This window comes from Bradyrhizobium sp. 132, assembly GCF_023074185.1.
Lineage (GTDB): Bacteria > Pseudomonadota > Alphaproteobacteria > Rhizobiales > Xanthobacteraceae > Bradyrhizobium.
Window position 1 is genome coordinate 1 of the sequence record NZ_JADPKY010000055.1, and the last position, 57,671, is coordinate 57,671.

Annotated in this window: 34 protein-coding genes and 12 pseudogenes; 19 read left to right on the forward strand and 27 right to left on the reverse strand. The window is 59.5% G+C overall.

Annotated elements, in window-relative coordinates:
• Nucleotides 1–184 (forward strand): annotated as a pseudogene (locus tag IVA74_RS09740) (hypothetical protein); the annotation flags it as partial.
• A gap of 415 nt (nucleotides 185–599) precedes the next feature.
• Here the strand turns inward: IVA74_RS09740 and IVA74_RS09745 are convergent.
• The 3 genes from IVA74_RS09745 to IVA74_RS09755 form a co-directional block, all read right to left on the reverse strand.
• The gene (locus IVA74_RS09745; RefSeq protein ID WP_247342204.1) at nucleotides 600–791 is read right to left on the reverse strand and encodes a hypothetical protein; all 192 of its coding nucleotides are present in this window, start codon (nucleotides 789–791) and stop codon (nucleotides 600–602) included.
• Between the two features lie 20 nt (nucleotides 792–811).
• Nucleotides 812–1,180, reverse strand: coding sequence for a hypothetical protein (locus tag IVA74_RS09750; RefSeq protein WP_247342206.1), 369 nt, complete (start codon nucleotides 1,178–1,180; stop codon nucleotides 812–814).
• A 168-nt stretch (nucleotides 1,181–1,348) separates the two neighbouring features.
• On the reverse strand, nucleotides 1,349–1,678 hold the full coding sequence (locus tag IVA74_RS09755; protein WP_247342209.1) for a Fic family protein: 330 nt from the start codon (nucleotides 1,676–1,678) through the stop codon (nucleotides 1,349–1,351).
• A 498-nt stretch (nucleotides 1,679–2,176) separates the two neighbouring features.
• On the opposite strand from IVA74_RS09755, the gene IVA74_RS09760 reads away from it, so the two are divergent.
• Nucleotides 2,177–3,757: a Fic family protein gene (locus IVA74_RS09760; RefSeq protein WP_247342213.1), complete on the forward strand. Its 1,581-nt coding sequence runs from the start codon at nucleotides 2,177–2,179 to the stop codon at nucleotides 3,755–3,757.
• A 321-nt stretch (nucleotides 3,758–4,078) separates the two neighbouring features.
• On the opposite strand, the pseudogene IVA74_RS09765 reads toward IVA74_RS09760, so the two are convergent.
• Nucleotides 4,079–4,260: pseudogene (locus IVA74_RS09765) on the reverse strand (PIN domain-containing protein); the annotation flags it as partial.
• A pseudogene (locus tag IVA74_RS09770) lies at nucleotides 4,257–4,451 on the reverse strand (hypothetical protein). The pseudogenes IVA74_RS09765 and IVA74_RS09770, both read right to left, overlap by 4 nt.
• Before the next feature lie 1,896 nt (nucleotides 4,452–6,347).
• Between IVA74_RS09770 and IVA74_RS09780 the strand changes: the two are divergent.
• Nucleotides 6,348–6,911, forward strand: a pseudogene (locus IVA74_RS09780) (helix-turn-helix domain-containing protein); the annotation flags it as partial.
• Nucleotides 6,912–7,091: 180 nt separating this feature from the next.
• Here IVA74_RS09780 and ccoS read toward each other — a convergent pair.
• From ccoS to IVA74_RS09830, 10 genes and pseudogenes are all read right to left on the reverse strand, one after another.
• Nucleotides 7,092–7,259: a cbb3-type cytochrome oxidase assembly protein CcoS gene (ccoS, locus tag IVA74_RS09785; RefSeq protein ID WP_247342297.1), complete on the reverse strand. Its 168-nt coding sequence runs from the start codon at nucleotides 7,257–7,259 to the stop codon at nucleotides 7,092–7,094.
• Complete coding sequence (locus IVA74_RS09790) at nucleotides 7,259–9,448, reverse strand: cation-translocating P-type ATPase (protein WP_247342216.1); 2,190 nt, start codon at nucleotides 9,446–9,448, stop codon at nucleotides 7,259–7,261. The genes ccoS and IVA74_RS09790 overlap by 1 nt, the downstream gene beginning before the upstream one ends.
• An 11-nt stretch (nucleotides 9,449–9,459) precedes the next feature.
• Nucleotides 9,460–9,945, reverse strand: coding sequence for a FixH family protein (locus tag IVA74_RS09795; protein WP_247342219.1), 486 nt, complete (start codon nucleotides 9,943–9,945; stop codon nucleotides 9,460–9,462).
• A gap of 15 nt (nucleotides 9,946–9,960) precedes the next feature.
• Nucleotides 9,961–11,427: a cytochrome c oxidase accessory protein CcoG gene (ccoG, locus tag IVA74_RS09800; RefSeq protein ID WP_247342221.1), complete on the reverse strand. Its 1,467-nt coding sequence runs from the start codon at nucleotides 11,425–11,427 to the stop codon at nucleotides 9,961–9,963.
• Between the two features lie 108 nt (nucleotides 11,428–11,535).
• Complete coding sequence (ccoP, locus tag IVA74_RS09805; protein WP_247342224.1) at nucleotides 11,536–12,411, reverse strand: cytochrome-c oxidase, cbb3-type subunit III; 876 nt, start codon at nucleotides 12,409–12,411, stop codon at nucleotides 11,536–11,538.
• Between the two features lie 6 nt (nucleotides 12,412–12,417).
• Complete coding sequence (locus IVA74_RS09810) at nucleotides 12,418–12,582, reverse strand: cbb3-type cytochrome c oxidase subunit 3 (RefSeq protein ID WP_247342227.1); 165 nt, start codon at nucleotides 12,580–12,582, stop codon at nucleotides 12,418–12,420.
• Between the two features lie 13 nt (nucleotides 12,583–12,595).
• Nucleotides 12,596–13,330, reverse strand: a complete 735-nt coding sequence (ccoO, locus tag IVA74_RS09815) for a cytochrome-c oxidase, cbb3-type subunit II (RefSeq protein WP_247342231.1) — start codon at nucleotides 13,328–13,330, stop codon at nucleotides 12,596–12,598.
• 10 nt (nucleotides 13,331–13,340) lie between these two features.
• The gene (ccoN, locus tag IVA74_RS09820) at nucleotides 13,341–14,990 is read right to left on the reverse strand and encodes a cytochrome-c oxidase, cbb3-type subunit I (protein ID WP_247342233.1); all 1,650 of its coding nucleotides are present in this window, start codon (nucleotides 14,988–14,990) and stop codon (nucleotides 13,341–13,343) included.
• A gap of 196 nt (nucleotides 14,991–15,186) precedes the next feature.
• Nucleotides 15,187–15,612 (reverse strand): CBS domain-containing protein, encoded by a 426-nt coding sequence (locus tag IVA74_RS09825; RefSeq protein WP_247342236.1) that lies wholly within the window; start codon nucleotides 15,610–15,612, stop codon nucleotides 15,187–15,189.
• 36 nt (nucleotides 15,613–15,648) lie between these two features.
• Nucleotides 15,649–16,475 (reverse strand): annotated as a pseudogene (locus IVA74_RS09830) (universal stress protein).
• A gap of 188 nt (nucleotides 16,476–16,663) precedes the next feature.
• Here IVA74_RS09830 and fixL point away from each other — a divergent pair.
• The 4 genes from fixL to IVA74_RS09850 all read left to right on the forward strand — a co-directional run bounded on the left by fixL (nucleotide 16,664) and on the right by IVA74_RS09850 (nucleotide 20,068).
• Nucleotides 16,664–18,181: a sensor protein FixL gene (gene fixL / locus IVA74_RS09835; RefSeq protein WP_247342240.1), complete on the forward strand. Its 1,518-nt coding sequence runs from the start codon at nucleotides 16,664–16,666 to the stop codon at nucleotides 18,179–18,181.
• 3 nt (nucleotides 18,182–18,184) lie between these two features.
• Nucleotides 18,185–18,802 carry a response regulator FixJ gene (fixJ, locus tag IVA74_RS09840; RefSeq protein WP_247342243.1) on the forward strand — a complete coding sequence of 206 codons (618 nt, stop codon included), beginning with the start codon at nucleotides 18,185–18,187 and terminating at the stop codon, nucleotides 18,800–18,802.
• A 44-nt stretch (nucleotides 18,803–18,846) separates the two neighbouring features.
• Nucleotides 18,847–19,266, forward strand: coding sequence for a response regulator (locus IVA74_RS09845; RefSeq protein ID WP_247342246.1), 420 nt, complete (start codon nucleotides 18,847–18,849; stop codon nucleotides 19,264–19,266).
• 103 nt (nucleotides 19,267–19,369) lie between these two features.
• Nucleotides 19,370–20,068: a helix-turn-helix domain-containing protein gene (locus IVA74_RS09850; RefSeq protein WP_247342248.1), complete on the forward strand. Its 699-nt coding sequence runs from the start codon at nucleotides 19,370–19,372 to the stop codon at nucleotides 20,066–20,068.
• A 330-nt stretch (nucleotides 20,069–20,398) separates the two neighbouring features.
• On the opposite strand, the gene IVA74_RS09855 is transcribed toward IVA74_RS09850, so the two are convergent.
• Both IVA74_RS09855 and IVA74_RS09860 read right to left on the reverse strand, forming a co-directional pair.
• A complete protein-coding gene (locus IVA74_RS09855) occupies nucleotides 20,399–20,995 on the reverse strand; it encodes an EAL domain-containing protein (protein WP_247342251.1) in 597 nt (198 codons plus the stop codon).
• A 280-nt stretch (nucleotides 20,996–21,275) separates the two neighbouring features.
• A pseudogene (locus IVA74_RS09860) lies at nucleotides 21,276–22,517 on the reverse strand (cytochrome P450).
• A 545-nt stretch (nucleotides 22,518–23,062) separates the two neighbouring features.
• On the opposite strand from IVA74_RS09860, the gene IVA74_RS09865 reads away from it, so the two are divergent.
• From IVA74_RS09865 to IVA74_RS09880, 4 genes are all read left to right on the forward strand, one after another.
• Nucleotides 23,063–23,389: a GcrA family cell cycle regulator gene (locus tag IVA74_RS09865; RefSeq protein ID WP_247342255.1), complete on the forward strand. Its 327-nt coding sequence runs from the start codon at nucleotides 23,063–23,065 to the stop codon at nucleotides 23,387–23,389.
• A 1,139-nt stretch (nucleotides 23,390–24,528) separates the two neighbouring features.
• Complete coding sequence (gene hemN, locus IVA74_RS09870; RefSeq protein WP_247342258.1) at nucleotides 24,529–25,860, forward strand: oxygen-independent coproporphyrinogen III oxidase; 1,332 nt, start codon at nucleotides 24,529–24,531, stop codon at nucleotides 25,858–25,860.
• 195 nt (nucleotides 25,861–26,055) lie between these two features.
• Entirely contained in the window at nucleotides 26,056–26,244 is a 189-nt protein-coding gene (locus tag IVA74_RS09875) for a hypothetical protein (RefSeq protein ID WP_247342263.1), read from the forward strand.
• Between the two features lie 1,482 nt (nucleotides 26,245–27,726).
• A complete protein-coding gene (locus IVA74_RS09880; protein ID WP_247342268.1) occupies nucleotides 27,727–28,986 on the forward strand; it encodes a carbohydrate porin in 1,260 nt (419 codons plus the stop codon).
• 782 nt (nucleotides 28,987–29,768) lie between these two features.
• On the opposite strand, the gene IVA74_RS09885 is transcribed toward IVA74_RS09880, so the two are convergent.
• The 3 genes from IVA74_RS09885 to IVA74_RS09895 form a co-directional block, all read right to left on the reverse strand.
• A complete protein-coding gene (locus IVA74_RS09885; RefSeq protein ID WP_247342271.1) occupies nucleotides 29,769–30,698 on the reverse strand; it encodes a TauD/TfdA family dioxygenase in 930 nt (309 codons plus the stop codon).
• 406 nt (nucleotides 30,699–31,104) lie between these two features.
• Nucleotides 31,105–31,443 (reverse strand): hypothetical protein, encoded by a 339-nt coding sequence (locus IVA74_RS09890; protein ID WP_247342274.1) that lies wholly within the window; start codon nucleotides 31,441–31,443, stop codon nucleotides 31,105–31,107.
• On the reverse strand, nucleotides 31,388–32,353 hold the full coding sequence (locus tag IVA74_RS09895) for a right-handed parallel beta-helix repeat-containing protein (RefSeq protein WP_247342277.1): 966 nt from the start codon (nucleotides 32,351–32,353) through the stop codon (nucleotides 31,388–31,390). The genes IVA74_RS09890 and IVA74_RS09895 overlap by 56 nt, the downstream gene beginning before the upstream one ends.
• Nucleotides 32,354–32,713: 360 nt before the next feature.
• Between IVA74_RS09895 and IVA74_RS09900 the strand changes: the two are divergent.
• The 3 pseudogenes from IVA74_RS09900 to IVA74_RS09910 all read left to right on the forward strand — a co-directional run.
• A pseudogene (locus IVA74_RS09900) lies at nucleotides 32,714–33,319 on the forward strand (DDE-type integrase/transposase/recombinase); the annotation flags it as partial.
• 123 nt (nucleotides 33,320–33,442) lie between these two features.
• Nucleotides 33,443–34,573, forward strand: a pseudogene (locus IVA74_RS09905) (IS3 family transposase).
• A gap of 171 nt (nucleotides 34,574–34,744) precedes the next feature.
• Nucleotides 34,745–34,930, forward strand: a pseudogene (locus IVA74_RS09910) (transposase); the annotation flags it as partial.
• A gap of 278 nt (nucleotides 34,931–35,208) precedes the next feature.
• Here the strand turns inward: IVA74_RS09910 and IVA74_RS09915 are convergent.
• The 4 genes and pseudogenes from IVA74_RS09915 to IVA74_RS09930 all read right to left on the reverse strand — a co-directional run.
• Nucleotides 35,209–37,314, reverse strand: coding sequence for a Ulp1 family isopeptidase (locus IVA74_RS09915; RefSeq protein ID WP_247342281.1), 2,106 nt, complete (start codon nucleotides 37,312–37,314; stop codon nucleotides 35,209–35,211).
• Nucleotides 37,315–37,407: 93 nt separating this feature from the next.
• The gene (locus IVA74_RS09920; protein ID WP_247342284.1) at nucleotides 37,408–38,718 is read right to left on the reverse strand and encodes a hypothetical protein; all 1,311 of its coding nucleotides are present in this window, start codon (nucleotides 38,716–38,718) and stop codon (nucleotides 37,408–37,410) included.
• Between the two features lie 632 nt (nucleotides 38,719–39,350).
• Nucleotides 39,351–39,719, reverse strand: a complete 369-nt coding sequence (locus IVA74_RS09925) for a hypothetical protein (protein ID WP_247342304.1) — start codon at nucleotides 39,717–39,719, stop codon at nucleotides 39,351–39,353.
• An 89-nt stretch (nucleotides 39,720–39,808) separates the two neighbouring features.
• Nucleotides 39,809–40,206 (reverse strand): annotated as a pseudogene (locus IVA74_RS09930) (IS5 family transposase); the annotation flags it as partial.
• 774 nt (nucleotides 40,207–40,980) lie between these two features.
• Between IVA74_RS09930 and IVA74_RS09935 the strand changes: the two are divergent.
• A complete protein-coding gene (locus IVA74_RS09935) occupies nucleotides 40,981–41,625 on the forward strand; it encodes an FMN-binding negative transcriptional regulator (RefSeq protein WP_247342287.1) in 645 nt (214 codons plus the stop codon).
• 742 nt (nucleotides 41,626–42,367) lie between these two features.
• Here the strand turns inward: IVA74_RS09935 and IVA74_RS09940 are convergent.
• On the reverse strand, nucleotides 42,368–47,935 hold the full coding sequence (locus IVA74_RS09940) for a trifunctional serine/threonine-protein kinase/ATP-binding protein/sensor histidine kinase (RefSeq protein ID WP_247342290.1): 5,568 nt from the start codon (nucleotides 47,933–47,935) through the stop codon (nucleotides 42,368–42,370).
• A 2,189-nt stretch (nucleotides 47,936–50,124) separates the two neighbouring features.
• Between IVA74_RS09940 and IVA74_RS09945 the strand changes: the two genes are divergently transcribed.
• The 4 genes from IVA74_RS09945 (at nucleotide 50,125) to nolL (ending at nucleotide 55,894) form a co-directional block, all read left to right on the forward strand.
• Entirely contained in the window at nucleotides 50,125–50,754 is a 630-nt protein-coding gene (locus tag IVA74_RS09945) for a response regulator transcription factor (RefSeq protein WP_051112989.1), read from the forward strand.
• Between the two features lie 49 nt (nucleotides 50,755–50,803).
• Entirely contained in the window at nucleotides 50,804–51,232 is a 429-nt protein-coding gene (locus IVA74_RS09950; RefSeq protein WP_247342300.1) for a response regulator, read from the forward strand.
• 1,203 nt (nucleotides 51,233–52,435) lie between these two features.
• Nucleotides 52,436–53,698, forward strand: coding sequence for a diaminobutyrate--2-oxoglutarate transaminase (gene ectB / locus IVA74_RS09955; RefSeq protein ID WP_247342293.1), 1,263 nt, complete (start codon nucleotides 52,436–52,438; stop codon nucleotides 53,696–53,698).
• A 1,074-nt stretch (nucleotides 53,699–54,772) separates the two neighbouring features.
• Nucleotides 54,773–55,894 carry a nodulation factor fucose acetyltransferase NolL gene (gene nolL, locus IVA74_RS09960; protein WP_247342295.1) on the forward strand — a complete coding sequence of 374 codons (1,122 nt, stop codon included), beginning with the start codon at nucleotides 54,773–54,775 and terminating at the stop codon, nucleotides 55,892–55,894.
• A gap of 448 nt (nucleotides 55,895–56,342) precedes the next feature.
• Here nolL and IVA74_RS09965 read toward each other — a convergent pair.
• Nucleotides 56,343–56,949 (reverse strand): annotated as a pseudogene (locus IVA74_RS09965) (3-methyl-2-oxobutanoate hydroxymethyltransferase); the annotation flags it as partial.
• 428 nt (nucleotides 56,950–57,377) lie between these two features.
• Nucleotides 57,378–57,608, reverse strand: a pseudogene (locus IVA74_RS09970) (adenosylmethionine--8-amino-7-oxononanoate aminotransferase BioA); the annotation flags it as partial.
• Nucleotides 57,609–57,671: the final 63 nt, after the last annotated feature.

A 57,671-nucleotide genomic window follows, 5' to 3' on the forward strand; every position in this document is an offset into this window, starting at 1 on the left:
AAACCTGGATGCGATGCTGGCGAAGTTCTCTCAGTATTCGTTCATCGAGTGGATCGATCTCTACGAGCTGATCGACGAGCCGGACAAGACTGGTCCCGAAGGTCGGTTCGGGTTGATGTTCAATCTGTCGACCCCGAAGCCGCTCATGTCGACGGTTGACAAGTATACGGGTGGCCCCCAGTAGGCCCCACCCTGCACCAGCACCGACACCAGCTCCCGTATCGCCTCCGGCGCCGACCATATCCGTGTCCTACCGATGCTCCTGCGTACGGGGCATCGGTCATTTCGTTTTCCTGTCGATCACCCTGATCGCTTCAGCAACCTCAATGACCGCAACCGCGCATCCGGCATCGGCCTGTTCAATGCCGGTCGCCAGCTTGGCTGGTCTCATGGGAGCAGCCCTGCTCCACAGATCGATCGACGATACCCGACCTGTCGGCTTGGAAGCTCGCGGTTCAGAGCGGCACGCTCATTGACTCAACGCTCTTTGGCCTGTGAGAGACCAATCCGTCCTTCATCGCGCTCCGCGAATGTCTCCCCAGCCCTCGCTTGTTCAGCAAAGGCCACAATGCTTGCTTCCGTTTCGGCGATCTGAGTCTTCATCTGTTCGGGACGCGCGGACCATCCGCCGCCATGCGCCTGATGCGGTCGATTTCTTCGGCTGTCTGAGCCTGCACCTCATCGGATAGAACGTGAGGGGGCGGCAATGCGCAGAGCTTCTCGAACTCATCGCTTTCGCTCTGGAGCACGATCAACGAGTAGTCGGAAAATACGATGAGGGCATCGACCATCTCGTCGGTCTCGTCTAGGATCAAAACTCACGCACGCGGCGAGCCTTTGGATCATATTTTGTGGCGGCCGCTGAAGAGGATTCTGATTCGACATCCAGGCTATGATCCAATGAAGATGACAGAGGCTCAGCTCGCTGTTCCGGAGTCGTTCGAGAAGGCCGTTGATAAAGCTCCTCAATCTTCGTGACTTCGTCTGGCGTTAATTGGGAGAATTCGTTGTCACGGGCGCGCTTTGAGAGTCGCCCTTCATTCTGTTGCAAGAATCCAAAGAGATTGTTGAGGGTGCGCTCCGGCATGTCGATCATGTTTTCGACGCCCGCCCGGAATGTATCGAAGCTCCGCAAGAACCGGATTTCCTTCGGAAGATCCTGTTCGATGGTCCTCTGCACGCATTCGTACAGAAACTCCGCGTGCGGCGTTGCATCGAAAAAGCGGTAAACGTCAGCCGTATCGTTCAGGACCTTGACGTTGCCCTGTGGAGTAGGCTGCCATTGGACGCATGGCAGCAATTTACTCGAATAGCTTTCTAATCCGTCCTTGTATTCGGCGATTTTGTCTTAGGATGGCGGCTGAAACCGGAAAGTGGATGCCGCCGGATTGAATCCGTCGTGCCAGGTGCGGCCATTGCCGTCCTCGAATGGATGGATGTAGACGAACCCGAAGGCCAGCACGGCGGCAGCCACAACGGGGTCAAGCTCAATTGACGAGGCCTGGTCGAACGCGATCAATCCGTGGACGAGGGAGGCGATATCTTCGTGATGCGCGCTGATATGGTCGGGAATGGGTCTCTGCGTCTCGTGGTCATGCTCACCGACGAAACCGCCTTCCTTCCGAAAGCCGAGCTTCACGAAACGCTCATCACCGATGACAATGCGGTGCAGGCGCAAGAACACCGTCTCATCGAGCGGCGTCCATCCTGCTTCGCCGATGACCCTATCCCACCGCTGGATAAGATCCTGCGGCGGCTTCTCGCCTTCGATGACGCAGCTCGATTTTGAATCCTTGAGGAGAAGGGTCAATTGCGCGGGCCCGCCGCAACGCTCTGGCCATGGCGCCTGGCTCGGAACGCCGGCGCGAACGTCAGGATCCGGCCCGATGGGCGTCGATGTTGTTCAGGAGGACTCGCTAAGCGTAGGCATAACCGGGTTCCTTGCCGATCGGCGGCCACATTCTCAGCCAGACAAGCACCTTAACGTCGACCTTCCACCGGAAGGCGCTCTAGCCAGGTCTAGCTCGGCTTCTCGGCCTAAGCGCCTTGCAATAATTTATTGTAATTACGCAACTGAATTTTATTGAGAACGCCAGCATAATACTATTGATATTGAACGGCGTTATATTATTGTATTCGCAGGACATCAAACTATCGGAACCTCCCGAGCTGGAACATGCCCACTCTCCACGACAAACTCGCCCAGTCCCTCACTGAGCTGAAGACCCTCAGCAACGGCGGAAATCGACGAATCTTCCGGAGCGACGAACTTTCGCGCACCCACCGCGAACGGCTGGTGAAGGCCGGGTTCCTGAAGGAGATCATCAAAGGATGGGTGCTGATGACGCGGCCCGAGGAGCGGTCGGGCGACAGCACGTCGTGGTACTCGTCGTTCTGGGAGTTTTGCCGCGCCTACTGCAACGAGCGCTTCAAGAGTGACTGGGTCCTCTCGGCAGAAAGCTCAATCCCGCTACTTGCAGAAAATCTCAACGTTCCGAAGCAGATCGTGATCGCGGCACCGACCGCCAATAACCAAACCCAGCCCCTTCTCCATGGCACCTCCCTTTATCTGTACAAGGCGACCAAACTGCTGGTGACCCCGGTCAAGACCGCCGGGGTCCAGACCTTTCCGGCGCCGGAGGCGATCTGCGCTGCCGCGCCAGCTTTCTGGCAGACGCAGAAGAACGACGTCATCGCCCTGCTCGGTTCGCAGAGGAATGCCAGCGCAATCCTAAAAGTCCTCCTGGAAGGCGGACATGCGGCCGCGGCGGGGCGCATCGCCGGGGCGTACCGACTGCTGGGCAACACGCGGGCCGCCGACGATATCGTCACCGCGATGACGGCGGGCGGGCACGATGTCAGGGAAGATGCCGATCCATTCAAAGCGCCGGTACCGATGCAGCTTCCAAGCCGGGCCACGCCACCAATCATGACGCGAATCCGTCTCATGTGGGCGGAGATACGCGAAAAGGTGTTAGCAAATTTCAAGCTTGAGCCGCGGCGTATCAACGATCATGACGGATATCTGGCCGCGATCGACGAACGGTACACCTCGGACGCGTACCACTCGCTTTCTATCGAAGGCTACTCGGTCACGGAGGAACTGATCGAGAAGGTGAAGACCGGAAAATGGGATCCCAACGGCAGCGATGGAGATCGCAAACAAACGGATGCAATGGCCGCGAAGGGCTACTGGGATGCGTTCCAAGTGGTCCGTGGCGCGGTGGCCCGCGTGCTCAACGGCGAGGACGCCGCCGAGATCGCCGATCGAGAGCACCTCGACTGGTACCGGGCCCTCTTTCAGCCCTCAGTTCAAGCCGGCATCATCAAGCCCAAAAACCTCGCCGGTTATCGAACTCACTTCGTTTTCATCAGGAACTCGGGACACACACCGGTCGCTTGGGAATCGGTACCTGACGCCATGGAGGCTTTTCTTGATTGCCTGAAGGAGGAGAAGGATCCGCGCGTGAGAGCTGTGCTCGGACACTTCATATTCACCTTCATACACCCTCTTCCAGACGGCAATGGCCGAACGGGCCGCTTCCTCATGAATGTCATGATGGCATCGGGAGGACTGCCTTGGACAATCATTCCCGTCGGCAGACGCGACGAATACATGCGGGCACTCGAGAGCGCGAGCGTACAAGGTGATGTCGGTCCCTTCGCCGCATTCCTGGCAGACTGTTGTCGTCGTGAACCGCCTCCGCCCCGGCAGAGCCTTCCGGGAGAAGTCCAAGCACTGGCGGACCTCGGTTGAGGATCGCGCCGGACTAGGGCTCGGCAAAAAGCCCAGTGCCACCAAATCGCGCGCGCACGTTGCGAGCCATCGCACGGCGAGATGCCGACGTGACCGGCGCCCGTGGGCTAACCTCGAAGCGCGCGCGATCATGATCGGGATGACCAGCATGATGATCAGCGATCAAGCTGACCAGCACCGATCGCGATCGGCGTGATCTCGATCATCATCCTCGGCGGCATCAGCATGCCGATGTCCAGCAGCAGAAGCAGTACGCCATTCCGCTGTCAGCCTCAGAACGGACGTTGGGAGGCCGTTCTCGGCTGCAAGGTCGAGGTGCTGACCAAGGGCCTTCTTTCTCCCGACCCGCGCGGCAGCGCGCGGATGCCGAACAACAGTTCGGCGATGGTGACGCTGGAGAAAAACAGCGTCTCGGCCCCCTGGGCGTCGAGCCAGTCACGAACCGATGGATGCGGTTCGGACTTCATCGCCTCGGAGACCAGATTCGTATCGAGCAGGATCATTCGAAGCGCATCGGCTCAGCGGGACGCGCGTCGCGGCCATGTTCAAGTGCCTCGACATCGGCATTGGTGAGGCCGATCTTCTCGGGACGCACGGCGGCCTCCAGAATGGCGCGCATTTCCGCTTCCGCGCTGCGATTGTGCTACGCCGCGCGGACTTTCCCCTTGTAGGCAGCACCATTCTCAAGCGCGATCGTGCTGCACGACCGGGTCCACGAAGGTGATGTGCAACGTGATCGGCCCTCTGGAACCGTCGAGCAACACGCGAAGCCTGCTGCGCGTAGCACCGAACCCGAGAACGACTCCTTGCTTGCCGCTCAGACGCGGTCCAGCCGCTTCGCAAACGACTACACGCTCACCTACGGTCCAGTCGTGGAGCGTACTTTCACTGGCACATGTCACTTTGAGTGTCCGAGGACTTTACCCGTCCCAATTCCAACCACGCCGAAAGAGACACGCAGTTAACGATCGCACATCGGGTCCCTCCGTTTCCGACACGCCTCGAAATGCTGCAAGACTCGCATAACCGCGGCCCGACGCCTAGTCGAATGTTAGAGCTCTGCCTGGCGGTTCAGGGCCGGACTGGATCCACCAGTTGGCGTACGAACCTCCGGAATGCTGGTCTACTTTGAATTGGAGGATCCTTTTTGCAGTGGCGTTTATCCATTGGTCTAGGAGGGCCTAACGGGCGCTCTCAGGGCAATGAGCGTTCTGTCCACCGTCGCAACGATATCCGCGACCGTGCTGTGGTCGGCATCGCGGTGGTGCTGTTCACGACGCATGACCATTCGGAGGTTGAGGACGATGACTGCCACAAAACTCTCGCGACCCTTCCGTGAAAGAAATGCTCTCGAGCGCCTGGGACCGGGAGCTGGCGAAAGATCTTGCCCAGGAAGTCGAGATCTGCACAGGCGACCGCGCGAAACGTTCGCCGACATGCGCGGCTTCCTTGCCGTCAAGGGCTACCGGGAATTTCTGCCGGCCGCAGAAGGCTCGCGTAAAAAATCGTCGAAGACGCGCTGAACTTGGTCGCTCACGCGATACGCTCCTACGCGCTCGAAAGGCCGGCTCCATCCGCCGCGCTTTTCCGGAGCGCGGCCGTGATTGTTCCGAGTGGCGCGACGCTCGTGAAAACCTGCATACGCTGATAATCGGCGTCCTAGCCGAATTACGGGCTCTTCGGCGAAGCCGCCGAGAACGCCCTCACTATGTTGAGGAGTCTCGTTCGCGCCTACGTGCTGAACGAACTCATGCACACGGTCGTGGGATCGATTCCTACGACGAAGCGTTCGACGAGGCCCTCCAGGTCTTTCGTGCTCGGGCTGCCGGCTTTCGCTTCCTCGAGAGGCGGCCGGGCGAGCGGGCCGTTGCGGCAGGAGCTTGCGTACGTCGCCGATCAAGAGGAAGGATGGGCCTCCCGGTAGGGAATCGAGGTAAGGTCTGGCAACGGCGCTGGCCGAGATTTTGGGTTGAATGCGCTCTACGGCCGGACGCCCGGGGGAGAAATACTGCAATTGCGGCGGACCAGCTACGTCCGCGCAAAGGACATTGCGCTGGCGCAACGGCGGCCCCGGCCGGCTTCAATAAGAAAGCATCACACCAGAATTGGGAGCGTATTGGGCATGAAGAAAACAGAGAAGACTTATCCCATTCTTGAAGGCCTCCTGGATGTTTTCGGTAACTGGCTGAGGCATCGCCGTGAACTCCGTGAGTTGCATCAACTCTACTGCGGCACGAATCGCGCCGATCTGCGCGTTACGCCTGCAGACCTCGATGCGTGGTCAAGGACGCTTGCGGCTGACGAAATTGCCCGGGTTACTGAAGGTTCTCGGCATCGACCACGAGGATGTCTTCGCGATCGAAGCCGGCAGTGCTGCGCGACGAGCGGGTCTGCACCCAATGCGACCGGAAGGTTGAGTGCAACAACGATGTCGAGATCAGGGTGGATACCAGAGATTACGAAGACTACTGCCTCAACGCTCCAACGATGCAAGCGCTCAGCAGCAGCCTGGAGGGCCACCAGAGATGACGCCGAATTTGACCGTGTGGCGGTGCCTCGCATCCTCCGCCCATCAGCAAGGAGATCGCCGATGCTTCCGCCCGCACTCTACACCACCCAGCCTTCCACGACGCGCTCCGCGCCCTCGCCGTCCGCTGCGTTCGGCGGCTGGTCGGCGGCTGGTCGGCGGCTGGTCGGCCAGACGGCGCTCGTGGCCAGCGAATTCGCAAGCGGCAAGGACGAGGAGATCTCGGCGAGGGCCCACCGCATCGCGGCCGAAGCGATCCTCGAGACCACGGTGCGCCTGGTAAACCGGGCGAGCCCGGACAAGGCGGCCAATACAGACTGTCAGTTTGCGCGCAAGCTCTGGACCCTGACGGCCGGCGAGCTGAAGCACGCGGAGGACCACATGCTGCTGCTCGGCCGCAAGAACGCCATGGAGGATTGCGACCTTCCTGCTCGAGACGGACATCCCGCACCGCGGCCGCCGGCCTGATGGCCGTCCGAGTGCCGCCGTGACATCGGCGACTATCTCGGCCTCATCCTGGAGACGGTCTCGCGAGCCCTGTCAGAGCTTCACGCCTAAGGCCTTCTCGGCTTCTCCGGAGCGCGCCAGATCGTGCTGCGCCATCGCCAGCATTTGCCGGACATGGAGGTCGGACTCCCGCCACGCCGCCGGTCCGTTCAGTTGCGCCGCCTTCGATTGGCAACAACGCCCCCATGCAGTGACACAACCTGCCGTCATAACAAACCTGGTCAACCCTCCATCAACGACGACAGGGATGCTCTCCCATTCACTGGAAGTCCGCCGCACCTCGTGTGGAAAGCTACCGCTTTACCGCTTAGCCGGCGCCTCTTGCGGCGGCTCGTCGTCGGCAATCGCCCGCCACGCTGCGCCGTCGAGATCGTCGTACTGGCCGCTCCGGAGCGACCAGAGGAAGCCGGCGAGGCCGGCAAGACCGAGCATCAGCGCCAGCGGGACCAGAATGATCAGGATCTCCATCACACGATCTTCCGCGAGGCGCTGCATGCCCGCAGCGAATTCAGCATGACCAGGATCGACGAGCCGCTCATAGCGGCAGCCGCGATCAGGGGCGTGACGACACCGCTGATCGCGATCGGCACCGCCAGGACGTTGTAGCCGATCGCAAGCCAGAGGTTTTGCCGCATCAAATGCAGCGCCTTGCGCGCGGAATCGATGGCGGCAACGACTGGCGCCAGCGGCCGGCCGAGGAAGACGAGATCGGCGGTCGCCTGGCTGAGATGCGCGGCCGAGATCGGCGACATCGAGACGTGGGCCGCCGCGAGCGAGGGTGCATCGTTCATGCCGTCGCCGACCATCAGCACTCTTGCGCCTCGCCGTTTCAGCTCCTCGATCCGCGCGATCTTGTCGGCCGGCGTCACGCCGGCGCGCCACTCGGCGATGCCGAGCGCGTGGGCGGCCGCCCTCACCGCCGGCTCGCGGTCGCCGGAGAGGATCTCGATGCCGATGTTGCGCGCCTTCAGCGCCGCGATCACGGCCTGCGCATCCGGACGCAGCCCCTGGCGCACCGAGAGGATGAATTTTTCCGTTCCCTTGCTGAAAGCGACGATGGAGGCTTCAGCGTCGAGATTGACGCCGCCGGCCAACGCCTCGGCGCCGCAGAAGGACGGACGACCAAGACGAATCTCGACGCCCTCGACCACAGCGCGCACGCCCTGCCCGGCCTCCTCGACCGCGCCGACGATCGGCGATCTGGCGCCGGCGGCCTGCGCGACCGCAGCGGCCACCGCATGATTGCTCGACAGCGCGAGGCGACCGGCGAGCTCGAAGATATCAGTGGAGATCTCGGCCGCATTCGTGACTGCGAGATCCGGCAGAGTCAGCGTGCCGGTCTTGTCGAAGATGATGTGGTCGGCTTCGGCCAGCCGCTCGATGGCGTCGCCCGAATTGAGCAGCACACCCGACTTGAACATCGCGCCCGAGGCCACCGTCTGCACCGTCGGGATCGCAAGCCCGAGCGCGCAGGGACAGGTGATGATCAGCACGGCAACGCCGGTCACGATTGCATCATGCCAGCTCGCGCCGGCGATGACCCATCCAAGGACGGTGAGAAGCGCGGTCGCGTGGACCACCGGCGCATAGAGCCGCGAGGCGCGATCCGCGAGCCGCATGTAGCGCGAGCGCGCCTGGAGCGCGTTGTCGAGCAGCCGCGTGATCTCGGCAAGCAGCGTGGCTTCTGAGGCGGCCGAGACCCGCACCCGCAGCGTGCCGGAGATGTTCATCGAGCCCGCATAGACCGGCGTGCCCCGCCCGGCCGTGACATAGAGTGTCTCGCCGGTGATCAGGCTCTGGTCGATCTCGGAGCGTCCCTCGATCACGGTGCCGTCGACCGCGCAACGCTCGCCGGGCCGCAGCAGCACGATGTCGCCGGGATGGATCGCCGCAACCGGCACCTGCGAAATCTCGTCAGGCCCGACGAACTTGGCCGCGGTCTCGGCCTTGAGTGCGGCGAGATTGCCCGCGACCGCGCGCGTCCGCCGCCGCGTGTTCTGGTCGAGGAAGCGGCCGACCAAAAGAAACGTGAGCAGCATGATTGCCGCGTCGAAATAGGCGTGCTCGGCGTGGTGGATGGTCTCGACCACGGACATGCCGAGCGCAAGGCACACCCCGATCGAGATCGGCACGTCCATGTTGGTGGTCTTGTTCGATAGCGCGCGCCAGGCCGAGCGGAAGAACGGCTGCCCCGCATAGGCTGCCGCCGGCAGCGCGATCAGCGCCGACAGCCAGTGGAAAAAGTCGCGCTGCTCGGGCAACATGTCGGAGACATTGCCGGACCACACCGGGATCGACAGCATCATCACGTTCAAGGTGGCGAACGCGGCGACGCCAAGGCAGCGCAGCAGGAAGCGCGAACCGGCAACTTCCGTCGCCTCCGCGCTCTCGGTCTCGTAAGGATAGGCCTTGTAGCCAAGCTCTGCCAGCCGATCGATGAAACGGCTTGGGTCGAGCGTGCCCTGCTTCCATTCCAGCGCGACGCGCCGGTCGGTGAGGTTCACCCGCGCCAGCGTGACGTCGGGAATCGCCGACAGTCCGCGCTCGATCTTGGCCATGCATCCGGCGCAGTGAACGCCCTCGACCGCGAGATCGATGTGCTGGACGCCTTCGCCCGCGGTCCGGACGTAGTGCGAGAAGTCCCGCGTGATCTGCATGGCGAAATCCTTCAGTTCAGAATGACGCGGTTGCGTGACAGGAAGACGCGCGCGCCACGCACTTCGCCCTCGATCACCATGTCCCATTGCCCGGGCGCGACGGAGGCGGCATTGCCGCGATAGATGCCGATGCCGGCCTCCGAGAGCTCGACCGCGAGATCAGCTCGCTTGTCGGTCGGCCGCTCCAGGCGGCCGCCGAACTTCAACCCGCTCACCGGATGCCCGGCAGCGTCGCGCGCTTCGACCTGGAGCACGGCATTGCCATCGGCGCGCCGCTCGATATGAGCGTTAACCTGCCATTTGCGCGCGGCTTGGTCCTGCGCCGCCGAGATCTCGCGGTCATAAATGAGGCCTGCGGCATAGGGGCTGTCGACGTCGGTGCCGGGCAGCGTCGCGATCGCAAGCTTCATCATGGTCACGTTGACGCCGATCACGACGCCGAAGAAGGCGACCAGCATCGGGAACACCTTGGTCCCGGTCAGCGGCTTGGATGCCATGGGTGTCTCCTGGACTTACGGTGAGACGAAATTGTCGGTGGCGGACGCGGCCTCGCCGAGCCCGATATCGGTGACGTGGAAGCGGACGGGAATAGACTTCTCTGGATTGCTGTCCGCCGGCGCGGTCACGAGCAGCCGCAACTCGCTGGTGGAGTCGCGGGGGATCACGATCATCGGCCGGTCCGGCGTCACGGAATCAACGCCGATGACGTGAATGGTCGCGTTGGCCGGACCGTTCGCGTCGATCGCGATGACGCGGTCATAACCGCTCTTGTTCAGCAGCCGCACCGTATAGGCGTTGCGGATCGAGCCGTCGCTGAGCCTGACGGCGACCGGATTGCGGTCGTGCAGCACGTTGACGTCGAGCAGGCTGCGGGTCGCGAGGATGTAGATCATGATGCCGCCGACGGCCGCGATGATCGCGCTGTAGGCGACAGTGCGGGGACGGACGATGCGGTAGACCGGCGCCTTGCCTTCCTGGCGGCGATGGATATTGATGTCGTTGTCGTAGCCGATCAGCCGCTTCGGACGGCCGATCTTGGTCATCACGTTGTCGCAGGCATCGATGCAGAGGCCGCACTGGATGCATTCGAGCTGCGGCCCGTTGCGGATATCGATGCCGGTCGGGCAGACCGCGACGCATTGATAGCAGTCGACGCAGTCGCCAGCGTGCTCACCGATGGCGCGCAGCTCGATCGCCTTCTTGACCGAGGTGCGCTTCTCGCCGCGGTCGTAGCGGTAGGTGACGTTGAGCGCCCATTCGTCGGTGAGCGCCGCCTGGATCCGCGGCCAGGGGCACATATAGACGCAGACCTGCTCGCGCATGAATCCGGCGAGCACATAGGTCATCGCGGTGAGAATGCCGATCCAGGCATAGGCGATCATCGGCGCCTCGAAGGTGACGAGCTGCTTCACCAGCGTCGGCGCGTCGTTGAAATAGAGCACCCAGGCGCCGCCCGTCCACCAGGCGATCAGGAGCCAGATCGAATGCTTGAGCACGATCTCCGAGATGCGCTTGAGCCTCGTCGGATCGGACGATTTGTCCTTCTTCATCCGCTCGCGCCGGTCGCCTTCGATCAGGCGCTCGACGGCGTAGAACAGGTCGGTCCAGACCGTCTGGGGACAGAGATAGCCGCACCAGATGCGGCCGCCGACCGAGTTCATCAGGAACAGCGCCACCGCGGCGACGATCAACAGGCCCGTGAAGTAGTAGACCTCCTGCGGCCACAGCTCGATGAAAAAGAAGTAGAAGCGGCTGTTGGGCAGATCGATCAGCACCGCCTGGCTCGGAGCGCCGAGGCCGCGGTTCCAGCGCACGAAGGGCAGGAAGTAGTAGATGCCGAGGCAGAACGCCATCAGGCCCCATTTGATCCGGCGGAAGGTGCCGGAGACGCTCTGGGGATAGACCTTCTTCCGGGCTGCGTAGAGCGGCCCGTAATCGTCGTCCGATGTGAGGTCGTTCGGGTTCACGGTCTTGTTCATCGTCAAAAGCTTCTCGCAAAGGTGCGATTAAACCTAGACCCGACGCCGCGGCGTCAGTTGATCCAGCGCAAACGGGGGCGTTTTGTTCGCCCGTCTTCCGTCAATGGGCTATTTTCCACCGCCCAGCGAGTGGACGTAGACCGCCATGGCCTTGATGGTGGCCGGATCGAGCCGCCCCTCCCAGGCCGGCATAACGCCGGCGCGGCCTAGGCTGATGGTCTCGATCAGGCTCGCCTCGTCCGAGCCATAGAGCCAGATCTTGTCGGTGAGGTTCGGCGCGCCCATCTCGGGGTTGCCCTTACCGCCATCGCCATGGCAGGCGACGCAATTCTCGGCGAAGATCTTTTCGCCCTTCGCCGCGTCGTAGCCCTTGCGGGTTGGCAAGCCCGATAGCGACCGCACGTAATTGGCGACCGTGACGATCTCGTCCGGCTTCAGCACGCCGTCCTTGCCGAAGGCGAGCATCTGGCCCTCATGCGCCTTGGCGTGACCGGAACGCGCGCCGAACTGGATGGTCTGCATGATCTGGTCGAGCGTGCCGCCCCACAGCCAGTCATCGTCGTTCAGGTTCGGATAGCCTTTCGCGCCGGCGCCGCCGCTGCCGTGACACGGCGCGCAATTGTCGCCGAACACCGTCTTGCCCTTGGCGCGGGCGAGCGCCAGCAAGGCCGGATCCTTTTCGATGTCGGCGAGCGAGGCCGCGCCCAGCGCCACCATCTTGTCGCCGCGGATCTTCTCGAGGTTTGCGAGCTCGACTGCGACGTCGGCGCGGGACGAGTATCCGAACATGCCCGTGGTGTTGCTGGAGATCAGCGGCCAGGCCGGATAGACGAGCCAGTAGCCGATCGCCCAGACGATGGTGAGGTAGAAGGTGATTACCCACCAGCGCGGCAGCGGCGTGTTGAGTTCCTTGATGCCGTCCCACTCGTGCCCGGTCGTGGACGTGCCGGTGACGGAATCGATGTCGCTATGATGATCGGTCATGATCTCTCACTCCTCCCGCAACGGCAGGTGTGCCGCTTCGTCGAAAGCGGCCTTGTTGCGAGGCCAAAATGCGTAGGCGATGATCGCGAGAAAGATCGCGATGAAGACCGGCGTCCAGATCGTGGTCACGAGACCGGACGGAAGATTGTCGAGTGTCAGGATGGCTTTCATCGTTGATGCCTTCTCAGCGAAGATTGGCTTTATCGTTGTAGATCTTGAAGTCGACCAGCGTGCCGAGCATCTGCAAATATGCGATCAGCGCGTCCATTTCGGTCGGCGTGCCGGTCTTGCCGTCGAAATTGCGCACGACGGCCTTGACGTAGCGCTTGCTGAAGGCATCGCTGCCGGAATTATCGGGATCAGCCTGGGCCTTCACATCGGCCCTGGCGCTCGCGATCTGATCGTCGCTGTAGGGCACCCCGACGGTTCTCAGCGTGCGCATGTGGTCGGCGATCGTGTCGGGATCGACCTCGGTCTGACTGAGGAACGGATAGCCCGGCATCACCGACTGCGGCACGATGGCGCGCGGGTTGGTCAGATGGTTGACGTGCCAGTCGTCGGAATATTTGGCGCCGACGCGGGCAAGATCGGGACCGGTGCGCTTCGAGCCCCACTGGAACGGGTGGTCGAACATGCTCTCGGCGGCGAGCGAGAAGTGGCCGTAGCGCTCGACCTCGTCGCGCAGGGGGCGGATCATCTGCGAGTGGCAGAGATAACAGCCTTCGCGGACGTAGACGTTGCGGCCTGCGAGCTCCAGTGGCGTATAGGGCCGCACCCCGTCGACCGCCTCGATCGTGCTCTTGAGGTAGAACAGCGGCGTGATCTCGACGAGACCGCCGATCGCGATCACCAGCAGGATGCCGACGATCAGGATGATCGAGTTCTTCTCGAAGACTTGATGGCGTGTCCAGAACGACATGGAAAACTCCTCATTCCGCCGGCTGAAGAGCGACGGGCCTCTGGACTTCCGCTTCGCCGACGCGAACCGTCATCCAGAGATTATAGGCCATGATCAGCGCGCCGATCAGGAACAGGGCGCCGCCGGCGGCGCGGATGATGTAGAAGGGATGCATCGCCTCGACGGTCTCGATGAAGGAATATTCAAGGAAGCCGAGCGAGGTGTAGGCGCGCCACATCAGGCCCTGGAGGATGCCGGACACCCACATCGCCGAGATGTAGAGAACGATGCCGAGGGTTGCGATCCAGAAGTGCCAGTTGACGAGCTTCAGGCTGTAGAGTCCCTTGCGATTCCAGACCCACGGCACTAGGCAGTAGAGCGCGCCGAAGGAGACGAAGCCGACCCAGCCGAGCGCGCCGGAATGCACGTGACCGATGGTCCAGTCGGTGTAATGGCTGAGCGAGTTGACGACCTTGATCGACATCATCGGGCCTTCGAACGTCGACATGCCGTAGAAGGCGACGGAGACGACGAGTATGCGCAGCACGGGGTCGGTGCGCAGCTTGTCCCAGGCGCCCGACAGCGTCATCAGGCCGTTGATCATGCCGCCCCAGGAGGGCATCCACAGCATGATCGAGAAGGTCATGCCGAGCGTCTGCGTCCAATCCGGCAGCGCCGTGTAGTGCAGGTGATGCGGACCGGCCCAGATATAGAGGAAGATCAGGGCCCAGAAGTGGATGATCGAGAGACGGTAGGAATAGATCGGCCGCTCGGCGCGCTTCGGGATGAAGTAGTACATGATGGCGAGGAAACCGGCGGTCAGGAAGAAGCCGACCGCGTTATGGCCGTACCACCACTGGAACATGGCGTCCTGGATGCCGCCCCAGGCGACATAGGATTTTGAGCCGAACACCGAGACCGGGAGGGCCGGATTGTTGCCGAGATGCAGGACCGCGATCGTCACGATGAAGGCGAGATAGAACCAGTTCGCGACGAAGATGTGCGGTTCCTTGCGCTTGATGATGGTGGCAAGGAAGACCAGCAGATAGGTGACCCAGACGATGGTCAGCCAGAGATCGGCGTACCATTCCGGCTCCGCATATTCCTTGGACTGGGTGACGCCGAGCAGATAGCCGGTGCCTGCGATCAGGATGAAGAAGTTGTATCCGACGACCACGAACCAGGGCGCGAGATCGCCGGCAAGGCGTACGCGGCAGCTCTTCTGGACGACGTAGAAGGACGTGGCGATCAGCACGTTGCCGCCAAAGGCGAAGATCACCGCCGAGGTGTGCAGAGGACGCAGACGGCCGAAGCTGGTCCAGGGCAGATCGAAGTTCAGCGCCGGCCAGGCCAGTTGCGAGGCGATGATCAGGCCGACGAGGAAGCCCGCGATGCCCCAGAACATCGCCATGAAGGAGGAAAACTTGATCGGGCCCATGTTGTAGTTGGGGCGGCCGTTGATCTCCGCCGGCGGCAGCGCCGCCGCGCGATCGAAGTACCGGTTGATGATGCAGAACACCGCGGCCAGGCTCGCGGCCGCGCTGAGCGCAGCGTGGAAGGCGAAGGGCGCGTCGAGCGCCTTGGCCGAGGCGATTAAGCAGAAGAAGGCGGTGACTGCGAACACGACAGCCAGGCCGCTTTCACCTGACGTCATGGATTTGGAGAGGGCGGGCTGGCTCATGCGGATTCTCTCTGAAAGAACACGCCGCCAGAAACCACATCCGCCCTCGCGGGGAATTGATTGAAATCAAGCTAGCTGGATTTCCGTTGATGTGAGACCGATGCGGATCAGGGAGTAGTATCAATTGCTTGCGCACGGCACGGCGCACACCGCGAAGCATTGCCTCCGGAAAATCACGGAGCTTGAAATCGCGGGATCAGTCCCGCGCGGTGGCCTTGAGCGCCGCGATGACGTCCTCGCGGGCGATGATGCCGACCAGCTTCTGTGCGCCGTCGAGCACGATGATGCTCCTGATGCGATGCTCGACCATGATCTGGAGCACGCGCGTCAGCCTCGTGTCGGGGCTGACGTAGATGAACTCGGGCGTCATGACGTCGCCGATCTTGCGGCTCATCAGGTCGGGATAGCGCGGCAGCATCTGGCTCGGCGTGAAGGCGAAACACTTCAGGATGTCGAATTTGGTGACGATGCCGACCACCTGCCCGTCATCCTCGACTGGATAGGAGTTGAAATCGTCGCGCTCGAACATCTCGCTGAGTTCGAGCAGGTCGAGATCGCACTGAGCCGTCCGTACGTTGCGTATCATGTAGCCGCCGACGGTCTGTTCAAGAGACTTGTACACGCGCGTCCTCCTCGATTGGTCTGGGTTCGCCAGCCGTCAGTGCGACAGCAACACGCAGCGGGCCGATTGCGTCATCAGATGATGCGTGGCGCCGCCGAGGATCAGCTCGCGGAAGCGCGAATGATGCGCCTGCGACGATCAAGCCGGCGCCGATGTTATAGGCGATCTTCTCTAATTGCGCGGCGGCGGTTTGGTTTCTCGCGGCTTCCGGGATGCGCGCGATCGCAGCGAGGCCGTGGCGAGCGAGCCATGCGGCAACGTCCGTGACGCGCCCCATCGCGGCCGAGCCGTCGCCAGCGTCTTCCGGAAGCTCGACGATGGTTATGTCCTTCGCGTTGCGCAGCCTCGGCAATGCATCGACAACCGCCCGCCGTGCCTCGGGCGTGTCCTTCCAGACTATGAGCACCCTACGCAGATCGAGCCAGTTGACTCCGTCGGTTACCATCAGGAGCGGCCGGCCAGCCTGCATTACCAGATCCTTCGGGCTTGCAAGCGAAAAGGCATCGGAGAAAGCGGGCTGTGTCCGCCGCTGACGACGATGTCGGCGCACCGCACCTGCGCCAGGACAAACCGCCTGGGAAAATCCAGGGCGCTGCGCCATTCCGAGTGTCCGCCGCGCGCCTTCGTCGCGGCGCGGAATTGCGCCTCCAGCTCGGCAAGGCGTTCCTGACGGAAGCCTGCTCCCGATCGATCAGCCCTAGGGCCTCGGCGCCATCTGCGAAATAGAGCGGCGGAGCGAACTGCGCCGCGGCAACGCCGACAATGGTCGCCTCGAACCGCTCGGCGAGTTCGCCCGCGACATGAAGACGTGCCTCGTTGGGCTGATCGAGCGCCAGGCTGACCACCACGGTCGCATATGTCATCGGGAGCCTCCGGGCAGTACGTTGCTGTGGATATCTAGCCGCGCCGACGCAAGGCAGGATGAGGTAGATCAATTTTCGGCGCCCAGTTGGGAGAAATCCGCCGATCAGACATCCGAACTTGCCTCCGGTCCGGCCTTGGGCGAAATTGCCGCCACGGGACCCCGCCGCGGGAGAATGGGAGCAGTAGCTTGTCGCTGAGCCGCGTAACGCATCCGCCAGAGGACGCTCGCGGCGAGCATTTCGGCGTCCGGATCGAAGGCTTTGGCGTCGGCACCTGGGATCTCGATCTCAGGACGCGCGAGCTGGAGTGGTCGGAAACCGCGAGAATGCTGCTCGGCATCGAACGGAATCAACCGGCGAGCTATGAACTCCTTCTCTCGCGCCTCGGTCCCGCGGACCGCGCGCGCCTGGAGAGCGCGATCGAGCATGTCGTCGACCACGGCGGCGGCTTCGACGTATCCTTCAGAGTTGCCAATGCCTCAGGCCTGGGGCGCTGGATTCGCGCCCGGGCAGGTCTCATCCGGGACGACGCCGGTGCCGCCCGCCATCTCAGCGGCATCTTTCTCGACGTCAACGAGGAGAAACAGGTTGAGGAGGCACTGCGCACCCGCGAGACTCACCTCCAGTCGATCCTCCAGACCATTCCCGATGCAATGATCGTCATCGACGGCCACGGCATCATCCAGCTCTTCAGCACGGCGGCCGAGCGCCTGTTCGGCTGGCCCGAGCAGGAGGCCATCGGCCAGAACGTCAGCATCCTGATGCCTGAGCCCGACTGCACCCGCCACGACGGCTACATCGCGCGCTACCGCACCACCGGAGATCCGCATATCATCGGCATCGGGCGTATCGTGACAGGCAAGCGCCGCGACGGAACCACCTTTCCGATGCATTTGGCGATCGGCGAGATGCAGTCGGGCGCCGAGCCTTATTTCACCGGATTCATCCGCGACCTCACCGAGCATCAACAGACCCAGGCGCGGCTCCAGGAATTGCAGTCCGAGCTCGTCCATGTCTCGCGGCTGACCGCGATGGGCGAGATGGCCTCTGCGCTCGCCCACGAGCTCAACCAGCCGCTGGCGGCGATCAGCAATTATATGAAGGGCTCGCGACGGCTGCTCGCCGGCAGCAGCGACCCGAACACACGGAAGATCGAAAGCGCGCTGGACCGCGCCGCCGAACAGGCGTTGCGCGCCGGCCAGATCATCCGGCGCTTACGCGACTTCGTGTCTCGCGGCGAGTCCGAGAAGCGGGTCGAGAGCCTGTCCAAGCTGATCGAGGAAGCCGGCGCGCTTGGGCTTGCCGGCGCCCGCGAGCAGAACGTGCAGCTCCGCTTCAAGCTCGATCCGGACGCCGATCTCGTCCTCGCCGACCGGGTGCAGATCCAGCAAGTCCTGGTCAATCTGTTTCGCAATGCGCTGGAAGCAATGGCGCAGTCGCCGCGGCGCGAGCTCGTTATTGCCAACAGCCGCATCGCCGATGATGTGATCGAAGTGGAGGTGTCCGACAGCGGGTCCGGCTTCCAGGGCGACGTCATTTCAAACCTGTTTCAGACCTTCTTCACCACCAAGGAGACCGGCATGGGCGTGGGACTGTCCATCAGCCGCTCCATCATCGAGGCTCACGGCGGCCGCATGTGGGCCGAGAGCAACGCATCGGGTGGCGCAACATTCCGCTTCACGCTCCCGGCAGCCGACGAGAACTGATTCATGACAACCAAGGGACATGTCTACGTCATCGACGACGACGAGGCGATGCGGGACTCGCTGAACTTCCTGCTGGATTCCTGCGGCTTCGGCGTCACCCTATTCGACAATGCGCAAGGCTTCCTCGGCGCCCTGCCCGGCCTCGCCTTCGGCTGCGTAGTCTCGGACATCCGCATGCCGGGCGTTGACGGAATCGAGCTTCTCAAGTGCATGAAGGCGCAGCACAGTCCGTTCCCGATCGTGATCATGACCGGTCACGGCGACGTGCCGCTCGCAGTCGAAGCGATGAAGCTTGGTGCGGTCGACTTCCTGGAAAAGCCGTTCGAGGACGACCGCCTCGTCACCATGATCGAGGCCGCGATCCGCCGGGCCGAACCGGTCGCCAAGAACGAGGCTATCGCGCAGGATATGGCCGCCCGTGTGGCCTCGTTGAGCCCGCGCGAGCACCAGATCATGGAGGGGCTGATCGCAGGTCTCTCCAATAAGCTGATCGCCCGCGAATACGACATCAGCCCGCGCACGATCGAGGTCTACCGGGCCAATGTGATGACCAAGATGCAGGCCAACAGCCTCTCGGAACTGGTCCGGCTGGCGATGCGCGCCGGCATGCTGAAGGATTGAGGCAGGTCAAGGCACTTGTGCGGGCCTGTGATAGCCACGCAGGCATGATCGAGATCGGCTCGCCCCATCAGCGGCCCCCAGGCGCATCGGCAAAGCCCACCGTCTACGTGGTCGACGACGATGCCGCTGTGCTGGGATCCCTGCGCTTCCTGCTGGAAACCGAGGGCTTTGCCGTGCAGACCTTCAGGAGCGCTCCGGCGCTGCTCAATGCGACGACCCCGCCCGGCGCGGACTGCTACGTGATCGACTACAAGATGCCTGACATCAATGGCATCGAGTTGGCCTGGCGGCTGCGCCAATCCGACGCCGACAGGCCCGTGATCCTGATCACCGGCTATCCCGACGGAAATATCTCGGTAAAGGCAGCGGCGGCAGGGATCAAGGACGTGATTTTGAAGCCGCTCCTCGATGAAAACCTGGCGAAATGCATCCGCCACGCCATCCAGGACAGGCGCGGCCACTGACCTACGGGATTCTCCGTAGGTAAACCTCCTTAAGATATCGCTCGAAATTTCCGGATCGCGCGATCCCGCGTACCAATGCACCATCACAACGGAGATGGCGCAGATGCTGACCCAGACGCTCAAGACCCAGGCGATTAAGACCCAAATCGGCGGTAAGATCGCTCCCGCGCGTTCCGTGTCCGAACAGTTCGGCGCGATCGCCGGACATGCCGGCCTCGTTGCCACCGAGTTCTCCTATCGCAAGGACGAGGAGATCTATGGCGAGGACGAGCCCGCCGAATATGTCTATCAGGTCGTCTCCGGCGCGGTGCGCAGCTACAAGCTGCTCTCCGACGGCCGCCGTCAGATCGGCGCGTTCCATCTTCCCGGTGACGTGTTCGGCCTCGAACCCGGCCAGACGCATCGCCTTGCGGCCGAAGCGATTATCGCCACCAGCATACGCCTCGTGGAGCGAGCCAGCCTCGAAAGGTCCGCCAGCACCGACGTACAGGTCGCGCGCAAGCTCTGGGTCATGACGGCGGGCGAGCTGCGTCACGCCGAAGATCACATGTTGCTGCTGGGGCGCAAGACGGCGATGGAGCGTGTTGCAACCTTCCTGCTCGAAATGGATCGCCGCCTCGCCGTCGCCGGCATGATGGCACTGCCGATGTGTCGGCGCGATATCGGCGACTATCTCGGCCTCACGCTCGAGACCGTGTCGCGCGCGCTCTCGCAGCTTCACGCAAAGCGCATACTCGGCTTCTCCGGCGCCCGCCAGATCGTACTGCACAACCGCCAGCGCCTGCACAATCTCGATGCCTGATCGCTTTCACCCGGCCGCGTTTCTCCTCTCCGACTTGGCCCGCCGAACGCATTTCGGCGGGCCTTTCTTGCCGCAATCAAGCCGCGGGCTGCGTGTCCGGCCAAGAGGATCAGAGTTGCCAAAACGTGTGCCAACTGCTGCGGCGGAGTTGAAGCCCCAAACGACCAAACCGGTTCGACCTCTCCCATGAGGTTGTGGCCTAGCAGCCGGCCTGACGTTACGGTGCGCGCAGGCGAATGCGGCGCTGGATGTTGACGTCCTCTAGATCATCCTGATTTTCGCGGTACCGGCCTGCTGGCAGCTCTCGCACCAGTGACGCTGGTCTGGATCTCAGTCCGGGTCCTTCAATGCCGAATCCTGAAGACAGCTTTGTCGAGCCCGCCGCAATCTCCCCCATGAGGCCGACTGGACGAGAGATGGGACCCTCGGCTTGGACCGACTTTCCGCCGCAAGACGCTGCGGGCGTCCGATCAAGTAGCCTTGCATCTCATCGCAGCCCTCCTGGACAAGGAGCAACATTTGGACCTTCGTTTCGATCCCTTCAGCAAGCACCGGCACGCCAAGACCCTGAGCGAGCCGATAACAGCGCGAACGATGGCCAACGATCGCTCGTTCTGTCCAAGCGAGCCAACGAATGCCCGATAGATCTTGATCCAGTCGAGAGGGAAGGCCTCGATGGTAGGACAACGAGGAATACCCGGTCCCGAAGTCGTCCAGCGCGATCAGGATGCCGAGGCTCTTGAGCAATTGCATCGTCTTCTTCGCGCGCAAGACATCCTCGATCAGCACGCCTTCGGTGATCTCGGGCTCGAGGCCGGCCAGCGACAGCCCGCTTTTGCCCAGCGCCTTGCGGACTTGCGCATCGAGGTTCTCCCTGCGGATTGCGCGGCCGAAACGTTGACGGCGATCCTCAAGAGTCGGTTCCACGACGCGGCCTCACGGCAAGCCTCCATCAGCACCCGGTCGTCAATCTGGGCAACCGACCAGCCTCAGAGCGCCGCTCACGCCGCTTAAGCGCGATCAGCCTACCGCCAAAAAGGCCTTGCCGGGGCCCTCGGATCGGGCACTGTGGCCCTGCCGGCAATCGTCAAAACACCCAGAAGCCCGCAAGGCAACCCCGGTGAACTTACCGAGACAACAGGTCTCCACGAGGTCCTAACCGGTTCTGCACGATATGACCAGTGTTGAATGTCGCTCGCAACCGAGACTAACCTGGAATCTGCACCGGCAGTGCGGAATAACCGTGCCCAAAATTGGATTGAACTCGCTCCGGTTCGCTCGCCGACCACCGTTACCTCCAGAGATCGCTTCAGCATCTCCTGCCACAGGGATTTTCAGCTGCAGCTCTGCAAGATGCCTACCCACGCAACGATGAATCCCAAAGCCAAAAGAGAGATGCTGCCGTACATTTTCCCGATCGATGATGAAGCTGTTGGGGCTAGCAATAACCTCGTCGTCTCGGTTGCCAGAGATGTACCACATCACAACTTTATCGCCTCGCCTGATTTTCTTGTGCCCTATCGTGAAATCGTCCACAGCGGTCCGGCGCATATGCGCGCTAGGCGTTTGGTATCGTATAATCTCGGATACCGCCCCGGGCACTAGCGAAGCATCATCGCGGAGTTTTCGCAGTTGGGACGGATTTTGACTCATGAACAAGACGCCCCGGTAATTGAGTTGCGCGTAGTATCGTTACCTCCAGCAATCAGCAGAATGAGGTTGCCCAGGAATTCACATGGCTCCATGTTTCGGGTCGCCGGTGAATGCGCTATCATAGAGATTAGGTCAGCGCGCGGCTCGGATTTTTCCCGTTCGCTCCAAAGCCGTGTGAAATAGTCCAAGCACTCGGACAGCACCGCCTTTCGCTTTTCCCAGCTGTCGATCTGGTGGCCCATTTGTGGACTCAAGGCGGCTACGTCCGACCAGTAGGTCAGCAGCCGTCGATCTTGAAATGGAAAGTCGAACAGCGTGGCCAGCATTTGGTCGTCAACTCGATGGAGACTCTATCGACCCAGTTGAAGGTATCATTGCGCGGCAAACCGTCCAATATCTTCTGAACCCGCAAGCGGATCAAGCCTTCAAGCTTCGCCAGGTTCTCCGATGCCGCGATCGGACTGACAGTCTTACGCTGCTGAGCATGGACAGGAGGACTCATCTTAATAAAACTGGGAGTCCAATACTTCTGCGGCGGGTCCACAATTGTGACGCTTCGCTCTGACGAGGAAATTGTGTGATCTGAATCCACGCCTACGATGTCGCGGTATTTTGTTATCGACCAATATGGACCGTACGGGCTGCCTTCGCAATAATGGACGGGATCTTCCCTTCGCAGCCGCTCGAAACAAGTCCAAACGGTATCACCTTAAAAACGCTTGGGCTCGCTTACATCAAGGTGGCTCAGCGAGATGTCAGCCTCCTCGCAAGCGTTCTCTGCCGATAAGGCTGTCATGATTGTCTCGCGGACATTGGCGTGAAATTTTGAAAGATCGGCTCATGCGCTATTTTGCACTCGCATGGAAGCTCGGTCGAAACACAACGAGCTGGGCCGTACAGTAACAATGTGTGACGCATGTCCATGGCTCGGCTTCGCGAGAGCTCTCTGAAATTATCTTACGGCCGAAGTTACTTGGGAACTTGGTTCGGCCCCCGTCGATAAAGAATAGTGGAAAGGCGAGCGAAGCTCCCCTATCAAGATTGGGGAGGCGCGCGAACTCGCTTTTGTGGTAGTCAACATCAGGACGCAAGCACTCGCCGCGATGGCACCCAGCGGCACGCCCGGTTGCCACTCGACTACTTATATTGCGCGAGCAGGTGGGACCCTAATCACGGTAGGGACTAACAAGAGAGCGCGGTGTGCCAAGGACACTCGTTTTTCCTTACTCGCGATGCGGGCTTTCGTAGAATGAATGAACAGGAGACCAAACCGGCGATCGTGCGCGAGCCGGACGAAGAGTAAACTAACCTGACGTCACAACTGGCACTAAAGTATCGTCCATGCGCTGGAATAGAAGAGAATTGGCACAGCTGGAAAAGCTCTGGGCCGCGGGACAGAGTGCCGCGCAGATCGCGCGTCATCTCGAGTGCAGTCGCAACGCAGTTTGCGGCAGGCTAGCTCGGTTGGGCCTCACTCGAGGTCACAAGCCACCAACAGCAAAACCCAAGATTAGACCCGCCCCGAAGCGAGGGCCGACGGCGATGGCGGCTGGTCGCGATTGCGTCGGAAAGAAGCTGTCGCAAAAGGCGCTAGATAGCCAGCCTCAGGAAATGAGCAAGCGGCAGCTTTACGCGATGCTAGCTGAGGCAGTCAGGAATCCCGCGTAGAACTATCAGGCGCACCGCGATCTCCCGGGCTATGCGCCGTACTTGGTCCATTCGGACGATTTGCTTGTTGGTTTACGCGCTTTGTGGCTATGGGACGAACAGTGGCGTCGAGTAGAATGTTCGCGGCGGAGGCTCGATCGTAGGTCGATTCATCCAATCTCAAGAGGCTGGATGCACTGAATTTGAAGAATGCGTTCTGGTTCTTGAGCCTCAGTTTCGGCTATGCGTCTTCGGGGAAGCGCCGACGTCCTGGTTTGCGCCGGTGTTTGGAAGTTTCTGCACACGCCGTGCCCGACGATGTACACGAGCTCGGGTGAAGCCGCTTGACCGTGAGCCTGTCCGGATGGAACCTCCGACAGGTACCGCCCCGGCGTCGGTGACAAGCTCAGCCTTGGAGCAACTTCACGGACCGCCGAGCTCTCGATATATTGTCTGACGTCGGTCAAAAAAAATAAACCCCTGCAGTGCCCAGACACACGAAGGCGACCACCACCCACCATAGATGCCTTGACGATCTGTGCAAAACCGGTGGCAAGTCTGAAACGGCTGTTCAATTGCATCGATCACGTCTCGCTCGCCTACCCGGTCATTACTTTTTCCATACCAACTCGAGAACACACTCACGCCAACAGCCGTGGCGCCGCGCGACACCGACGATCCGCGCATTGGTGAAGTTCGACTACGTACCGGGATGTCCCCGAGCCGGCGCAGGATCCCTGGGTGGATGGGGAATACGCCAGGCAGAAGTCAACTACCAAACCTGGTCAGTTGATGAAGATTGCGAGGCGATGTATCAATTTTGTTCGATGAACCTCGCAAGAGTCAGGTCGTGGAGCAGTTCGAGCTCTAGCAGCGTCAACGGCCCCGGTGGATGTCTCGTTGGCGAACGTCGGAGATTAGCGAAGCGGAGTTGAATCTGGGGCTCCGCCGTGGCCGTGTTGATTCGAGTATCTCGCCTGCAGCAGTTGTTCTCTGTCTTCGAGAGGAACGGCTTGCTATCCCACACCGCGTTTCGTCAGCAGATCGGCCGTCACGCAAGCTTCCAATTGTCTAGCGACATTCCGGATTACTATCGGCAAAACGGAATGCAAAAGACTTCGCTTGCGACCACAAACTTCGTAAACATAGGATAACAATCGTTGCAGACCTCGGTCCTGGAAAAGTATTGCGATGCTCGCCTTCCTTGGTACACCATCTATCCAACTGTAGCCCAGTTCTCCACGGTGGTCGGCGCCGAAGCCTCTGAGAAATGGCTGCAGCGCCTGCCGGTTAATGAGTCCGTGTCGCTCTATTTCCACGTTCCGTTCTGTCGATCGATTTGCTGGTATTGCGGCTTCGCTCGAAGCATCACTCGCCGGGATTCACCCATCCTAGAATATTTGGCGGTTCTTCGTAAGGAGATCGAGTTGGTCGCGGCGCAGGTGCCGCAACGGCTGCCTGTGAGCGACGTGCACTTCGGCGGTGGAACGCCGACCCTCATCGAGCCCGCGCAGTTCGGGGTACTGATGGAACTTCTGCGCCGCCGCTTTGCGGTTTCGAAAACGGCCGCCATCGCTGTTGAGATCGACCCGCGCACGTTCACGCTCGCCACATCCGAAGCGTTAGCGGCTGCCGGCGTGAACCGCGCGAGCCTGGGCGTCCAGAGCTTCGATCCAATTGTTCAAAAGGCCATTAACCGCGTTCAGAGTGAGGCACAAACGGAGCGCGCTGTCGAAATGCTGCGGCAGCATGGAGTAATCCGCATCAACTTCGACCTCATCTACGGTCTGCCAAATCAGACGGTGCAGTCCTGCGTTCAGACCGCGACTACGGCGGTGGCCATGCGACCAGACCGGCTTGCGGTATTCGGCTACGCGCACGTTCCTTCCTTTAAGAAGAATCAGCGCCTGATCGACGAGGCAACGCTGCCAGACAGCCCTGCCCGTGCAGAACAGGCCGCGGCGATGGCCAATACACTGCTTGCTGCGGGCTACCGCCAAATCGGACTCGACCATTTCGCCTTGCCGGACGATGAGCTCGCGCTGACTCAGAAAGCCGGTCGCCTGCGGCGGAACTCACTGGGTTACTCGGCCGACACCTGCCATAAAGTCATCGGCTTCGGCCCGTCGGCGATCGGCCGCCTTGGCGACGGTTACGTCCAGAACGAAGTTGCAGCGGGTTCTTACAGCGGCCAAATCAAAGCCGGCCGTCTGGCGACGGCAAAGGGTTACTCTCTCAGCCTCGAAGACCACGTCCGGGCCGCAATCATCGAGCGGCTGATGTGCGATTTCGAGGTCGACGTGCCGGCAATTTGCATTACTCATGGATTTGACCCGGTCCCGTTCCTCGGTTCACCCCGCTTGGCAATGCTCGTCGAGGATGGGATCGTGGAGGTGGAAAAGGGATTCATCCGCGTGAGGCAGGAGCATCGTTTTCTAGCTCGCGCTGTGGCGGCCGCATTCGATGCTTATCTTGGCGCGCCGCTCTGTTAAGACCAGCCAACGAGCGCTAATCGTATGAACGCATTACGTTCCGTCACGCGCCCAGAAGCCCGGGTAACGAATTTCGCTCACCTGGTGCACTCACGTACAGCGCCAAATTCATAAAGGACTCCGTGTGCAGCTGCGCGACGAGAGCCGACCCGGCCCTAGCCGCGAAGAGCAGCTAGGCGAGTTGGCTGCCGGGAATTGGACGTTCCCGACTGCAACGCTGTCCGCTCAAACGGCGCGACCGACAAAGTTCATCACATCACCACCATTGCCCGTGTGGCCGCGGACCTCGACCGGGACGACGACTGGCTGCGGGACGTCGCCAACAAAATGGCGATCGAGGACGGCTTCATCTGGGTCTACCGCGTCGGAGAAGATGAGATCTAGGCGTTCAGCGACTTCGGTATCGAAAACCTGATCGAGTTCGTCCGGATGTACGAAGATATCTCGACCTGGCTCAAGCGCTGGCAGCCCGGGATACCGCAATCAGCCTGCGGTCTACGCTGGATACGAACTCCCAGCAAAGAGGAGCGCTTCGTGGATGCACGACGGATCGTATTGATGTGCATGCTCGCCGCTCGACCGGGATCGCTACGGACCGCCGCGTGCAATCCAGAGCAGCAACTGGTCGACGCGATGAGCTAGACCAAAGAGCACAAAAGGACCAGCGCCGGCGCGACACGCGCGCAACCGGGATCGAAGCGACCTTCCCGACTTGCCCCCTCGATGCTGCCATACCGGAGTTCGTCCCTGACGCCGGGACGGTCCGCGCCGAGCGGCACGATACCTACGATTCGCACAGCGACGGCCGACGTCCCGCGCCCGGTCAACTACCAGACCTAGCAATTGATGGAGATGACGGACACATGCCAGTCAGTGCCGGTGAAACTCGCTCGGGCCACATCAAGGAAGAAGTCGCGATGCGATATAGTTCCGGCAAATCCAATGGAGCTGATGGATGTTCTGTCTGGTCCCGCAGCTATCAAAACGCCTCCAATCGCGCTCTCCATCTTCCCATGAGAGCCAATCAAGGCCTTGTGCCGGCCTCAGCGAGCTTACGGGCGTCAAAAGATGTTAGCCCCTTCTGCTCGCCTGTGCTTCATCCCATGGACCGAGCTGCGGGCGGCGTTTCTCGGGTCCGGCGTGTTGTTATGCGAGCTCAACTACTGGGCGGCTCTCTGTTGAAGAACATTGCTTTTCGTCGTGGCAGCGGATTTGTCGTGAGAATCCCTCGGCTCCGTGCGCCGGCCGCCAATCCTAGCGAACGCTCACATCGAGCAGGCCACTCTCCGTGTCGACATGGTGCAGCAGATGCTTGCATTCGATTAGCGATCGAGCGGCTGGGTTGTGTCGCGCTGGGTACCACCACGTTGGTCAAGCTGCGCCAGCAGGGTGATAGCGCGGAAGGCTGAGCGGGTCTCGTTGGCATAGAGATGCCGCCTGGCCTCAAGCGTCACCTAGACCGCCGAGCACAAGGATCGCGAACCGCTCTAGGCCGTCAGGTGGAAGTGCACTTTATTCAAATCGACGGACGTGGAAATCACTATGCATCGTTGCGGTATAGCGCCAGTATCCATGCGGGCATACTCGGCTGGCGTAGTTGCTTTCATCTCTCGACCAAGTGCGAAGCCAAGAGGGCGTATTCTCCTTTCCCTGATAGCTAGTCTTGCCGGCAGTTCGGCGGCGGCAGAAGGTGGTGATAACTCTGGCCCTAGAAGTCACAGCCCCGATGAGCTCGCTGAGGCAAGAAGCCAAACAATCGCGAATCCGGCTGTAACCTTCCGAAGCGCCCGGCCCAAAGCAGCGGCGCGCCTTTCTGGGAACTCGCTGCCAAAAGCAGCTATGTCTAGTACAACGCCCGACAGTGAGGTGGACACCGCCAAGAGCAGAAGTCAAAAGCAGATTGACCGATTCGCAAAATTCGAGAAGCTCCGCGAAAAAGGTGCGGCGTTCACTGGGCCTGGTCCTGCGGACACGATAGGTCAGGATACAGCTTCTGTCAGATCCGAGCTTTCGGATTTCGGGATTGGATTCGCTGGCTGGACCCTAAACACGTTTGTCAACAATCAAGTCGGTAATGCCACCAGAAGCACCATCGCCAATCAACAATATGTCGGCCAGAATCCGACATTTAGTACGGTCAACTCTATGATCGTGACCTATGACCTCGCTCGGTTTGGAATTCCAGACGGTCAGATCGTCGTGGGATCCGAGCATCAATATTGGACATGGAAGAGCGCCGGGCCAGACCGACTGGGAATCAGTGCAGTTTCCTACTATCAAACGTTGTTCGAAAGGAAGATCGAACTCAAAGTGGGTTACCTCAGGAACCAACATGAGTTTGCGGGTGCCGGAGAAAAAGTTTTTGGACCGTCGTCGAAGATGCTGTTCCAAGCAGGCATGAGCAACAATTGGGCGCCAACGCCGGCTCTTAATCTGAAGTACAATTTTGACGATCGCTTATATAACAAGCTCTCAATCCAGCGCTCGCTTAGTCCAGCCGGTCAATATACGCATGTAAGCGAAAATCCCACTGGCTTGAACTGGAGCACGCGCGACGCGGGCATTCTTTTGCTTGATGAAGTTTGCTATAAGAACAAGCCTACTCCCGGCGTACCCGAGACTTGGCTGCGGGCTGGCGTGGGCTTTAACAACAGCAGCTACACGGACCTACAGCATCCGACGCAACCGACGGCCAAGGCGAACAGCGTCTACTATGTAGCTGCGGATAGGCAATTCTGGCAGTCTGCCGTCCATGGCTCGGCATCTCGCGGAATCTATGGCGGGTTCTCTGTGATGTACGCTCCGCCTGACCTAAATAGGGCTAGTCAGTACTACGAGCTTCGCCTGTATGCGAAGGGCCTGTTTGACAGCCGGCCCACTGATCAGATGAGTCTTGTTGTCAACAACACCATCTGGAGCCATTTCGCGGTGGACGCTGCATTGGCGAAAGAGCAGCTGGCGCACCGGGACAGCACAGCAATTTCGGGACTGTATACGGCGCATCTGGCGCCCGGGATATATACAACCGTAGGACTGACGTACATCAATCACCCGACAAGCATTACCTACACGCCGCAAACAGGACACGCCCTGAATATCTTGGTATCTACGTCGGTATTCTTCTAGGCTCTGAGGACTGCGCGGAGCGGCATGTAGTCGATGTCCCACTCGCCCTTTTCAACGGTATGGGCCACCCATCACGGCGATTTTGGTATCCGCTTTGCTCCTGACGCGAAGCCGGGTATCGCGTAAATTGAGCCTTGATATCCAACGTAGCATGCTGTTGGGAATGGTAGGTTAGAGCCTTTGCTGCTTCGGTCTACGAGCGATAGGCCGACGTCGTACTTGCGCAAGAGCTATACCCTCCGGCCGCGGAATGATCTCCCATGCTCATTTGTTCAATCGAGTGCTGAGCTTGCGGCAGCGACATTGCTTTCGGATGATTGCTGGTGCAGCTCGTCAGAATCGCGCCCGAGCTCGTACTCTGCCATGACAGGCCGAAATCGTGCCCTCGGAGCTTAGTTCACGCCGAAGAGGTGTGGTAAGCGGAACCGCGACACAGATGCCAAAGCTACCCAACTACGGCAATCGCTATATCTGTCCGACGGTCGTGGCGCTGGCCGAAAGGCAATGCGCGAGCTCGGCGGACACGTGCCCCCCTTCGGCGGCAAATCGACCGGACGCGGCCGGATGACTTGCGCCACTCGAATGCTGACTCATTTTCGTCGGTCGAGACGAGCTTTAGCATCTTACTCCAGCAAGGAGGTCGCCTCCCGAGTCTGCGGCGCGTTAGCCCTCCCATCCAATTGTGCGTGGCGTTCTGCTGGGTTCACTTCTCTTCTCAAACATCTATTCGCGCGAACATGCGATAAGAGCAGTGCATGATCGGTGAATTTTGCCGAGCCTTGCTAGGCAACCTTCGTGGACGGGTGCTTCGTCGTCTTGAGGCGCGTTACACTGCTTCGACCGTCGACGCTGACGGGCGCGTCACCATCGATTGTGGCACGATGAACGACGCGATGCTGGTCACCGTAATCGTTGACCGCATAATGCTGCGTTGCGCGGTTATCCCAGATCGCGACATCGCCTTCTTTCCAGCTCCAACGTACGGTGTTTTCGGGTGCCGTGATATGAGACTGGAATAGATCAAACAGCTTCTGACCGTCGCGTTTTGGGATACCAATAAACCTTTGCACCAGATCGCCGAGCACCAGGGCGCGCTCGCTGGTCTCGGGATGTACACGGACCACCGGGTGCTCCGTCTCATAGATCGTTTTGGTAAAGACCTCATCAAAATGCTTCTGGTCGATTTCGCGAACACGGCAGGTCCCAGCGTAGTCGAAGGCGTTGCTGTGAACGGTCCAGAGTTCGTCGGCAAGCCGTTGGAGCGGCCGCGGCAGATCCAGATAGGCGGCCACAGCGTTCGACCAAATCGTATCGCCACCGGACGATGGGACCACAATGGCTCGCAGCACCGCAAGTCTAGGATACGCCGCGAGAAAGGTTCCATCGGCGTGCCATACATCGGCCCGGCTACCTCCGCGGGCGGAATCAAGCTCGATGATCGAGGCCGTTCCATTGACCGTACCGAGTGTCGGATGCGGCACCAGCCTTCCCAAACAAGCAGCAAATCGCTCCTGCTCCGCGTCATCAAGATGCCCCTGATCGCGGAAGAAGATCACCTTGTGTTCGAGCAGCAAGCTGGTGATCTCAGCGATGGTTTGGCTCGGTAAATCACCCGAGAGCTTAATATTTCCGATTTCAACACCGATGCGCGCTGCGCGCTTGACGACGTCGGTCAGTGGAATGACCCTCTCGGTCGAAGCCGTTTGTTTCATTGCGAATATTTCCAAGCTTTGCGGATTCTTCAAGCGGACTAGGGCGCGTGTGACTAGGTTTCGTAGGCGAGCCTCGCGCTACGGGTACTCTCGAGCAAGCACCATGCCAGTTGGAAAACGGAGCTGTGAACGTCCCTCAGGTACGGGACCGGGTTTGAGTCGAACAGTTTGCCAGGAACTCGATGCCACCCCCCACCCTCTTTCCAACCCACCCGGGCCGGCGGCGAAAGGTATAGGGCGCATAGTCGATAGAAAATGTACCGCTCGGCACTCGAAGAGAAAGGCCATACGGTCCTCGTGCAACGTCGGGCAGCCAGCCTTGCGCGCTGTTCTCGTCCAGTATGCGCACTCCGCTTAACAGTTTGCGGCAATCGGCCAGTCTCGAGCCGCCTCTGCGAACGGACCATCACCGGCTCTCAAGGTGTCCGGGACCTGCCTTGGCCGTGATCACTGCCGAAACAGCATCGGCTGGAAATGGAAGAGGAATAGATGACCCTGGAAGAGCTCCAAACGATTGAACTACGGCTTCATCCAGGCGAAAGCCATTGATCCGCGGCACTGGGCTCGCGATGTTCTCGATGCACCGACGTCCGAGCACGGTAAGGCAGATGTTCTGCACGGTCCGGCTGGATTTGCCCAACAAGCCAAAGATATGTCCACTACCAGTCTTTACAGGTGTTTCAATGTTGTCAAAGTAGTTGCCCTCGATCAGCACTTGCACAGATGGTCCAGCATCCATCTGCATGGAAGAATCCGCCGCTCTGTTGCGCATTCGTGTTGTGGAAGTAATTGTTGAGGAGATGAATAATAGCCTGGGCACCGTCAATGTGCGGCGCCCGCCCTGAGATCTCATGGAAATAGTTATTTGCGATGGTGATCGTCTGCGGGACACCAAGAAAAAGGAGATTCCAATAGTGCTCCCCGTTACAATAGGAGGAATAGGTATCGCTGCCATCGAAGTCGTTCCAGGAAATCGTAATATTCGTCGTAGGGCCAAGGCCGCCGGCAATCATCTGCCGCCCGATATTATGAAACCGGTTGTGATCGATCCAAACCAGGTCGGCTCGTGCAATTGCAATAGCATCGCCGGCAAATATCATGCCTTGATTGATATCACTGATGGTCAGGTTGCGAATAACGACGTTGCTGACCCCATTTAGGCGCAGCCCCTTCCCTTTGATTGTCGCCCTCGGGCCAACGCCGATCACCGTCTTGTTTGAGCCAATCTCCAGCGGGTGCTTGCCGGCCCTGTCGAAGCCGACCAATGTCTTCTCCTTGCCGTCGCAATGCGCATCGTTGCCATCTATAAGGAGAAGGGACTCACTTTTATACGGTGCCGAACAAGCACGGCCGTATTGGCAACCCTGCCCCTCGCCTTGCCCTTCCGTACCGGTAAAGTCTATGGTTCCGGCTACCTGAATCTCGCGCGGACTATTGTCATTGCAGCGCCCGAAGCTGTACGAACGACACAACTCATACTTCAGAGCTTTGGTTGATCTGACCTGAACTACCTCGCCTCCAAGGCCGCCCGTCGCTGCAGAGCCAAAGCCATTGAGGGCTTCCGATCGCACATAGTTCGATCCGAGCACGGAAGAGACGCCGACGACGACAGCAAGTCCACCGAGCACGCGCAACGACCGTTTGATGTGCTTCATCGTGTCCCTCATAGGCATGTGCTCTCTTTTACCCGGAAAACCCGCACGAGGACTTGAACTCTCGAACTCAAATGCTGAACTGGAATAGGCCATCAGCATCCGGCGTTAACGCCATCAGATCGTCCTCAATAAGGCAGGATCGGAATATCGGAACCATGCTACGCAACAGGTGCAGCCGCACGCTCCGCACCAGCTGTGATGGATCTGGGTAGCCATTGAGCCAATCACGGCCGATGAGAGCAGCGGTCGACCTTCGAGAGCCCCGTCAGAGGAATACTGTGGGGTGCAACACGTCTGGCCTAGGAGTTTAGTCCCAAGTTTTGATGGTGCATTCTTATCGCACGATTCGAAGGATGCGCTATGGGACAAGTTTTACACGGCTGCGCCACGACGACGGAGGCGGTCCGTCGAGCAATACAAAATAGTCAAGAGAGCCTGAGAGTGCTCGCCAAGCGCTACGGGATCAACCAGAAGACTGTCGCGAAGTGGAGGGAGCGCGAGACCGTCGCCGATCTCCCGACAGGCCCCAAAGAAGCCAAATCGACCGTGCTTTCCATCGAGGAGGAGGCGATCATCGTCGCTTTCCGGCGGCATACGCTATTGCCGCTCGACGATTGCCTCTATGCGCTCCAGCCGACCATCCCGCATCTGACGCGATCATCCCTGCATCGCTGTCTCCAGCGCCACGGGATCAGCCGATTGCCGGAGGTCGGAGGCAGCAAGCCTCCGAAGAAAAAATTAGAGGCTTATCCGATCGGCTATTTCCACATCGACATTGCTGAGCTCCAGACCGCTGAAGGCAAGCTCTACCTCTATGTCGCTATCGATCGCACCAGCAAAGTCGCCTTCGTGCAACTGGTCAGGAAGACGGGAAGGACCTCGGCCTCGACCTTCCTCGAAGCTCTGATCGCGGCTGTCCCCTACAAGATCCACACGGTTCTCACCGACAATGGGATCCAGTTCACTTTCCCCCCGCGCTACGCGGACGGCCCCACGGCAAGAGAGCTGGCTCCGCAAATTCGGACAGTAGCTTGAGTGGATTTTCTGCCTGACAGCGGCGAGGATTCTTGCCGCGAATCAGGAGCGAAGATGACGAAGAAGAGCCGCCGGACGCATTCTCCGGCATTCAAGGCGAAGGTTGCTTTGGCTGCGGTCAAAGGCGACAAGACGCTGGCGGAGCTGGCGCAACTGGTTGATGTTCATCCGAACCAGATCACGATCTGGAAAAACCAGCTCCTGGAAGGCGCCGCCGGCGTGTTTGGGCATGACAAGGCATCGGCCGAGACGCCGGTCGATTTGAAGGCGTTACATGCCAAGATCAGCGAGCTGGCGTTGGAAAACGATTTTTTGTCCGGCGCGCTCACCAAGGCGGGCCTGCTGAGCGCAAAGCGATCATCGACCGCGGTCATGATCTTTCTATCGTGCGCCAGGCGAAGGTCCTGAAGCTGGCTCGCAGCACGGTCTACTATGAACCTCGGCCAGTTTCGGCCGAGGACCTTGCCTTGATGCGTCGGCTCGATGAGCTGCATCTCGATTATCCCTTCGCGGGAGCGCGTATGCTGCGATCGTTGCTGCGGCGGGAGGGCGTATACGCCGGTCGCCGCCACATCGCGACGCTGATGAAGCGCATGGGGATCGAGGCGGTCTATCGTCGCCCGAACACGAGCAAGCCGGCACCGGGTCACAAGATCTACCCGTACCTGTTGCGCGGATTGAAGATCGAGGGGCCCGACCAGGCGTGGGCAATGGACATCACCTACATTCCGATGCGGCGTGGCTTCGTCTATCTCGCGGCGGTGGTCGATGTGTTCAGCCGACGGGTCCTGGCCCATCGCGTCTCGATCACAATGGAGGCGGCCTTCTGCGTCGAAGCGGTCCAGGAGGCGTTGGCGAAGCACGGCAGGCCCGAGATTTTCAACACGGACCAGGGCAGCCAGGTTCACCCGCCTCGAGTTCACCGATGTGCTGCTGGACGCGAAGATCGCCATCAGCATGGACGGCAAGGGCGCCTGGCGCGACAACGTGTTTGTCGAGCGGCTCTGGCGCACGGTCAAATACGAAGAAGTTTATCTCCGCGCCTACGACAGCGTGTCCGAGGCGCGAGCGTCAATTGCCAAGTATCTGGCCTTCTACAATCAGGGAGGCCCTCACTCGAGCCTTGACGGGCGCACGCCCGACGAGGCTTACTTCGGCACGCAAGCTATGGTGATGGTCGCATGACCGTCGCCGACGATTTTGTCGTCGCTCTGGTCGGGCTACGCCCTCCCGACGCAACGACAAAATCGTAAGGCCCCGCGTTCAGCATAACCCGGCAGGAATCCACTTAAATCCCGCGGGGCGCTGTCCAAACAACCGGGGTCAGCTCTGTCCGCCGCGTCACCAAGACCATCCATCCGCCGCGAGATGAAGCGCCGCGCCGCGGTCGAGCCGGTGATCGGTCACCTCAAGGCCGAACACCGCATGAGCCGCAACCACCTCAAGGGCCGCGCCCGCGACCGAATCAACCCCGTCCTTGCCGCCGCCGGCTTCAACTTCCACCTTTTGCTGCGCTGGTTCGAACGGCTTTTGCGGCCCTGATGCAGAGGCTCCGGTGCATCATCCGCCAGCCGCACTACGCTTGAACCAGCGCGTTGCGGGAAACTTCACGGACGACATCCTACGCCGCATCAGCGCTTTACGCCACGCTCGCCAACCTCTCAGCACGCCGGCGAATAAGACGGGCTAGCTCCGGCTCCGCTCTCGTTGTGAGACACCATCATGCTCTGCGAACGCGCCGATTGCAGACCTTCAATCGGGGCGAAGTTGCACTTCAACCCCTTCAACCAGCTGCGCGCGCTATTCAGTTGAAGCCGACATCAGCCCCTTAGTCGGTTTTGCAATGCCTGCCGGTCGACGACGAGGTTGAGGAGGCTCAGATCTGCCTGCCGTCTTCCCGCGAGCCGTCTGACCAGCGCCCGGGTACCATCGACCACAAAGACACCGCAATCATAGCCGTTCGTCTGCTCGCGTATGAGGGCATCTCGCAAATCGGCTCCCACCCGCTCTGCGAGCGTTGCTGCAGGTCCGGCATTGTATGGCTTGAAGGAGTCGTAATGATAGGCAACCGGCCTGTCGCGATCGCGGCGATCTACCAGCAGCAACGACCAATGGGAGCCGCGGGCACGGAGGTCCGTAGCGCTCGCATCACTCACCGGCAAGAACAGGAAGTCGGCCGTATCGTTGCCATTCCGATCGTTGACAATGCGACGGAATGCGTCCTGGGCGTCGCCGTGCGTACCATGGCCCACCTGAAAGGCGATGAGAGGATCGACGAACCGGGTCCGGGCGGCGAGGTTTGGATTGCTTTGCCGCAACTCCTGCGACAGGAGCTCGTAGTCCCGCTGGATATGCTGGTCACCCAGCCATTCCCCGGCTCCGAGCACCCGTCCGCTGCGGTCGCTGGCAGAGGCACTCGCCCTCGAAGCGCCGATCCGGGCATCAGGAACCGAGGATGGGCCAGGGTGATGGATCAGCTGGGCGTCGCGGCGTCCTCGCGGCCCCAATGCGATGGAGTAGGTCTCACCGTTGATAGAGACCGGCTGGGGAGCCATTCGCGAACTCGGCAACAGCATTCTATTGTCCAGTACATCGAGCAGGAAGTCCGGCACCGCCTGTGAGCCATGCTGCCAATCCTCGCCGACGAGATATCCGATATCCTCGAGCTCTTGCGGCGTGCCTGATGAACCGATGAAGAACGGCGGTCTGCCGGCAGGGCTGAGCACCGGCCTTGACTGGGCGTCGTCACGCATTTCCTGCGGTGTGGACGGCAGATCAGTGAAAGAAGCCAAACCGTGGTAGATGTCTGAGAACCGAGCTGGCGCGCCCTCCGGAGTTGGCCACTCGAAGTCGGACGGCACCCGTGGAGACCAGGTAAAGCTCGACCCGGCCAGGTCCTGCCAACCGCCCGGTCCAACCGGGCCTTGCGGCGCCGGCCACTCACTTGGATCAAAGTCGGACGGCACCCGTGGAGACCAGGTGAAGCTCGACCCGGCCGGGTCCTGCCAACCGCCCGGTCCAACCGGGCCTTGCGGCGCCGGCCACTCACTTGGATCAAAGTCGGACGGCACGCGCGGGGACCAGGTCGAGCTCGACCTAGCCGGTTCCTGCAAGCCGGCCTGCCCATGCTGAGGGAAGCTCACACCCAGCGCTCGGTTAGCCTCAACGAGTTGCAGATACTGCCTGAGCTTCTTGAGACCCACGCCATCAACTCTCCCTGTGGCTTCCCTGAAAGCCCGGAGGTCTGCGTCCAGCGAGCGCTGCTGCTCACTATTGCCGTTGATTCGACTCGCGATGCTCTCCCTACCCTCTGTGCGGAGCCAATCACTGAACTTGCGTTGGGTCGAAGCAGTATTACGAATTATTTTTCTTCTCTGTTCGGAAGCTGGGTCGAGGTTTCTCAGCTCTTCCTTGGCCAGGCTCTCGATCAGGCTGGCGTCATCGTCATAAGCACGAAGTCGTTGTTGGGGCTGTTGTTGGGGCTCGAGACCCAGGTATTGTCGAAAGAGATCGAGTGGGGCGAACCGCTTTGTGGCTTTGTAGAACGCCGAATAATCTGCTCTCAATGACGACTGCTGCTCAGCATTGCCGTCGATACGGTCCTTGATGCTCGGCCTGCCCTCTCTTCGAAGCCAATCACTAAAAAAGCGTAGGCTGGACGCCTTCGTCGAAGCTTCGGCTTTCTCCTTGCTAGCCGCGTCGGATCCAAGCTTGGATAGAGCGTCCGTCAGAAAGTCATCGATGATGTAGACGTCCTCCGGATGAGCCGCCAATGTTTCGCGCCCCATCAGGCGGGGCCCGGCCCCGGCAGCTTGGAGCCCTTCACCAGCTCCGGTCCTGCGGAGATGAGACAATGCCGTACTGAGGCGATCACGATGATCGCCGCCAGCTTCGACGTACTGGTCGATGTCGTCGGCGAGCGACATTGGATCGTTGAACGCCGAGCCAGGGGATCCTTGTTCTGCGCTCGGAGCCAACGAGCAAACGCGTTGAGCGCCATCATATTGTTCTTGATCGTATCACGGGGGACCGTTCCAGTCCCGCGGCCTCTGGTACCATCGGGAGCAACTCTGTAGCTTTTGACGTTTTCCACGAACTGGCGGATCATCCGCTTGTCCTGGGGGTGCATCTCGTCCTGGGGGGGGCATCGGTTGCGCTCGCGTACCCACCCAGGCTGGGGCGGATATGGGATTTCCAGCCTGGAAATTCTGGAGTGCATCCAAGGCTGGCCCCACATGGTTCCTGCTATTGGCGCTCGCCACCTTCTTAAATTCATCTTTATAGGCTGTCAGCAGCTCAGTATTGCCAAGCAGGTCGTTCAGAGTGACGCCTTGGGGTTGGAGGAATTCGCTGAACATTCGAAGAGCCCTCACATAATTATCGATAGTCTTCGCGTTACGGTTCGCGCTGCCCAATGCCGTCTTGAACTCTTCAATCAGCCGCTCGTCCTGCGGGTGCAACGGTTGCGCTCGCCTACCCCCCAGGCTGCGGCGGATATGTCCAGCCTGGAAATTCTGGAGCGCGTCCAAGGCTGACCCCACACGGTTCCTGTTATTGGCGCTCGCCACCTTCCTAAATTCATCTTTACAGGCTGTCAGCAGCTCAGCATTGCCAAGCAGGTCGTTCAGAGTGACGCCTTTGGGTTGGAGGAATTCGCTGAACATTCGAAGAGTCCTCACATAATTATCGATAGTCTTCGCGTTGCGGTTCGCGCTGAATGCCGTCTTGAACTCTTCAATCAGCTCCAGGTCTGCCTCGGACGGACGACTGCGCTTTGCAAAGTCCATGCGAAGCTCCGAGTAGACGACATCAAACGCTGGGCCGCCGGACCACTTCTCACGGTGGCTTCCTCCAAAGACTTTGCTTAATCCTGATTTGACCCGAGAGAACAGTCCACGGGGCTTGTTGTCCTTCGTCCGCGCCGTAGGTTGTTCCTCCGAGGGCGCTGCGTAACGCATGCTGCTGAATGGCCCCTCCCGCAAGTCAGAGCGGTAATTATTTGCAGCCGAGCCAAGATGAGCGTGCGGAACATCGACGCTGTGACGCGCGCTGCTGAACGAATTGTTCCGCAGATTGGACCTGGGCGGCATTCGCATCGAACCCCCAACGTCCGTACGCTGGATGTTTTCATGCGACTGTGGGGCTGGAGTGTCGGGGGAACTACCCCCCGAACTCTCCTCAGGAGAGCGGAGTTGCAGCTCGTCCAATTGCTGCTCGAAGCCAGCTTGATCCGCAGGCTCCACGTCGGTCTCTTGCCGCGCACGCTGCAGCTCCTGCTGCTCGGCGTGCCAGCGCATCCAATAGTTCGGATCGTTATAGATCGGTTCCACACCACTCTCCTACTAGATGAGACGACTCTTCAAAGCCGCCTGGCAGCGACACCGGCGCGAAAAGCTAGACGTCAAGATCGCCAATTGAACAACAAGGGACCGTTATCGCGCGCGCTCCGAGCTCGTGCATTGCCGCAGAAGAGCGCCCCGGATTCCTGGGCAACAGCGAGCTATCGCCAAACCTTAAACCAACGAAACCAAATACTCGCACGGTCCAAAAGCCATGGTGCCGCCTCCCCCTTCCAGGCAAGAAGGGCATGCGGCCACACCGCGATCGAAACTGGGCCGCCCCATTTCTGTTGGAAGGCGTCCGGGGTTTGAGAAGTTTCCTTGCAAACTCTCTTCGTCTTCAGTTCAATGTCCTCACATTAGCTACAACCAGCCGGCCGTGCCTGCACAATCAATACTCCAACGCACCTGCGCTCTTAGGACATTGAAGCCTCTCCTTCCGATCATGAAGCTTCACCGCATGTATGATTCGGACTGTACAACCTGACGCTACGTAGACTTCAACCCCGATCGCAGAGCCGGCTCCGGAAATGAGCTATCGCCAAATTTTGGTGACGGACGGGCCGGTCATGCGGCGGCGGTTTTGGGCTGACGGTCGGTCGGCTTGGCGATGCAGCACCTCCTCAGGGCTGAGAATGAAGGCCAGTGTCTTTGGCGCCTTTGGCGCACTGAATGATCTGGTCGAAATCCCAATCGAGGCCGAGCGTGGCGCGGTAGAGAAATCGAAGCGCCGCGACGGTCACTTGCACCGAGCGTGGCGCCAGCTTCTTCTCGTTCGTCAAATAGACCTGGTAGGCGTGCCAATCGGTCGGCAAGTCGTCGTCGGCGATCTCGTGTTCGTCTGCCCGCCGCCTGGGCCGGTTTCCGTCTTCGGCCTCGAGCGCGGACCCTTTCGGAAGGGATCGTGCGCCGGCGGCGCCGCGCCGCTCATCAAGACTGTCGGTGCGGCCCCGGGTGCACACATCGAGATCGGCGCCGCCGTCGCGATCCATGGCGTGCTGCTGCCCCGATCCCGCCTCAGCCGTCGACGCTCAGGGACGACCGCTTTCGCCTTGGCCGGGTAATCGTCGTTCCGCCTGGCATCGCTCAGCGCATGGAGTTTTGTCGTGCGGCCGCCTCGCGAGCGGCCGATTGCTTGATTGTGCTCCCCCCTTTTCCGCCGGAGGCACACCGGTGAGCTTTAATCGAGGACGAGTCGAGCGAAAGCGCGACGGCATCTTTGCCGGGCTTGGCCAGCGCTTCAAAGATCGCGCACCATCGTCCGCGCTTTGCCCAACGATTGAAGCGATTGTAGATCGTCGTGTAAGGCCCGTATTCAGGGGGACAATCGCGCCACCGCGCACCCGATTGCAGCATCTGAATGAAGCCGCTGATAATGCGCTGATCGTCGTCCCGATCCGGTCCGGTCAGTCCCGTCGGTAGGTGAGGTTCTATCAGCGCCCACTGCTTATCATTCAACCAAAACAGGCCGCCACGCATCGCTCGTTCCCGAATCAAAATATGCGGAAGAGAATCACGTGGCGCAAATTAGGTACAGACCCTAGGCTAGGAGGATGGGCCGTCGCTCTTGACGTGCTGGACCGGCGGGAGGCGCTTGAGCTCTTCGCCATTTTCGACCAGCACCAGAACGCGTGGTGCATTCGCATCCCGCGGGAAACAGATAGGCGGCGCGGCTGGGATCCTCGTCATCCTGGATTGCACGTCGGATGTTAGGCCCCTGTCTGCGATATAGGTGGGCCAGATTGGGCCTGTATGTCGCGTGCCAGACACATCGCACAGACGGACGCCTCTTATCGACTTCTTGACCGGCGATCATCACGCCGCCGGAATGGCCAAGATTTCCTTGCTTTTGATACGTCCGTCCAGTGCCGGCGCGGATCTAGCACAACCAGTCACCGCCAACCTGCGACTCGCGGCGCGGCGAGCTGATGCGGCAAGGGCTCAGCCGCAACTCTGGCGTCCCACTCATAGCTCTAAGGTGAAGCTGCTCATGTGCTGCAGTCATCGGCACGAAGAGCCGAATTCGTCTGCAGGCGGTCCGTGGAAGGCAACGGCTGGCCAGCGTGCAAACGCACCCTCCGATCTGCACCTGCACCTTTGACTCATCATAGGCTTACTGGCCCAGGGGCCTAGAGCGCGGAGGAATGAAAATACCCACCAAAACTGATCGTTTCTGTGATCCGACACGAGGCGTACCCTAGTCCGAATCATGAGTCGCCCGGCTTTCCGTCGGGCTGCCGGGGAGCTTCGTCGATGTACACGCCGCGCTCCTTCCAAGTTGTCGATATCACCGACGTTCATCGGACGATGCGCGAGGCACGCACGGCGACACTGATCACCGCTACTCACGAAGGGCTTGTTGGAACGATGCTGCCCGTAGTACTCGACGAGCGCGAAGGCTCCATGGGCACGATTTACGCCCACGTGGCGCGTGCGAATCCGCAGTGGAAGCTGACACCGGCTGGCGAGGCGATGGCCATTTTCGCTGGGCCGGAGGCCTATGTCAGCCCCTCCTGGTACGTGACCAAGCACGAGAGAGGCGAGGCCGTACCGACGTGGAACTATGTCGCTGTGCATGCCTACGGGCCGATCGAATTCTTCGATGATGCCGATCGGCTGCGAAAGGTGGTCACGCGGCTGACCGATGTGCATGAGCGCTCGGGCAAAGACCGCTGGGCGGTGTCTGACGCCCCTGCCGATTTCATCAAAACGGAGCTGAAGGGGATTGTCGGCCTGCGATTGCAAATTACACGGTTGGATGGCACGCGGAAGATGAGCCAGAACCGCAACGCGGCGGATCGCGCCGGCGTCATCGAGGGGTTATCAAAGAGCGACCGTGACGAAGACCGTCGTGTGGCTCACCTCATTGCGATGACGAACCCGAACGACGTATTGTGAACGACGCGGTACCACCTGCATTTCTCCATATCCTCGACTGCTCTCCTTCTGCACAGCGATGCGCCGGCAGCGGACGGTTCCTGCTCGCGGCAGGTGCTTTTCACAGAGCAGAGAAAACCATACAGGACGCCATCGCTTGCGCGTCAGCTATTGCAACCGCCAACAGCGGCGCGCGGCCCCGAGGCCAACTCCGGAGAAGAAGAGCGGTACCTCGGTTGCAATCCGAGGTGCGCTTCGGGGCGCATGACAGAATGCTCTGCATTGAGATCGGATTCAAGTGGGCTGCCCCGGCTCCACGGTTATCAAAGCAAGCGGTTTCGAAACCAGTTTAGTACGGAATGTTGCCATGGGCCGAACTGATCACCCACACTGAAGATCTGCACTGCCACAGGCGACGGTTGCATGCATTAAGTTAAATCATGTCGCCCTCCCGACTCAAACAAAAGATGCTTTGGAGGGCGATTGCCGTCATTCTCTCGAACACTGCGTGTGCAGCTTTCGTCTTATTCCGCTTGACGCCCTGCAAGCCTCTGAGACTTGCAGGAAGCCCTCAAAGCGTCTTGAATCCGACGTTAGGGTCAGATTGCAGATCTTCTGACAATTCGCGACAATCTGCGCACGCTCCAACACTCCCCGATGGGCAGTAAGAAACGCGAATGTCTCAAATCCTCGAGGTCTCGCCGTTGCTTCTGTCACGATGATCGGGGCTCCCGGAGCGCCCTGCTCGATGTCGAATTCGAGCCTAAGACGTTGAAGAGACCTGTTCCGACCGATCCACGCCCTCCGGCGCAACCGGCATGCTGAACTGAAAGACGGCCCCGCGAGGATCATTGGCGCCCGCCCACATCCGGCCTCCGTGCGCCTCAATAATAGAATGGCAAATGGCCAGCCCCATGCCCATGCCTTCGGACTTGGTGGTGTAAAACGCATCGAACACGCGGTCAGCGCAGTTCGGATCGAGTCCTGGACCCGTATCCCGAAAAGTGACCACTACGTTATTCGAGTCATCTGTCCGCGCACTGATCAGTAACTCGCGATCACTTTCGTTGATCTCGCTCATGGCCTCGATGGCGTTCGTGATCAAATTGAGAATCACCTGCCGCACCTGGACGCGATCTGCCCGGACGAGCGGCAACGCCTCAGTCCGTCGCGTTTGCACCCATACATCATTTTTCGCAAGTTCCGCGCGAACTAGGCCCAGCACCTCTAAAATCAATTCGTCAATTGCGAGAAGCTCCGTTTGCATAGGAGCCTTATTCATAAGAGCGCGGATCCGGCGGATCACGTTCCCCGCTCGCATACTGTCACGGACAATCAACCCGAAGGTCTGCCGAACTTCTTCCAGATTTGGCGGTTGAGCACCGAGCCAATTTAGCCCCGCCCCCGCATTACTCCTGATCGCGGCAATCGGCTGGTTGACTTCATGGGCGATTGAGGCGGCCAGCTGTCCCATTGTCGTGATCCGATTGGCGTGTGCCAGCCCCATCAGAGTCTCGCGATACCGTCGTTCGCTTTCACGGGCTTCCGCTTCCGCTCTCTTTCGCTCTGTCAGGTCGAGGACGAAGCCAACACCTTGGTCGTCTCGCGCATCGAATACGGCGAGGCCAACTAGCACCGGCACGCGGCTGCCATCCTTGCGGACATACTCTTTCTCGAACTGCTGAACCGCTCCGGTCCTTTTTGCTTCTGTTCCCGCATTCAGTGTACGCTCGTGCCATTCTGGCGGTGTCAGGTCGAGACCGTTCACTCGCCCCGCGACGAGATCCTCTCGGTCGTATCCAACCATCGTGAGAAAGCTTTGATTTGCTTCGATGATCTCGCCTCCTTCGCGAATGATAAATATTCCAATGATGTTAGCGTCAAGTAAGCGCCGGATTTTCGACTCCCGTTGCTGAACTTCGCTGTACAACCGGCTGTTTTCCAGCGCTGTTGCAGCTTGGGAGGCAAGCATTTTAAGTACCGAGTTGCGGGCAGCCGAGAATATGCGCGCGGCGAGATTATTCTCCAGATAAAGTACGCCGATCAGCTTGCCCTGCGTGATCAGTGGCAGGCAAAGAATAGAACGCGCTTTGCGCTCGCGGATATACGGATCTTCCGCAAATGAAGGCTCGGCGACAGCATCTTCGAGAATGACGTTTTCGCGGACACGCAGGACGAAATGCAGCACGGACTCGGGAAGGGCCATCGGCGTTACGGGCTGTTCATTCACCTTTACAAGCAGCGCATCCGCTACCGTTGTGGCTTCCGCCTCGATCCGTGGCTCGCCTCCATGTAGCAGAATCAACAAACCTCGTTCGGCGCCGGCCTGCTCAATGGCAGTCTGCATAAGCGTGTCGATTAGCTTTTGAAGAACGATCTCGCCGGAAATCGCCTGCGACACTTTTGTCACCGTCGCGAGGTCAAGATGCTCAACCGGAGCTCCGATCCGCAGGCCATTCACGGCAGGAGCGGTCTCCTCATGGCTGAGATGGGGATTCAGCTCGTCGAGCTGACGCACTTTGCCATCCGCCCCCCAACGAAGGTAGCCGCGCCGGGCGTCCTGCAGGTAAACCCGGGATATTCTGTCAAAACCACGCGCAGCATAAAAGCGCGCTGCAAGCTCGCAAGCGATTGCCTCGTGGTGGGCGAAACCGTTACGTGCTGCGGTCTGGATTGCGTGTTCATACAGTCGCATTGCGTGTGCATCCCGGTATTCGAGCCTTGCAATTTCAGCGCCGACCAAGGTAGCCCGATTCTCAAAATTTTCGGGGCAATTCGTCGCCCATATCTGCAGCTGTCTGTAATGGGCATCAATGATAAGCCAATGTTGCTGTTGTTCGCTTTCGCCTAGCTTGTCGCAGTAACATGAGTGAGACAGCGCACCAAAGAAGTGAAACTCCGCGATCAAGGGCTCTGTCGGCAGAGTCCATAATTTGGGCTCCGCCTTGGAGCGAGCATCAACAGCCGCAGCATAATCGCCGGCTAGAAATCGCGCCTGAAGTTTGCGGATCCAGTAGACGGTTTCACTAGGTGACAGCTCCAGACTCCGAGCCAACGATCGCTCGACCTCTAGCTCGTCAAACTGTTGGTCATCCAAGCAACCGAATGAGCGCGTGAGGCCGCGCATGCTTCTAATGATTGCGAGCTGAGCGGCTACGGTATCAGCAGCAAACTGAACCTTTCTATCCCGTATCGTAGCAAAGCTTTTCTCTATCTCGTTCTGCACCTCTTTCAGGGGATCTCCGGCCATCATCATATTTGAGGTTAGATGAAGCAAGCTGTACGCCTCATAGATGACATCGCCGCTGCTGACCGCAGCTGCGAGCGCTCGCCGAATCAAAACTCGGCCACCTCTTAGGGGCTTCGTCCACGGGATCACGTTGCACCCGAAGGCCAAATAGACGGGAGCCCGAAAGCGGGAGAACTCACCGCGATCAACCAGGTCGCAAGCAAGACGACCAAATTTGTCAGCTGCTTGGTAGTCGCCGAAGCGCCCGGCCAAGATTCGGCCCAGCCATGCGTAATGGGCGCAAGAAGCATCAGTGTTGCCGTATCCGAGGCTGATGGTGACAGCTCTGCAGATGACCAGAGCGGATAAATTGGCGTCCGTGAAACCTGCGGGCGGAAGAATGCGCGTCAAGACGGCAAGCGTGGCAAGCATGGTCTGATCTGTCATTGCAGGCAACCTAGAAAGATCCTCGATTGCTTCGGGCAGCTGTGACCACATCCGCTGATATTCGGTTAATGTTTCCTGGTCCGTCGGATGCTGCGACCACTCGATCCCGACGTCGTGAAGATATTCGAGCCCTGTGAGCACTGCCCGCCCGTGCTGGCCGAGCGCCAAGTAAAGATCGACCCGCAAGCATGCGACCGTTGCTCGCTGGGGCGCGTTCAAGGCGCGCTTCGACAGTACCGACAGGAGGCTCTCTGCAATGTCCAGCTGGCCTACCAAGAATTCGCATTCAGCCCGGCTTGTCTCCAGTGCAAACGCGAGTTCGTGGCGCCTTCCCCAAGAGTGCTCCGCGAGCAGCGCAGCACCGACGGTGAAATATGTGAGTGCCGAGGCGTAGGCAGCCGACGCCCTGGCACGCTGCCCTGCGACGAAATTCAGCTCTGCGAGCTGCTCACGCTCATGACCGGAGGCAATTAGCGCGACGCCTCGATTGAGTTGGCTGACGATGTCGAAGATAGCCTCTTCGCGTTTGTGCGCAGGAACGTGTGCCGCCAGCAACCGACCGATCCGCAGATGGGCAGGAGCGCGCGAGGATTCCGGCACCAGGAAGTAGGCCGCCTCTTGAACGCGATCATGGAGGAAGCGGTAGGCTGTTCCGTGGCGCGCGATGAGTTCCTGCCGGATCGCCGGCCACAGGGTCGCATGCACCTTCTCCTGCGAAATTTCGAGCACGATCGCAAGCTCCGCCGTCCCGGCGATGTTGCCGAAACAGGCCAGCTGTTGCAGCGCGTCCTGCGTTGCCTCAGGCAGGCGGATGAGCTTGCCGAGCATCAGATCCACGACATTCTTGGTGTACGCTTTTGCGTGAATACGCTCGAGATCCCACCGCCAGCGCGCCGACTCGTGATCGAACGTCAATAGCTGCTCTTCGGCCAGTTCAGAAAGGAATTGAATGGCGAAGAACGGATTACCCATCGTCTTCTGATGCACCAACTTTGCAAGCGGGGCAGCGCGTTTTAGTCCGCAGCGAAGGGTATCCGCGACTAACTGCGCGACATCGTCTGCAGCGAGCGGCGAGAGCGCGATCTCCTCGAAATTTACGTCGGCTCTCCTGAAGGAGTCGAGCTTGCGTTTGAGTGGATGGCCTGCATCAAGTTCGTTGCTGCGGTAAGCTCCAATCAGCAGCAGGTGCAGATCCGACTGCGTCAGGAGATCCTCGATCAAGTCGAGCGTTGCGGCATCATGCCACTGCAAATCGTCGAGGAAGAGCACCAAAGGATGGGTTCGCCGCGCGAACACGCCAATGAAGCGGCGAAGCACCAGCTGGAAACGCATTTGCGCTTGCCGGGCTGGAAGCTCAGCAACTGCGGGCTGCTCGCCAATGATCAGGCTCAGATCGGGGATCAATTCGACCATCAGTCGTCCATTCGTGCCGAGCGCCTCCAGGAGCGCTTGCCGCCAGGTGGCGAGTTCGCCCTCACTTTTGCTGAGAAGAGGACGGACAAGACTCTGAAACGTCTGCACTAGCGTCACATAAGGAACGTCGCGCTTCAGTTGGTCGAATTTGCCTGATACCAACTGCCCGCGCGAGGGCACCAGTGCTTTGTGTAGCTCCTGGACGAGCGAAGACTTACCGACACCGGAATAACCGGCGACGAGCACCAACTTCGGCGCGCCGCTCTTCACCGCGCGATCGAAAGAGGCAAGCAAAACCTCGATCTGAAGGGCTCTGCCATAGAGCTTCTCGGGGATGAGCAGCCGATCAGGTGTGTCGTCTGTGCCGAGCTCAAACGGGTCGATGCGACCGTGGTTGGCCCATGCTGCGAGACAGTGTTGCAGATCGTGCTCAAGGCCAGCGGCAGTCTGGTAGCGTTCCTCGGCGGTTTTCGCGAGGAGTTTCATCACAATCTGAGATATCGGCTCCGGGAGGTTTTGCGACTTCTCGACGGGCGGTGTTGCTTTTCTTGCAATATGACAATGGATCCACTCCGAGGGATCTGAGCCCGTGAACGGCAGCGCGCCGGTCAGCAGCTGGTAGAATGTCACGCCAAGTGAATAGAGATCACTGCGACAATCGACCGAGCGATTCATTCGTCCGGTCTGTTCGGGCGCCATGTAGGGCAGCGAGCCGGCGATGAACTCGGCAGGCTCAGGCGGCACGCGCTCGCGGGAAAGACGGGAAGCCAGACCAAACCCAGTGAGTCGCACCTGTTCGTCAGGACAATTGACCAGAATGTGAGCGGGTTTCAGCTCCTTGTGGACCAAGCCGTGCCGGTGAAGCCTGCCCACGGCCCTCGCGATACCAACAGCGAGGCGCAGGAAGCGCTTCGGCTCCATACGGATCCCGAGTAAATTTAGCAGTGGCTCGCCGCATGGATCCTCCAGGACCAGCATAGTCCGACCGGCTTCCCGGATGAGTTCCAACGGCCGCACCGCCCATCCCTCGTCTAGCTCCTCCCTCAGCTCGTACTCATGGGCGAGGCGGTCGAGCGTCGCTGGGTGTTCCGCGATGGGCCGCACGACAAGCACGACAGCCCTGCTGCCGTGGATTTGCCGGTGCCACCCACGGCAGAACGCGCGATCACCATCCTCCCACAGGAGCTGGATGTCACTGTCGATGCTTGAGCCGAACAGAGTTCGGCTGAGGTCCCGCGGCATTTGCCCGCCCGATCAATAAGGACTGAGCAGGAAGCTGACACATATCGGGCGAGCTTGTGAAGAGACTTCGCAAAGGGGCCGGATTACCGATTAAGGCCGCCAAAGAGTTGACGGCGGCACGCCGAGATGCGACTTACACACCGAATACGTGGCCCAAGCGTGTCGATCCAGCCCAATCCTGCGCGCCGGCTGAGCCTGCACAGAATCGGCGGCGGCGCTCTCGCTAGCGCAGTGTGTCGGCGAAGGATTGTATTCGATGGAGTGGGCTCGTGGCCCGTTACCCGACCATGGCGCACTGCCCGACGTGCAGCAGGGCCCGGATCGCTGCTTCCGTTCTAAGACCCGAGGAGAAGCAAGATGCTCGCTCGAGTCGCTGAACATAAACGCCGCAAGGGCGCTCAGGCTAGAAATCCCGGCGACACGAGCGGTGCTGTTTTCGAAATCGACGTTCACTCCTGGCTCCATTGTTGGAATGCGCAATGCAGTCATCGACTCTGAACCACAGCATGAAGGGCAGATCTGAAAGCCAAGTGTGAGCGAAACCGCGCCCATAACTATTCTCTTCATTCCTCCAATGATGGAGCAACTGACCCGCGACAAAGGCACCCCTGATGCTCACCGAGCGCCCGTATAGGCCCTCGCTGATCGGAATGCCGCTCGCTGCCGTTCGCCGCAGGGCAATTGCCGGCCGTGCGAAGCCGATGACCGAGAGAGTTCTCGCTGCTTGAACCGCTGTTCAAGCAAGGCGTAGGCTACCCCAAAACCGGTGAAGAGAATTGCAATTAGAATAAAGTACAGAAGAGAATTGCAATTAGAATAAAGTACAGCGGAACGCCTTCTTTGCCGATTCGATAGATCTGCGCCGGCAGCGTACAACCTGACGCTACGAATGACCAAGCCCCCCTTCCTGGCCGGCACGAAGTAGCGGGGAGTCACGACCTGCTCTGCCTTGCTGAGCGAGCCTCAGCTTTGCCACGCTGGTTGCTTCATTGGAGGCAGCATCACCACGGATGTACTGGCGATGTGGGGCGAACCCGACGCACTTTCTTGTCGACGGAGTGCGTCGGCTCCCCTTTAATGCTTCTGCCTGGCCCTGGGCCCTTAGCGGATCGATGAGCTACTGGCAGGTCTAACAACACCTTCAGGTTGACCGCTCGGGGCGCGTTTTGTCCTTCCTATGTAGGTCAAGAGCGAACCTTCAAGGTGCCGGGCACGGACCTCTGATGCCCGCAAATTCTGGTGGAAGAATGATTCTTTCGCTGGAGCAGCGGTTGTTTGGCTGGTGCAGGAGAGCAAATGCAACTGCCTTTTGGCGAACCGGTCCGCAGCTGGACACCGAATGGAGTGTGTCCCGCCTCTCCTTCAGATTACGCCGCCTCATGTTGGGGTGCGAGGCTCGTGAAGGAAGCAACGCCACGAACGCACGTGAGCGCCCCTGCAGCAGCTCGAATTCGAGCATCTTTCCTACAAACATGACGGAAAGGACTTGAATCGCACCTTGCGTCAGGTTGTACGAAATCGGTGCAAGGTGCTTTCCTCACACAGAGCAACTCACAGGCGCTCCGACGACGGAAAAGAAGAGTTCATGTTGCTGATGCCGCTGCTACTCGCTCTGATGTCTATTTTCCTTAGCATGGGTGCGATAGTCTACTCCGCTTGCCGATCTCAACGCCGGCGGGATCGGCGCATGCACAGGCACAATCGGGCCGATTCGCTCAGCTCGCGCCCCCGCGTGCAACTACCAAGGCGACGGGCATTCTGATCCTTCAGCCGCATAATGAGCCGTCCGCTGCAGTCCCACTCGCGAAGGCCAGGCGACACGCGCCGCCGCTAAAGCGAGCGCCTCAAGTTCTGGATTCGGTGCTGCTCGATCGGCTGCTGATCGTTTGACGGCCGCTTGGGAGCCAATCCAACGCGACGGCGGACAGACTCCAAAGGCAGTTCTCGACCAGTCGAGCGGTTTTTGCTACACTTTCCTGCCTGCGTCACGCTGGCGCGAATGGCTGGCCGGTCACATACCTTGAAAATTTCAAAGATTTGCACTGCGCGGAAGTCCTCAAAAGCCCTATCCGCTCGATCGAAGGTCGTAGTGAGGCAATAAGTCTACTGTAAATCGTACAAGTGAGGCTCTTATCGTGACCAAGCGCTCTGAACCCCGGAAGGAAGCCCCAAATGTCGTCGGGCCTGAGGTGAGGCCGAGCGTCTTCGTCGTCGACGATGACCTCTCAATGCGCGAATCGCTGGTCAACCTATTTCGTTCGATCGGTCTAGATGTCGTTGCTTACGGATCCGCCCGGGAAATGCTCCAGAGCGAGCTCCCTGATGTTCCTAGCTGCCTTGTGCTTGACATCAGGCTGCCTGGATTGAGCGGCCTTGAGCTCCAGAATGAGTTAGCCAAACAGAAGATTCACATTCCCATCATTTTCATCACCGCTCATGGCGATATTCCGATGACCGTCAAAGCCATGAAGAGTGGAGCAATCGATTTTCTCAGCAAGCCGTTTCGCGATCAGGAACTACTCGATGGCGTAGTCGCAGCTATCGAACAGGATCGGAAGAGACGAGGTGTAGACAAGGTGGTCAGCAGGCTCCAGTCCTTGTTTGAGGCCCTAAGTCCACGAGAGCAGGATGTGTTGAAACTGGTCGCCGCCGGGCTATTGAACAAACAGGTAGCCGCGGAACTCGGGCTCGCCGAGATTACAGTCAAAATCTATCGCGGCCACGTGATGAAGAAGATGGGAGCTCGATCGCTAGCCGATTTGATCAGGATGGCTGAGAGGCTGGGAATTGGGACTGAGCGTTTCACGGTACAAACCTAAGTATGATTTTACAATTTCGTCGTACACGCGCACCCTTCTGCTGGCCGTCATGCGTCGGCCAGCGCCTTCGCCCAACCAAGAACAGGTCGTCTTGTCTAGGTATTCAACTGTTTCCGTTATTGACGACGATCCTGCGATTCGTGCCGCACTGAACAATCTTTTGAAATCGCAGGGCCACATCGTTCATACGTTTGCATCGGCTGAAGGATTCTTGCGGTCGTCTCAATTGAACCACACGTCCTGTGTCATTGCAGACGTGCAGATGCCCATGATGAGCGGCTTTGAACTTTTGGAAAAGATGCGAGCCCAGGGCCACGCTGCACCGTTCATCTTGATGACTGCCTTCGCAGATGATCGCACGCGAGCTCGCGCGTTGAGCGCGGGCGTAGCCGGTTTTTTTGCCAAGCCGTTTGCTGACCTGGAGTTGAGCGCCTGCCTCGATGCAGCGCTTCGCGAGCAGGGTGGAACGAACGCGTGAAAGATGGGGAAGCAGTCTGGACCAAGCGCACTCGCGCGGCGCTTACGATGTCGATCAATGCGCGACTGCCCGTGCTTACCGCGTGCCAGTGGACCATCGCCTTTCTTGCCGCATTCCTGTCATTGTTGTTGCACTTTCGGCATCTGGTTGAAGCACTTGCAACGTCGGGCTCCTGACAAGGCGCCTTTGGTATGATCGTGCAATCAGAGGAGGCGAGGGCCTCATCGGTTTAACGAGCGCCCTACCTTCACTCCTAAGATCCTTGCTGAGCTTAGCGCGAAGTGCCACGGCAGCGGCTTGCCGGCAGGACGTCGTTAGAACAAAGAATTCACCTGAAACTTGTGCCACCGCTCCAGACAAATCTGGCACCGAGATTGCGGGAGCAGGACGGGACGATCGCGTCCAAAATCCCGCAGTCTGTCGAGGCGATCGCTTCGGAATTCACAGGAAACCCAAAGGCCGCATTTTCGATGTTGAGCTTTCGAAGGATCGAGCGGTGTACGCCAAACTCGCCAATTTGCGTTCGCTCCCAGCAACCCTTTGGCGGGCCGAAGCACCCGAACCTACGCAATCGGGTTGCAGGGCAACACAAATGCCACTGGTCGAAGCAATTTCAAGCCACGCCTTTGCTGCCGAACGCATCCACGCCACCACTCTCCGCGCCGATCCCGGCCAAACGCAAGGCCCAAAGCGGCGGCTCTGGACGAGCGATAAGCCCGCGCACCGGGCCAGATCCGCGGCGGCCCTGTCCCTTCTACTCGCCGGGACCCTGAGCGTGAGCATCCAACACACGCCTCCGGCTGGCGGGCTCCGCGGTCGCCGGGAGCGCATCGGCCCTCTGGTCGCGATGAACTTTCTCGGCCCACATACTTCGCCGCTTCCAAGCTAACCGCGCTGTATGCGCAAATTCTTCGATCGCGCGCGACTAAGCAAACCTGCCCGCGAAAGACGACTTAGCCTGGGCCCTCGCTGGATGGGACGAAACTACTAGACATAGTAGCTTTGTTCCGCCTGGTTCCTCGGGTAAGCCGTTGGAGCTGATTTTCAGACGCCCTACGCAGAGCCCAAAGGACGCCGAGAGGCGCCGGAACCGTGCGCTCATGATCCGCCAATCCTGTACAATGTTGGCCGCGCGCTTGTTCGTCGGGCAGATTTTCTTGTCGAGGAGACGACGACATGGTTGGAGGACACGAGCCGCACAGAATGAAGACAGTCGAAATGCTAGAGTCTAACGTGCGCTCGTACTCACGTTCCTTTCCTGCTGTGTTCAGCAGGGCGCGCGGCTCGATTATGTTCGCAGAGGATGGCCGAAAGGTCATTGACTTTCTGTCCGGCGCTGGAGCGCTAAATTATGGCCACAACAATCAGGAGATCAAAGCGGCAATCAGCGAGTATCTGGACTCGGACGGCGTCGTCCACGGCTTGGACATGGCCACCCCAGCTAAGGTCGAATTTATGGAGGCCTTTAGCTCTGTCATCCTTCGTGAACGGAATCTTTCCTACCGCTTTCAATTTACAGGGCCTACGGGAGCTAACGCTGTTGAAGCAGCTCTAAAGCTCTCGCGTAAGATCACAAGACGACACAACGTCATTTCTTTCACGAATGGATATCACGGTCAAAGCTTGGGAGCCATAGCCGCGAGCGGTAACCGCTTTTACCGCAAAGGCAGCAGCATTCCCTTATCCGGCACAACGTTCATGCCCTATGATGGGTATCTTGGCTCCGCTCACAGTGCGGCGGATTACGTGCGAAAGGTATTAATGGACGAGAGCAGTGGCACTGATCTTCCAGCCGCCATTCTCGTCGAAACCGTGCAAGGTGAGGGAGGCATTAACGTCGCCGGTAAGGAATGGTTGCAGTCAATTGAGGCTTTGGCAAAAGAGGTCGGAGCTATTTTCATAGTTGACGATATCCAAATGGGCTGTGGCCGTACAGGCGAGTTCTTCAGTTTCGAGTTCGCCGCGTTGTCGCCAGATATTGTTGTAATGTCGAAATCGCTGAGTGGGTACGGTTTGCCACTATCGATGCTCCTGATCAAAGAAGCGATTGACGCATGGGAACCAGGTGAGCACACGGGGACGTTTCGAGGAAACAACCTTGCACTCGTTTCTGGCAAAGCGGCTTTGAATCTGTATTGGCGCAACCAGACGTTCTCGCAACAGGTTCGACGCTTGGGCGCATTTATGCGGCGTCGACTCGATGCTATCGCGCACCAGCACGGAAACGGGTTTGCTGTTCGTGGACGGGGCATGGTATGCGGATTCGATTGCAAAACGACCGAAATCGCAGAGGCGACGTCACATAGAGCGTTTGAGAAGGGATTGATTGTCGAGCGATGCGGACCGACCGATCAGGTTCTAAAGTTCTTGCCTGCACTTACGATCGAGCAAGAAACGTTGGGACAAGGCCTAGACATATTCGAGGAGTCATTGACCGAAACGTTGAATTCAGCCCGAGCAAGCTAAACTTGTAGGCACACGAGAGAAACTGTTGCTAGCGACCGCATCGCCGCAAGTCACTGGCGTGAGTCCTTGCTTGCCGCCGAAATGGTTCAGGAGTTTTGAGGCCATGATCATGAACGTAAAGTCTGAAGGCCAACGCTATCTGTAATCCGCCAAGTCGGCTGTTGCGCGGAGAACGCCTGCTGCTCTCCTCGGTCCACAACACGTGAGTGCGAGCAGCACCTTTGACCATAGAGCCTCGCAGTCGCGAGCGACTCTGGTCGAGCTGCCTTATCTAAGTTTCCAATCTGAGGTTTGCCGAAGGTGAGCTCGTGGTGCGGAATGGAGTCCAATGGTGTAGTGTGGCTTCTTGGTGGCCACTGCCCAGCCGCACGAGTACTTTGTTAGGACCGTGTATTGTGCAGCAGCGATCCAGGCTGAGCCGTTTACAGCGTAGGTGCAGCAGCAATCACTCGGGCCGCCGGCTTTGCGACGAAATCCGTCAACGAACGCGCGGTGGCGATGTCCCGGGTTCTGTTGAATTTCTGAAGAGGTCGGCGTTGTCCACCTTGAGCCGGTAGGCTCGGGGTGCTGATTCCGCAAAGGACAGCAACGCGATGACGAGAGATATCACACCGGCTGATTGGCTGGCGACCGGGCCTTTGGACGAACCATTTGCGGAAGTGCGAGTGCCGAGTTCAGCTATCAGAAGCCCCTATTTGGCGTGAGCGCCTCGGCGGTAAGCGAAGGTGACGGACCAAAGGTGAACTATGCTGGGCCAACCGAAGAAGCCCGACGCACCTGCCGGGTCTGAGATGCGTCGGGCTGAGTGGGAGACTGAGCGCGACAGTCTCCCCCCAGAACCGCGCCTGCAAGTAGTATGCCGTGCCCGTAGTCCTACACCAACAGTTCAAATTAGATATCTGCTCTGCCACAAAGTTCCGCGAGGCATTCAGCGACGGCCAGCTCCATCTTCAAGGCCTAACAGCTGAGCTTATTCCCGTTCCAAAAACTCCCGCCATGACCTTTCGTTTGGATCGCAAATGAGGCAGAAGAAGCGGACAACGGGCCGCCGGCTCATCAACAACAGATATCTAGATGTTTGAAACATTGCTACGCGTGACTGGAACGATCGCCCCGAGCTCGCGCACGGCAGAGGCACACGATCGAGATCTAAGCTTAGATTTTGCGAAGGGTGCGCTCATTGTTCTGGTGATCGTTGGGCACCTGATTCAGTATGTCATCTACCAAGACGACGGGTTTTGGTATTCGCCGTACTACAAGTCGATCTATATGTTTCACATGCCACTCTTTATGGCGATAAGCGGATATCTTTCTTCTCGATCGCTGCTGCAAAAGTCGTTCACTCGAGCCGCCAGCGACCGTGCGAAGCAGCTCTTGCTGCCGATGCTGTTTTGGTGGACGTTCATGGAGACAGCTAAGCTGGCGGCATTGTGGCACGCGACCAGCCTAACGAGCGGACTTTTGGCATTTGTAGACGATTTCGCTGGCACATACTGGTTCATCTGGGCGACGTTTGTTTCCTATCTTCTCCTCAAAATTTCTATCAAGCTCAGCCACCAATCGTGGGTCATATCTGGTTTAGCCATACTGGTCGCACTCGCGCCTCTGACATTGTCCATATCACCCCTGATCAGATTCACTTACCCGTTCTTCTGCTTCGGCTTCTTGCTTGCTCAATCGAGAAAACGATGGACGAGTACATCGCGACATCACAAGCCGCTCCTGATTTTATTTCTCTCGATAGTGACTTGCGTATGCTTTCTAGCTTGGGGCAAGGACACCTATGTCTACAATAATCTTGGGGTAATTCACGATTTTCGGTCGGCTAAAAACGTGCTTCTGATGTTTGTTGGCTCTGCAGCCGCCTCAGCAATCGCTATCGAACTCCTGCTGCAATGCTGGAGCGTTCGCCGTTCAAATCGAATGGCCCGCTTTATCGCGGTGGAGTTGGGCCAGACCACGCTGCTGCTCTATCTGGTCCAGGGTACCGTGTTCCGTCTCATGGATTTCGTACAGTTCGGAGAACTTTGGAATCTCACGACCCGGTTGATCATCGCGGGTATGCTCGGGGCCGCGATTATTGTGATCGCGCTAACGGTGCGCTCGATTGTTCGCGGCGTTCCATATCTGTCACAGCTCGTCCTTGGAATGCCGCCACGCTCAGGTCTTCCGCAAGCCAAACCTGCAATGAACTAGCTGTATGCATTTGATATTTGAGTACGGCAGGGCATTGCGATAGCATCGACTTGTGACGCCGCGGGAATAGCGTTCGACCCAGGTCCGGCGGCGACGGCGTGCCGCCGGTCGAGCATAGCAACCCATCGGAGCGTGTATTGCTCGGGTTTGCATGGCACCGGGGAACTCAGCCCATTGCGTCCCTTCAAATAAGATCGACTGTCGTGAGACTTAGCTTCGCTGCCCTAGTCGTCTAGCCGCCGGGTTTCGACCCAGATCTGGCGATCGAACCTAATCCAATCACACTCGGCCAGATGTTTCTTCGAGTGCCGTACTGAACCCGAGACGTCCCAGTCGTTCGACTCTCCGTCTCGTCCCACAGCTGCCCGAAGTAAAAGGCCCTCGGCAACGCACAAGCCGTTCTTGTTCGATGAGGTGGCGATGCGCTTGCTCACCGCGAGCCTGTTGTGCTCAGAGATTCGGTCGCTCGCGCGGCGAGCGCGGCCAGGATGCCTTCGAGGACAAGAGCAAAGCATCCGGGCTGCTGTAGCTGGTGCGCATCGTGAGCAGACGTAGGGCATCGTCCGCGTTCCGACCTTGTACCTTGAAGCCGCCCATCGCCTTGACGCTTTGTGGCGCGAGACCAAGACGACCCATCACGGGAATTTCGCAATTCCCCAAGGCTCGCATCTCGACACGCTTACCCCCTCCCTCAACCTTGACGGTGTCTGCGCCACGCTGCAGGACGCCTCCAGAGTTGCGTATTGCGTCGTCGGGACTGAGATGAAAGCTGAGAAACGGCATGTCAGCTACAGGCTGGGCGCCGGGCCTTTTCGCGCGACCACGTCCAGGTGGTGATTTACATCGCCATGCTGACCGGTAAAGTGGTCATCAAACCCAAGGCATACGTTGCCGACGCTATGGCCGACAAGAATGACGTCGACGACAGGATCGGCGATACGAGTCGTTACCGCATCATAAGCCGTGGTCATGACGATGGCGCGCCTTTCCTACTTGCATCGTTGCAGAACTGGAATCGTGACGCGTTCAACCGACAGCTGCGAAATGTGGCTCATGTCGATCTGATCCGACCTCGCCTGTCTCTGGAAATGGCCTTCCCCTTGGAAGAGCGAAGGTATCTGTCAATAGGGAGGCCGAAAAGGAGCGTCACTGAAGTCGGAAGCACAAAGTTTCCAATGATTGGGCACCAGCGCTCGCACGGCTGCCGCAAACTCCCGAATGCGGATGACGTGTCCAGCATCTTCGCGTCCGTAGACGCTTGATAAGACCTGCCGTCCAGGCAATCTCTTGTAATCGAAATAACGGCGGAACTTCCACACAGATGAACACGCAACCAATCACAACGACGCCATCGGACTGAAGCCGAACGCGCGATGACACTGTGGACCGGCCTCGTCCATTTCGTAGGTCTATGGCAAGGCTCTCTCAAGTCGTTCGGGAAGCTCAGCTCAGGATCCTTGATCTTGCGCTGCCGCGCGCATCTTCAGGCAAGCGCATCGGCAGCGTCACAGATCCCTGCATATATTTCGTCCAGGTCACCTGCTGTTACACAATATGGCGGCATCACATAAATCGTATTACCGCGTGGGCGCAGCAAGAGATTACGGTCTTTAAAGAAGGCGTGAAGCCTCGGGCCGACGCCTGCGAGATAGCCGGTATCTCTCGTCTTCAGATCCAGTGCTGTAATGGTGCCGTTATGGCGAACGTTTTCAAAGTATAGCGCGACAATCTGGATGGGAAGCGCGCGACAATCAGGATGGGGAGTCGGTGTCGCGGC

Excerpts from the sequence above, each read along its gene's own strand:
- IVA74_RS09745 (WP_247342204.1), bottom strand. The coding sequence starts at position 791 with ATGGTCGATGCCCTCATCGTATTTTCCGACTACTCGTTGATCGTGCTC.
- IVA74_RS09760 (WP_247342213.1), top strand. The coding sequence starts at position 2,177 with ATGCCCACTCTCCACGACAAACTCGCCCAGTCCCTCACTGAGCTGAAG.
- IVA74_RS09790 (WP_247342216.1), bottom strand. The coding sequence starts at position 9,448 with ATGCAGATCACGCGGGACTTCTCGCACTACGTCCGGACCGCGGGCGAA.
- IVA74_RS09935 (WP_247342287.1), top strand. The coding sequence starts at position 40,981 with ATGTACACGCCGCGCTCCTTCCAAGTTGTCGATATCACCGACGTTCAT.
- ccoN (WP_247342233.1), bottom strand. The coding sequence starts at position 14,990 with ATGAGCCAGCCCGCCCTCTCCAAATCCATGACGTCAGGTGAAAGCGGC.
- ccoP (WP_247342224.1), bottom strand. The coding sequence starts at position 12,411 with ATGACCGATCATCATAGCGACATCGATTCCGTCACCGGCACGTCCACG.
- IVA74_RS09950 (WP_247342300.1), top strand. The coding sequence starts at position 50,804 with ATGCGTCGGCCAGCGCCTTCGCCCAACCAAGAACAGGTCGTCTTGTCT.
- IVA74_RS09890 (WP_247342274.1), bottom strand. The coding sequence starts at position 31,443 with ATGCAGATGGATGCTGGACCATCTGTGCAAGTGCTGATCGAGGGCAAC.
- ccoG (WP_247342221.1), bottom strand. The coding sequence starts at position 11,427 with ATGAACAAGACCGTGAACCCGAACGACCTCACATCGGACGACGATTAC.
- ccoS (WP_247342297.1), bottom strand. The coding sequence starts at position 7,259 with ATGGAGATCCTGATCATTCTGGTCCCGCTGGCGCTGATGCTCGGTCTT.
- IVA74_RS09810 (WP_247342227.1), bottom strand. The coding sequence starts at position 12,582 with ATGAAAGCCATCCTGACACTCGACAATCTTCCGTCCGGTCTCGTGACC.
- IVA74_RS09865 (WP_247342255.1), top strand. The coding sequence starts at position 23,063 with ATGCGCTGGAATAGAAGAGAATTGGCACAGCTGGAAAAGCTCTGGGCC.
- nolL (WP_247342295.1), top strand. The coding sequence starts at position 54,773 with ATGTTTGAAACATTGCTACGCGTGACTGGAACGATCGCCCCGAGCTCG.
- IVA74_RS09895 (WP_247342277.1), bottom strand. The coding sequence starts at position 32,353 with ATGAAGCACATCAAACGGTCGTTGCGCGTGCTCGGTGGACTTGCTGTC.
- IVA74_RS09795 (WP_247342219.1), bottom strand. The coding sequence starts at position 9,945 with ATGGCATCCAAGCCGCTGACCGGGACCAAGGTGTTCCCGATGCTGGTC.
- IVA74_RS09925 (WP_247342304.1), bottom strand. The coding sequence starts at position 39,719 with ATGGATCGCGACGGCGGCGCCGATCTCGATGTGTGCACCCGGGGCCGC.
- IVA74_RS09845 (WP_247342246.1), top strand. The coding sequence starts at position 18,847 with ATGATCGAGATCGGCTCGCCCCATCAGCGGCCCCCAGGCGCATCGGCA.
- ccoO (WP_247342231.1), bottom strand. The coding sequence starts at position 13,330 with ATGTCGTTCTGGACACGCCATCAAGTCTTCGAGAAGAACTCGATCATC.
- IVA74_RS09915 (WP_247342281.1), bottom strand. The coding sequence starts at position 37,314 with ATGTCGCTCGCCGACGACATCGACCAGTACGTCGAAGCTGGCGGCGAT.
- ectB (WP_247342293.1), top strand. The coding sequence starts at position 52,436 with ATGAAGACAGTCGAAATGCTAGAGTCTAACGTGCGCTCGTACTCACGT.
- IVA74_RS09850 (WP_247342248.1), top strand. The coding sequence starts at position 19,370 with ATGCTGACCCAGACGCTCAAGACCCAGGCGATTAAGACCCAAATCGGC.
- IVA74_RS09885 (WP_247342271.1), bottom strand. The coding sequence starts at position 30,698 with ATGAAACAAACGGCTTCGACCGAGAGGGTCATTCCACTGACCGACGTC.
- fixJ (WP_247342243.1), top strand. The coding sequence starts at position 18,185 with ATGACAACCAAGGGACATGTCTACGTCATCGACGACGACGAGGCGATG.
- IVA74_RS09940 (WP_247342290.1), bottom strand. The coding sequence starts at position 47,935 with ATGCCGCGGGACCTCAGCCGAACTCTGTTCGGCTCAAGCATCGACAGT.